Source organism: Streptosporangium sp. G12, from assembly GCF_052983175.1.
Genome location: NZ_JBRIQO010000002.1, coordinates 173015 through 229272, shown reverse-complemented (window position 1 = coordinate 229272; position 56258 = coordinate 173015). Strand labels below are relative to the sequence as shown.

50 protein-coding genes, 3 tRNA genes, 1 pseudogene and 1 riboswitch (2 of these 55 running past the window's edge) are annotated in these 56258 nt (G+C 70.8%); of the genes and pseudogenes, 23 read left to right on the top strand and 31 right to left on the bottom strand.

The window, feature by feature from the left end; genetic code table 11:
* Window positions 1-131 carry the beginning of a 1-acyl-sn-glycerol-3-phosphate acyltransferase gene (locus ACVCAG_RS04210; protein ID WP_440084603.1) on the bottom strand. 592 nt of this gene lie to the left of the window's left edge, so 131 of the gene's 723 nt are visible here — the first part of the coding sequence; the start codon lies at window positions 129-131; its stop codon lies off the left edge, out of view.
* Window positions 132-210: 79 nt separating this feature from the next.
* Between ACVCAG_RS04210 and cofC the strand changes: the two genes are divergently transcribed.
* Window positions 211-915, top strand: coding sequence for a 2-phospho-L-lactate guanylyltransferase (gene cofC, locus ACVCAG_RS04205; protein ID WP_440084602.1), 705 nt, complete (start codon window positions 211-213; stop codon window positions 913-915).
* Between the two features lie 53 nt (window positions 916-968).
* Entirely contained in the window at window positions 969-1172 is a 204-nt protein-coding gene (locus ACVCAG_RS04200; protein ID WP_362693664.1) for a hypothetical protein, read from the top strand.
* 137 nt (window positions 1173-1309) lie between these two features.
* Here the strand turns inward: ACVCAG_RS04200 and ACVCAG_RS04195 are convergent, their stop codons facing one another.
* The 4 genes from ACVCAG_RS04195 to leuC all read right to left on the bottom strand — a co-directional run bounded on the left by ACVCAG_RS04195 (window position 1310) and on the right by leuC (window position 3982).
* Window positions 1310-1609 carry an HU family DNA-binding protein gene (locus tag ACVCAG_RS04195; protein ID WP_329085236.1) on the bottom strand — a complete coding sequence of 100 codons (300 nt, stop codon included), beginning with the start codon at window positions 1607-1609 and terminating at the stop codon, window positions 1310-1312.
* A 163-nt stretch (window positions 1610-1772) separates the two neighbouring features.
* On the bottom strand, window positions 1773-2027 hold the full coding sequence (locus ACVCAG_RS04190; RefSeq protein ID WP_440084601.1) for an SCO5555 family protein: 255 nt from the start codon (window positions 2025-2027) through the stop codon (window positions 1773-1775).
* A complete protein-coding gene (gene leuD / locus ACVCAG_RS04185) occupies window positions 2006-2593 on the bottom strand; it encodes a 3-isopropylmalate dehydratase small subunit (RefSeq protein WP_440084600.1) in 588 nt (195 codons plus the stop codon). The genes ACVCAG_RS04190 and leuD overlap by 22 nt, the downstream gene beginning before the upstream one ends.
* 12 nt (window positions 2594-2605) lie before the next feature.
* Entirely contained in the window at window positions 2606-3982 is a 1377-nt protein-coding gene (gene leuC, locus ACVCAG_RS04180) for a 3-isopropylmalate dehydratase large subunit (RefSeq protein ID WP_440084599.1), read from the bottom strand.
* Window positions 3983-4052: 70 nt separating this feature from the next.
* Here leuC and ACVCAG_RS04175 point away from each other — a divergent pair, with 70 nt between their 5' ends.
* Window positions 4053-4769: an IclR family transcriptional regulator domain-containing protein gene (locus ACVCAG_RS04175; RefSeq protein WP_440084598.1), complete on the top strand. Its 717-nt coding sequence runs from the start codon at window positions 4053-4055 to the stop codon at window positions 4767-4769.
* 281 nt (window positions 4770-5050) lie between these two features.
* Complete coding sequence (locus ACVCAG_RS04170; protein ID WP_440084597.1) at window positions 5051-6793, top strand: hypothetical protein; 1743 nt, start codon at window positions 5051-5053, stop codon at window positions 6791-6793.
* Window positions 6794-6902: 109 nt separating this feature from the next.
* Here the strand turns inward: ACVCAG_RS04170 and ACVCAG_RS04165 are convergent, their stop codons facing one another.
* From ACVCAG_RS04165 to ACVCAG_RS04150, 4 genes are all read right to left on the bottom strand, one after another.
* Window positions 6903-7415: a hotdog fold thioesterase gene (locus ACVCAG_RS04165; protein WP_440084596.1), complete on the bottom strand. Its 513-nt coding sequence runs from the start codon at window positions 7413-7415 to the stop codon at window positions 6903-6905.
* Window positions 7416-7762: 347 nt separating this feature from the next.
* A tRNA-Glu gene (locus ACVCAG_RS04160) sits at window positions 7763-7835 on the bottom strand.
* 13 nt (window positions 7836-7848) lie between these two features.
* Window positions 7849-7924, bottom strand: a tRNA-Glu gene (locus ACVCAG_RS04155).
* A gap of 62 nt (window positions 7925-7986) precedes the next feature.
* Window positions 7987-8058, bottom strand: a tRNA-Gln gene (locus ACVCAG_RS04150).
* A 176-nt stretch (window positions 8059-8234) separates the two neighbouring features.
* Between ACVCAG_RS04150 and ACVCAG_RS04145 the strand changes: the two genes are divergently transcribed.
* Both ACVCAG_RS04145 and ACVCAG_RS04140 read left to right on the top strand, forming a co-directional pair.
* Entirely contained in the window at window positions 8235-10223 is a 1989-nt protein-coding gene (locus ACVCAG_RS04145) for a M3 family metallopeptidase (RefSeq protein WP_440084595.1), read from the top strand.
* A gap of 137 nt (window positions 10224-10360) precedes the next feature.
* Window positions 10361-12085: a carboxylesterase/lipase family protein gene (locus ACVCAG_RS04140; RefSeq protein WP_447189469.1), complete on the top strand. Its 1725-nt coding sequence runs from the start codon at window positions 10361-10363 to the stop codon at window positions 12083-12085.
* A gap of 298 nt (window positions 12086-12383) precedes the next feature.
* On the opposite strand, the gene gltX is transcribed toward ACVCAG_RS04140, so the two are convergent.
* The gene (gltX, locus tag ACVCAG_RS04135; RefSeq protein ID WP_440084645.1) at window positions 12384-13715 is read right to left on the bottom strand and encodes a glutamate--tRNA ligase; all 1332 of its coding nucleotides are present in this window, start codon (window positions 13713-13715) and stop codon (window positions 12384-12386) included.
* Window positions 13716-13743: 28 nt separating this feature from the next.
* A complete protein-coding gene (locus tag ACVCAG_RS04130) occupies window positions 13744-14520 on the bottom strand; it encodes a fumarylacetoacetate hydrolase family protein (protein ID WP_440084593.1) in 777 nt (258 codons plus the stop codon).
* A gap of 236 nt (window positions 14521-14756) precedes the next feature.
* Here ACVCAG_RS04130 and ACVCAG_RS04125 point away from each other — a divergent pair, with 236 nt between their 5' ends.
* From ACVCAG_RS04125 to ACVCAG_RS04095, 7 genes are all read left to right on the top strand, one after another.
* Window positions 14757-15251: an Asp23/Gls24 family envelope stress response protein gene (locus tag ACVCAG_RS04125; RefSeq protein WP_440084592.1), complete on the top strand. Its 495-nt coding sequence runs from the start codon at window positions 14757-14759 to the stop codon at window positions 15249-15251.
* The gene (locus tag ACVCAG_RS04120) at window positions 15248-16018 is read left to right on the top strand and encodes a hypothetical protein (RefSeq protein ID WP_440084591.1); all 771 of its coding nucleotides are present in this window, start codon (window positions 15248-15250) and stop codon (window positions 16016-16018) included. Before ACVCAG_RS04125 ends, ACVCAG_RS04120 begins: the two co-directional genes overlap by 4 nt.
* Complete coding sequence (locus ACVCAG_RS04115) at window positions 16015-16203, top strand: hypothetical protein (protein ID WP_344749107.1); 189 nt, start codon at window positions 16015-16017, stop codon at window positions 16201-16203. Before ACVCAG_RS04120 ends, ACVCAG_RS04115 begins: the two co-directional genes overlap by 4 nt.
* Entirely contained in the window at window positions 16200-16850 is a 651-nt protein-coding gene (locus ACVCAG_RS04110; protein ID WP_440084590.1) for an Asp23/Gls24 family envelope stress response protein, read from the top strand. The genes ACVCAG_RS04115 and ACVCAG_RS04110 overlap by 4 nt, the downstream gene beginning before the upstream one ends.
* Entirely contained in the window at window positions 16850-17566 is a 717-nt protein-coding gene (locus tag ACVCAG_RS04105; protein ID WP_447189468.1) for a DUF6286 domain-containing protein, read from the top strand. The genes ACVCAG_RS04110 and ACVCAG_RS04105 overlap by 1 nt, the downstream gene beginning before the upstream one ends.
* A gap of 5 nt (window positions 17567-17571) precedes the next feature.
* Window positions 17572-18159: a hypothetical protein gene (locus ACVCAG_RS04100; protein WP_440084588.1), complete on the top strand. Its 588-nt coding sequence runs from the start codon at window positions 17572-17574 to the stop codon at window positions 18157-18159.
* A 106-nt stretch (window positions 18160-18265) separates the two neighbouring features.
* Window positions 18266-18646, top strand: a complete 381-nt coding sequence (locus tag ACVCAG_RS04095; RefSeq protein ID WP_440084644.1) for an antibiotic biosynthesis monooxygenase — start codon at window positions 18266-18268, stop codon at window positions 18644-18646.
* Between the two features lie 72 nt (window positions 18647-18718).
* Here the strand turns inward: ACVCAG_RS04095 and ACVCAG_RS04090 are convergent, their stop codons facing one another.
* Window positions 18719-19315 (bottom strand): HD domain-containing protein, encoded by a 597-nt coding sequence (locus tag ACVCAG_RS04090; protein WP_440084587.1) that lies wholly within the window; start codon window positions 19313-19315, stop codon window positions 18719-18721.
* A gap of 396 nt (window positions 19316-19711) precedes the next feature.
* Here ACVCAG_RS04090 and ACVCAG_RS04085 point away from each other — a divergent pair, with 396 nt between their 5' ends.
* Window positions 19712-21391: a heparinase II/III domain-containing protein gene (locus tag ACVCAG_RS04085; protein ID WP_440084586.1), complete on the top strand. Its 1680-nt coding sequence runs from the start codon at window positions 19712-19714 to the stop codon at window positions 21389-21391.
* Between the two features lie 108 nt (window positions 21392-21499).
* Here the strand turns inward: ACVCAG_RS04085 and cimA are convergent, their stop codons facing one another.
* Window positions 21500-23074: a citramalate synthase gene (gene cimA, locus ACVCAG_RS04080; protein WP_440084585.1), complete on the bottom strand. Its 1575-nt coding sequence runs from the start codon at window positions 23072-23074 to the stop codon at window positions 21500-21502.
* A gap of 324 nt (window positions 23075-23398) precedes the next feature.
* Between cimA and ACVCAG_RS04075 the strand changes: the two genes are divergently transcribed.
* Both ACVCAG_RS04075 and ACVCAG_RS04070 read left to right on the top strand, forming a co-directional pair.
* Window positions 23399-24052, top strand: a complete 654-nt coding sequence (locus tag ACVCAG_RS04075; RefSeq protein WP_440084584.1) for a class I SAM-dependent methyltransferase — start codon at window positions 23399-23401, stop codon at window positions 24050-24052.
* A 102-nt stretch (window positions 24053-24154) separates the two neighbouring features.
* The gene (locus tag ACVCAG_RS04070) at window positions 24155-24745 is read left to right on the top strand and encodes a Uma2 family endonuclease (RefSeq protein ID WP_440084583.1); all 591 of its coding nucleotides are present in this window, start codon (window positions 24155-24157) and stop codon (window positions 24743-24745) included.
* Window positions 24746-24849: 104 nt separating this feature from the next.
* On the opposite strand, the gene ACVCAG_RS04065 is transcribed toward ACVCAG_RS04070, so the two are convergent.
* Window positions 24850-25944: a branched-chain amino acid aminotransferase gene (locus ACVCAG_RS04065; protein WP_440084582.1), complete on the bottom strand. Its 1095-nt coding sequence runs from the start codon at window positions 25942-25944 to the stop codon at window positions 24850-24852.
* A gap of 173 nt (window positions 25945-26117) precedes the next feature.
* Window positions 26118-27164, bottom strand: a complete 1047-nt coding sequence (locus ACVCAG_RS04060; RefSeq protein ID WP_440084581.1) for a 3-isopropylmalate dehydrogenase — start codon at window positions 27162-27164, stop codon at window positions 26118-26120.
* A gap of 140 nt (window positions 27165-27304) precedes the next feature.
* Window positions 27305-27537: riboswitch (cyclic di-AMP (ydaO/yuaA leader) on the top strand.
* Between the two features lie 47 nt (window positions 27538-27584).
* On the opposite strand from ACVCAG_RS04060, the gene ACVCAG_RS04055 reads away from it, so the two are divergent.
* Window positions 27585-28133 (top strand): C40 family peptidase, encoded by a 549-nt coding sequence (locus ACVCAG_RS04055; protein ID WP_447189467.1) that lies wholly within the window; start codon window positions 27585-27587, stop codon window positions 28131-28133.
* 499 nt (window positions 28134-28632) lie between these two features.
* Here the strand turns inward: ACVCAG_RS04055 and serA are convergent, their stop codons facing one another.
* Entirely contained in the window at window positions 28633-30222 is a 1590-nt protein-coding gene (gene serA / locus ACVCAG_RS04050) for a phosphoglycerate dehydrogenase (RefSeq protein ID WP_447189466.1), read from the bottom strand.
* 295 nt (window positions 30223-30517) lie between these two features.
* On the opposite strand from serA, the gene ACVCAG_RS04045 reads away from it, so the two are divergent.
* Window positions 30518-31372 carry a hypothetical protein gene (locus tag ACVCAG_RS04045; protein WP_362693735.1) on the top strand — a complete coding sequence of 285 codons (855 nt, stop codon included), beginning with the start codon at window positions 30518-30520 and terminating at the stop codon, window positions 31370-31372.
* 158 nt (window positions 31373-31530) lie between these two features.
* On the opposite strand, the gene ACVCAG_RS04040 is transcribed toward ACVCAG_RS04045, so the two are convergent.
* From ACVCAG_RS04040 to ACVCAG_RS04030, 3 genes are all read right to left on the bottom strand, one after another.
* Complete coding sequence (locus ACVCAG_RS04040) at window positions 31531-34134, bottom strand: FtsX-like permease family protein (RefSeq protein WP_447189465.1); 2604 nt, start codon at window positions 34132-34134, stop codon at window positions 31531-31533.
* A gap of 58 nt (window positions 34135-34192) precedes the next feature.
* Entirely contained in the window at window positions 34193-34900 is a 708-nt protein-coding gene (locus ACVCAG_RS04035; RefSeq protein ID WP_440084577.1) for an ATP-binding cassette domain-containing protein, read from the bottom strand.
* A gap of 92 nt (window positions 34901-34992) precedes the next feature.
* Complete coding sequence (locus tag ACVCAG_RS04030) at window positions 34993-35583, bottom strand: PadR family transcriptional regulator (RefSeq protein ID WP_447189464.1); 591 nt, start codon at window positions 35581-35583, stop codon at window positions 34993-34995.
* An 88-nt stretch (window positions 35584-35671) separates the two neighbouring features.
* On the opposite strand from ACVCAG_RS04030, the gene ACVCAG_RS04025 reads away from it, so the two are divergent.
* Window positions 35672-36217, top strand: coding sequence for a DUF1707 and FHA domain-containing protein (locus ACVCAG_RS04025; RefSeq protein ID WP_362693750.1), 546 nt, complete (start codon window positions 35672-35674; stop codon window positions 36215-36217).
* Window positions 36218-36314: 97 nt separating this feature from the next.
* On the opposite strand, the gene ACVCAG_RS04020 is transcribed toward ACVCAG_RS04025, so the two are convergent.
* Window positions 36315-37703: an MFS transporter gene (locus tag ACVCAG_RS04020; protein WP_440084575.1), complete on the bottom strand. Its 1389-nt coding sequence runs from the start codon at window positions 37701-37703 to the stop codon at window positions 36315-36317.
* Between the two features lie 366 nt (window positions 37704-38069).
* On the opposite strand from ACVCAG_RS04020, the gene ACVCAG_RS04015 reads away from it, so the two are divergent.
* Window positions 38070-38930 carry a CAP domain-containing protein gene (locus tag ACVCAG_RS04015; RefSeq protein WP_440084574.1) on the top strand — a complete coding sequence of 287 codons (861 nt, stop codon included), beginning with the start codon at window positions 38070-38072 and terminating at the stop codon, window positions 38928-38930.
* Between the two features lie 192 nt (window positions 38931-39122).
* Here the strand turns inward: ACVCAG_RS04015 and ilvC are convergent, their stop codons facing one another.
* The 8 genes from ilvC to ACVCAG_RS03975 all read right to left on the bottom strand — a co-directional run bounded on the left by ilvC (window position 39123) and on the right by ACVCAG_RS03975 (window position 51263).
* On the bottom strand, window positions 39123-40103 hold the full coding sequence (ilvC, locus tag ACVCAG_RS04010; RefSeq protein WP_362693893.1) for a ketol-acid reductoisomerase: 981 nt from the start codon (window positions 40101-40103) through the stop codon (window positions 39123-39125).
* 39 nt (window positions 40104-40142) lie between these two features.
* Window positions 40143-40667, bottom strand: coding sequence for an acetolactate synthase small subunit (ilvN, locus tag ACVCAG_RS04005; protein ID WP_362693759.1), 525 nt, complete (start codon window positions 40665-40667; stop codon window positions 40143-40145).
* A 2-nt stretch (window positions 40668-40669) separates the two neighbouring features.
* Window positions 40670-42457, bottom strand: a complete 1788-nt coding sequence (locus ACVCAG_RS04000) for an acetolactate synthase large subunit (RefSeq protein ID WP_440084573.1) — start codon at window positions 42455-42457, stop codon at window positions 40670-40672.
* A 177-nt stretch (window positions 42458-42634) separates the two neighbouring features.
* A complete protein-coding gene (locus ACVCAG_RS03995; protein ID WP_440084572.1) occupies window positions 42635-45295 on the bottom strand; it encodes an EAL domain-containing protein in 2661 nt (886 codons plus the stop codon).
* A gap of 281 nt (window positions 45296-45576) precedes the next feature.
* The gene (locus tag ACVCAG_RS03990; RefSeq protein WP_447189463.1) at window positions 45577-46485 is read right to left on the bottom strand and encodes a 2-hydroxyacid dehydrogenase; all 909 of its coding nucleotides are present in this window, start codon (window positions 46483-46485) and stop codon (window positions 45577-45579) included.
* A 102-nt stretch (window positions 46486-46587) separates the two neighbouring features.
* Complete coding sequence (locus tag ACVCAG_RS03985; RefSeq protein ID WP_440084571.1) at window positions 46588-48369, bottom strand: VanW family protein; 1782 nt, start codon at window positions 48367-48369, stop codon at window positions 46588-46590.
* Between the two features lie 363 nt (window positions 48370-48732).
* Window positions 48733-49428 (bottom strand): response regulator, encoded by a 696-nt coding sequence (locus ACVCAG_RS03980; protein WP_440084570.1) that lies wholly within the window; start codon window positions 49426-49428, stop codon window positions 48733-48735.
* On the bottom strand, window positions 49425-51263 hold the full coding sequence (locus ACVCAG_RS03975; RefSeq protein ID WP_447189462.1) for an ATP-binding protein: 1839 nt from the start codon (window positions 51261-51263) through the stop codon (window positions 49425-49427). Before ACVCAG_RS03975 ends, ACVCAG_RS03980 begins: the two co-directional genes overlap by 4 nt.
* Before the next feature lie 173 nt (window positions 51264-51436).
* Between ACVCAG_RS03975 and ACVCAG_RS03970 the strand changes: the two genes are divergently transcribed.
* The 3 genes from ACVCAG_RS03970 to ACVCAG_RS03960 are packed head-to-tail and all read left to right on the top strand — an operon-like array spanning window position 51437 to window position 54465.
* Entirely contained in the window at window positions 51437-52402 is a 966-nt protein-coding gene (locus ACVCAG_RS03970) for a tripartite tricarboxylate transporter substrate-binding protein (RefSeq protein WP_440084568.1), read from the top strand.
* Window positions 52402-52968, top strand: coding sequence for a tripartite tricarboxylate transporter TctB family protein (locus tag ACVCAG_RS03965; protein ID WP_447189461.1), 567 nt, complete (start codon window positions 52402-52404; stop codon window positions 52966-52968). The genes ACVCAG_RS03970 and ACVCAG_RS03965 overlap by 1 nt, the downstream gene beginning before the upstream one ends.
* Window positions 52969-54465 (top strand): tripartite tricarboxylate transporter permease, encoded by a 1497-nt coding sequence (locus ACVCAG_RS03960; RefSeq protein WP_440084566.1) that lies wholly within the window; start codon window positions 52969-52971, stop codon window positions 54463-54465.
* 471 nt (window positions 54466-54936) lie between these two features.
* Here the strand turns inward: ACVCAG_RS03960 and ACVCAG_RS03955 are convergent.
* The 3 genes and pseudogenes from ACVCAG_RS03955 to ACVCAG_RS03945 all read right to left on the bottom strand — a co-directional run.
* Window positions 54937-55107 (bottom strand): annotated as a pseudogene (locus ACVCAG_RS03955) (RNA-guided endonuclease TnpB family protein); the annotation flags it as partial.
* Window positions 55108-55328: 221 nt separating this feature from the next.
* Window positions 55329-55706: an SH3 domain-containing protein gene (locus ACVCAG_RS03950; protein WP_440084565.1), complete on the bottom strand. Its 378-nt coding sequence runs from the start codon at window positions 55704-55706 to the stop codon at window positions 55329-55331.
* A 501-nt stretch (window positions 55707-56207) separates the two neighbouring features.
* Window positions 56208-56258, bottom strand: the end of a protein-coding gene (locus ACVCAG_RS03945; protein WP_440084564.1) for a hypothetical protein. The gene runs 87 nt beyond the window's last position; only the last 51 of its 138 coding nucleotides appear in the window; the start codon falls outside the window, past its right edge; it ends in the stop codon at window positions 56208-56210.

Here is a 56258-nt window from a genome sequence, read left to right as displayed (position 1 = left end):
ATGATCCCGCCCGTCCTGGGCAGGCGGTCGCTGCGACGCCAGTCCTTCTTGACCAGGAGCCACGAGATCGGCTTGACGATCGTGACGGCGAAGGCCACCCAGAATCGCGAAGGCCATCCGGGGCGTCTCATGGGCTCCTCCATATGAGCGGGATGCGCCCCAAGTCTCCCGGTTGGCTCCGGGGGATGTCGAGGCGGGATGCTTAAGGCTATGTCTGCTTCGGAGAGCTCCGGCTGGACCCTCGTCGTCCCGGTCAAGACGCTGGTCGCCGCCAAGACCCGTCTGTCGGCCGCGGCGGGCCCGCACCGGGCCGCGCTGGCCGTGGCGATCGCCTGCGACACCGTCGAGGCGGCGCTGAGCTGCGCGCTCGTCGCACGGGTGATCGTGGTGACGGGCGACCCCGTGGCCGCGAAGGCGCTCGGCGAGGTCGGCGCGCACGTGGTCGGCGACCCGGAGGAGGGGCTGAACGCCGCCCTGCGGCACGGCGCTCTCGAGGCGGTGCGGCTGGCGCCCGGCGACCCCGTCGGCGCCCTCCAGGCCGACCTTCCCGCCCTTCGCCCCGCGGAGCTGGCCCGCGTGCTGACCGCCGCCGCGGAGTTCGGCCAGATGTTCCTGCCCGACGCCGCCGAGATCGGCACGACCTTCTACGGCGTACGGCCGGGGGTGCCGTTCACGCCGGGATTCGGCGGCGAGTCGCGGGACCGGCACCTGCGGCGTGGCGCCAAGGAGCTCTGCGTGGACGGAGTGGAGTCGGTCCGCCACGACGTGGACACCCCGGACGACCTGCGCCTGGCGCTGACCCTCGGCGTCGGCCCCCGCACGCTGGCGGTGGCGAGAAAGATCTCGGCGTCGGGCCCGGACGGAGGGCGAGACCCGGAGGACGGGGACGGCGGACCGAGAACGGACCGCGAATGAGACGAGGGCGGCGGGCGCGGGACGGGCGCCCAGGCGGGAGTTAGGCTGGGCGGGTGCAGGCGACGGTGCGGAACTTCGACCCGGCGACCCGGTCGGGGTCGGTCTTCCTGGACGACGGGACAGAGATCCCGTTCGAGGCGGCGGCGTTCGACGCGGGGCCGCTGCGGCTGCTCAGGTCCGGCCAGCGGGTCAACCTCGTCATGGACGGCGACGACGTCACCTACGTCACCCTCTCGACCTTCCCCGTTCCCGGGTAGAGGCCCCGTTCCCGGACAGGCGGCGCCGGGCACGCACCGGGGAGGTCCTCGGGTGAGCGGCCTCGCCGGGCGAGGCCGCCGGGAAAGCCGGACGCCCGGCCCCCCGTCGTGGGAGTCCGGGCGCCTGTGCCCGAGGCCTACCGCTTCTTGGACGCCTTCTTGCCGCCGGTGTTGACGAGTTCCTTGAAGTCGGAGCCCGGCCGGAACTTCGGCCCCCAGCTCTCGGCGACGCGAATCTCGGCCCCCGTCGAGGGGTTGCGGGCGGTGCGGGCCGGCTTGTGCACCATCTCGAAAGCACCGAACCCCGTGATCGAGACCTTGTCGCCATTCGCGACGGCGGTCTGGATGGCGTCGAGCACCGCGTTCACGGCCTCGGTGGCCGTCTTCTTGTCGCCCACCCGATCCGCGATGGCGTCGACGAGTTCCTTTTTGTTCATAAGGTTGCTCCCCCTGCTTACCGATGTCCGGGAGTGGGTCACGAGGCAGAAAACCCGTCTCACCCGATTTGTCACGGCGAGGGGTCTCATCACAGATCTCTCATCAACGATCACGATGAGAAACCCCTTGCCCGCTTGAAATTAGGGGACGGAGCCGTATGACTCAATCACCTTCCGCAATGTTTCCAGTGCTTGGCGTATCTGAAACCACGACATCAATGCTGAGAAGGAACAAATCAAGACGCCCGGCGGCGTGTTCGAGGTCGCGTTTGGCCAAATCGCAGATGGCCAGAAGACGCCGCGCGAGACGTTTTTTCTCCTCGTCGGGCACGGGCAGGGACCGGACGTGGCGGTGCGCCTCGCGCAACCGCCACGCCAGCTCGTGTTCTGAACTCGTCAGACGGTCGTCGGCAGCCATGGCTGCCGACCATTCTCGTATGCCCCTATGGCGTCGGCGTTGCGCAGGGTCAGCCCGATGTCGTCCAGGCCCTCCGTGAGCCGCCAGCGCGTGTAGTCGTCGATCTCGAACGCGGCGACCTCGCCGGCCCAGCGGACCTGGCGTTCTCCCAGGTCGACGGTGATCTCCAGCGTGGGATCCGCCTCCACCGCGGTCTGCAGGGCCTCGACGATCTCGCCCGGCAGGACGACCGGGAGCAGACCCATCTTGGTGGAGTTATTACGGAAGATATCCCCGAAGCGGGCCGCGATCACGACGCGGAAACCGTACTGCTGCAGCGCCCAGACCGCGTGCTCGCGGGAGGAGCCGGTGCCGAAGTCGGGTCCGGCGAGCAGGATCGTGGCGCCCTCGTGGGCGGGGTTGTTCAGTACGAAGCCGGGGTCCTCGCGCCAGGCGGAGAACAGCCCCTTCTCGAAACCGGTCCGGCTGACCTGCTTGAGCCAGACGGCGGGGATGATCTGGTCGGTGTCGACGTTGCTGCGGCGCAGCGGCACGGCCCGGCCGGTGTGGGTGACGAACGCTTCCATCGCGAGGACTCCTTACAGGTCGGCGGGCGCGGTGAGTTTGCCGGTGACGGCGGTCGCGGCGGCGACCTGCGGGGACACGAGGTGCGTACGGCCGCCCTTGCCCTGACGTCCCTCGAAGTTGCGGTTGGAGGTCGAGGCGCTGCGCTCGCCGGGGGCGAGGGTGTCGGGGTTCATGCCCAGGCACATGGAACAGCCGGCCTCGCGCCATTCGGCGCCCGCGTTCCTGAAGACCTCGTGCAGCCCCTCCTGCTCGGCCTGGAGCTTGACCAGCATCGAGCCGGGCACGATCAGCGTGCGCGTGACGACCTGGCGCCCGCGCAGCACGTCGGCCACGGCACGCAGGTCCTCCAGACGCCCGTTGGTGCAGGAGCCCACGAAGACCGTGTCGACCTGGACCTCGCGGAGCGGGGTGCCCGCGGTCAGGCCCATGTACTCCAGGGCGCGGGCGGCGGCGGCCGGGTCGTCGGTGTCCTCGGGGCGCGGCACGGACGTCCCCAGCGGGGCGCCCTGACCAGGGTTGGTGCCCCAGGTGACGAACGGGGTCAGCGTCGCGGCGTCGATCTCCACGACGGTGTCGAAGGCGGCGTCCTCATCGGTCACCAGCGACTTCCAGTACGCGACCGCGGCGTCCCAGTCCGCGCCGGACGGCGCGTGGGGGCGGCCCTTGAGGTATTCGAAGGTGGTCTCGTCCGGAGCGATCATGCCCGCGCGGGCGCCCGCCTCGATGGACATGTTGCAGACGGTCATCCGGCCCTCCATGGAGAGCTTGCGGATGGCCTCGCCGCGGTACTCGACGATGTATCCCTGGCCGCCGCCGGTACCGATCTTGGCGATGATCGCCAGGATCAGGTCCTTGGCCGTGACGCCGGGCGGCAGCTCGCCGGAGACCTCGATGGCCATCGTCTTCGGCCGGTAGGCGGGCAGCGTCTGGGTGGCCAGCACGTGCTCGACCTCGGAGGTGCCGATACCGAACGCGATGCCGCCGAAGGCACCGTGGGTGGAGGTGTGAGAATCACCACACACGATCGTCATGCCGGGCTGGGTGAGGCCGAACTGCGGGCCGATGATGTGGACCACGCCCTGGCCCGCGTCGCCCATCGGATAGAGCCGGACGCCGAACTCCGCGCAGTTCTTGCGCAGCGTCTCGACCTGCACCCGCGACACCGGGTCGTCGATGGGACCGCGTACGGTCGGGACGTTGTGGTCCTCGGTGGCGATGGTGAGCTCGGGCCGCCGGATGGGGCGATTGGCCAGGCGCAGGCCGTCGAACGCCTGCGGGCTCGTGACCTCGTGGATGAGGTGCAGGTCGATGTAGAGCAGGTCGGGTTCTCCTTCGGCACGTCGCACGACGTGCTGCTCCCATACCTTCTCCGCGAGCGTGCGGCCCATGTCGCCTCCTTGCGATCGGCTGTCCCACTCCCACTTGCTTTCTCATATGTCGAGACGGCAGTATCGGTGTATGGACAACTCTAGCGGAGTCGGCGTACTCGACAAGGCCGTCCTCGTGCTCAATGCCCTCGAAGCAGGCCCGGCGTCCCTCGCACAGCTCGTTCAGGCCACCGGCCTGGCACGGCCCACGGCCCATCGGCTGGCCGTCGCGCTGGAGCATCACCGGATCGTCTCCCGCGACACACAGGGCCGGTTCGTACTGGGCCCACGCCTGTCCGAGTTGTCCACGGCCGCCGGCGAGGACCGGCTGCTGGCCGTCGCCTCCCCGATCCTCACCCAGCTCAGGGACCTGACCGGGGAAAGCGCGCAACTTTACCGTCGCCAGGGTGACGAGCGGGTCTGCGTGGCCGCCGCCGAGCGCGCCAGCGGGCTGCGCGACACCGTGCCGGTCGGCTCGGCGCTGCCGATGCTCGCCGGTTCCGCGGCGCAGATCCTGCTCGCCTGGGAGGAGCCCGACCGCCTGCACCGGGGCCTGCGCGGGGCCAAGTTCACCGCGGCCACGCTGGCGAGCGTGCGGCGCAGGGGCTGGGCGCACAGCGTCGGCGAGCGCGAGCAGGGCGTCGCCAGCGTCTCGGCGCCGATCAGGGGCGCGGCCGGCAAGGTGGTCGCCGCGGTGTCGGTCTCCGGCCCGATCGAGCGCCTGACCCGCACCCCCGGCCGCCTTCACGCCGCCCCCGTGGTCACCGCCGCCGAGCGGATCACCGAATCGATGCGCCGCGCCAACTGAGGACCGGCCGAGGACCGGCCGAGGACCGGTTGGCGGCCGGCCGACGGCGAGCGGCCACGTCACGGCGACCGGCGGCGAGCCGGAGAACCACCCGGCCGTCGGCGAGCGGCCCGCAGCGCCGGAGGACCACGCCGGCCGGTGACGAGCGGGCCGCCGGGCCGGACGGCGGTGCCGGGCCTCGGCGGCCGGATCACCTGGCGAAGGGCCGCGCCGGTTGACATCGGCCGACCTGAGGACGATATGAGGAGGCGAGCACCCCTGCGGCCCCCTAGGCTGGGAAGGTGACAGATCGCATCGAGGCAGCCGCGGCTGAACTGCGTCCCCTGCTCCAAAACTTCATCCTCTGGGCGCGTGAGAACGCACCCGGCAGCGATTCCAATCTGGTCGGCTCTGTCGCACTGTGGCACCGCCTGATCGCCTCCGACGACGTCGGCCGGTGGAAGCAGTCCGACCTGCGCACGGTGCTCCTCGATCGGATGCCGCAGGTCGTCGAGGACCCTGACGCCGCCGCCGACGGCATGGTGCCCGCGATCCGCGCCTACCTGACCTTCCTGTCGGAGTCCGACCGCCTGGCCAAGGGCTCCGCCTCGCTGGACGATCTGCTCGCCGAGCTCGACCGCCTCGAGGACGACTTCGTCGACGCCATGGAGGATCTCGTCGTCGAGGACGACGAGGACGAGGAGTACGACGACGAGGAGGAGTCCGAGGGGCTCGGCGACTTCGAGCCGTTCGCCGACGAGCTCTCCGAGCTGCCGACGATCCGGCTCCGCCCGGACAGCGAGCTGGCCGCGGCCACCCGCGGGACGACCCTGATCGCCAAGGCCCGCGACCTCGCGGTCTGGGTCGGGACCGAGCGCCGGGTGGGCGAGACGAGCCTGCTGGACGACGCCGAGATCGCCGAGGCCCTGGCGGTCCTGAAGCTTCCGGTCCCCGAGAAGGGCGGCGCGTCGCTGGCCGACTCCGTCCCCGCCCTCTGGAACATCTGGAACCTCGCGATCGACCTCGACTTCCTCCAGCCCGAGGGGGAGGACACCGTCAGCGTCGACGCCGACACCGCGGAGTGGCCCTTCGAGGAGGACGACGACGCGCTCGACGCGTGGATGGCGGGCCTGCACTCCATCGACTACGGCGACCCCGAGCTGGAGGACGAGGAGGCCACGATCGCCCTGTCCGGGCTGACCAGGGCGCTGCTGGTCCGGGTGCTGCTGGCGACGGGTTCGAAGCCGCTGGCCGAGCTCCGCACCGAGCTGGCCGAGGCCGCCGCCGAGTACGACGACCTGGGCGCCGAGGCCTGGGCCGCCGCCACCGCGCAGTACGGCGACCCGCTCAACCCCGTGCTCGACTGGCTGGCCGGATACGGCATGGTCGAGGTCGAGCACAACCAGGTGCGGCTGACGCCGCTCGGCATGGAGGGCGTGGTCCACCTCGTGGACGACGCCGACATCGAGCTGGACGCCCGGCCCGCCATCGACGCGATGACGGCCCTCGACCTGCTCTCCTTCGGCGCCGAGCTTCCCGAGGAGGAGGCGGACGCCGAGTTCGCGGCCTGGATGGAGCTGCGCGCCCCCGAGCAGGCCGCCAGGGACCTGCTGGAGGCCGCCGCCGAGGACGACGCGGACGCGCTGATCCGGGTCCAGGCGGCCAGCATGGTTGGCTCGCTCGGCGACGTGGCCGTGCCCGCGTGGCGGGAGGCCCTCGACGAGCCTTCCCTGCGCCCGTACGCGGCCACCCACCTGGCCCAGCTGGGCGTCGAGGACGCTCCCACCCCCACCCAGGCCGACACCCACTGGCTGATCCTCGACATGCTGACCATCTCCGCCGGCCTCGGCCGCCCGGAGTTCGTCAGCAGCCTCGACGACATCGGCAACGTGCCGAACCTGGTCAGCCTGCTCGAGGTGATCTGGAAGGTGCCGCACCCGCACCTCGAGGAGCTGCTGGAGGCGATCGGCAAGGCCCACCCCGACAAGCAGGTGGGCAAGGCCGCCAAGCGGGCCCTGTTCAAGGCCCGTTCGGGACAGAACTAGCCGTCCGGCCCGCTCCGGAGCCCGGGCGACCGGCTCCGGGGCGGGACCCGGCCCCTACCGGGAAACAGCCGGGGACGGCTGGAGGACGGCTGGAAACGGCCGGGACGGATCAGCCCAGCGGGAAGACGGCGCAGGTCGTGGTGGCGTGGGCGTACAGCTTGCCGTTGCCCTCACCCACGATCCGCGCCTCCGAGGTGGCGACGGTCCGGCCGACGTGCAGGGTCCTGGCCTCGCAGCGCAGCGGCCCGGTGTTCGCGTAGACCGGCCGGACCATGTTCACCCCGAGCTGGACGGTCGTGTACGCCTTGCCGGGCGGCAGCTCTGTCATGATCGCGCACCCGAGGGCCGAGTCGAGCAGGGTGGCGAGATAGCCGCCGTGCACGCTTCCCAGCGGGTTGTAGAGGTGCTCGCCGGTCTCCCCCACGAAGACCGCCAGGCCACGCTCGACGTGGGTTATCCGGAAACCGAGCGTGCCCGCGATCGGCGGCGGCGGGATGCGGCCGTCGACCAGCCGTTCCAGGAACTCCAGGCCCGACAGTTCCGCCAGGTCGGCGGGGAACGCCGGTGGCGTCCACGAGTGGGTCCGCGAGATCGTCGGCTGGGTCTCAGGGGTCGTCGGCATGGGCTCCACCATCGCGAGGGGTCGTACCCGGGTACGGATCACGTACCCCGCACGGTATTTGATCGCCTGCCCGCCGGGGAGGGCGATCCGCACTCCGGGGCCCGTCCGGGCAGGAAGCCCGGTCCCTGGTCGAGGGACCTCCCGGGCGGGGAGCGCGGCCCCCGTTCCGGGATCCGCCCAGGTGGGGAGCGCGGTCCCCGCTCCGGGATCCGCCCAGGCGGAGCGGGGTCCGCGCGGAAACGCGAGGGCGGAAACAGGAGGAGAGATCCGGAACGGGGGCGCGGGAATTTTCGAGGGATCCGGAAATGCGAAAACCCCGGAAGCGGTTGCTTCCGGGGTTCGCGATGTAGCCCCGACCGGATTCGAACCGGCGCTACCGCCTTGAGAGGGCGGCGTCCTAGGCCACTAGACGACGGAGCCTTGCGAGAGACAGTGGTAGTCCCGACCGGATTCGAACCGGCGCTACCGCCTTGAGAGGGCGGCGTCCTGGGCCACTAGACGACGGGACCCTACACACTGTCATCAGATTCGGAGGGGACCGAATCTGCGGCATCTTCCTGAGAAGATGCAGCTGGGGTACCAGGACTCGAACCTAGAACAACTGAACCAGAATCAGCCGTGTTGCCAATTACACCATACCCCACCGCGCTGGACCCCCTTGCGGGACTCGCTGGCGACTCCGAAAGAATAGCCCAGGTTGGGGGTCAAGACCAAAACGATTGCCTGCGGCCGAATCGCGGTATCACCGGGCTGCCGCCACGAAGGTCCACTGTGTAACGCTGCTGGAGAAGATCCAGCCGCATGTGAGGAGTTCCCACCTTGACCGACAACCCGTTCTTCACCCCCAGCGAGCTGCCCTACGGCCTTCCGCCGTTCGCCCTGGTCAGGGAGGAGCACTACCTTCCGGCCTTCGAGCGCGGCATGGCCGACCAGCTCCGTGAGGTGCGGGAGATCACCGAGAATCCGGAGCCCGCGACGTTCGCCAACACGATCGAGGCCCTGGAGCGCTCGGGGCGGATCCTCCACCGGACCGTGACCGTTTTCTTCAGCGTCTCGGCCTCCGACGCGACCGACGGCATCCGGGAGATCGAGACGGAGATCTCCCCCAGGCTGACCCAGCACGCCGACTCCATCCGTCTTGACCGCTCCCTGTACGCCCGGATCAAACAGGTGACCACCGATGACACCGAGGAGGCGTGGCTGCTGGAGAAGTACCGCGTCGACTTCGTCAGGGCCGGGGCCGACCTGTCGGAGACCGACCAGGGGCGCCTCAGGGAGCTCAACGAGGAGCTGAGCAGGCTCGCCACGACCTTCTCCCAGAACCTGCTGACGGCCTCCACCGCCTCCGCGCTGGTCGTCGATGACGTCAGACTGCTGGACGGCCTCCCCGAGAGCACGATCAAGGCGATCGAGAAGGACGGCTCGTACGTCCTGACGCTGTTCAACCACACCAACCAGCCCGCCCTGGCGGAGCTGACCGACAGGGAGACCCGCAGGAGGCTGTACGAGCTGTCCACGGGCCGGGCTCCGGAGAACTTCGAGCTGGCGGCCAGGATGGCGACGCTCCGCGCCGAGCGGGCGGCGCTGCTCGGCTACCCCAGCCACGCCGCCTACTCCGTCGCCGACCAGACGGCCAAGACCACCGACGCCGTCGAGGAGATGCTCGGCAAGCTGGTGGGCCCGGCGGTGGCCAACGCCCGCCGGGAGGCCGAGGCGCTGAGCGAGCAGGCCGGTTTCCCCATCGAGCCGTGGGACTGGTCCTTCTACGCGGAGCGGGTGCGCAAGGCCCGGTACGACTTCGACGGCGCCGACCTGCGCCCGTACTTCGAACTGGACCGGGTGCTGCGCGACGGGGTCTTCCACGCGGCGGGCGAGCTGTACGGGGTCACCTTCTCCGAGCGGGACGACCTGGCCGGGTACCACCCGGACGTGCGGGTCTTCGAGGTGTTCGACGCCGACGGCTCGCCGCTCGGGTTGTTCCTGTTCGACGCGTACGCCCGGCCCACCAAGCGCGGCGGCGCCTGGATGAACAACCTGGTCGACCAGTCGCACCTGTTCGACGAGCGGCCCGTGGTGATGAACAACCTCAACATCACCAAGCCCGCCGAGGGGCCGACGCTGCTCACGTTCGACGAGGTCAACACCGCCTTCCACGAGTTCGGCCACGCCCTGCACGGCCTGTTCTCCGACGTGCGCTTCCCCCTGGTCTCCGGGACGGCGGTGCCGCGCGACTTCGTGGAGTACCCCTCTCAGGTCAACGAGATGTGGGCCACCTGGCCGTCGATCCTCGCCAACTTCGCCAGGCACCACGAGACCGGCGAGCCCGTGCCCGCGGAGCTCCTGGAGAAGATGAGGGCCGCCGAGAAGTTCAACCAGGGCTTCAGCACCGTCGAGTACCTCGCGGCGGCACTGCTCGACTGGTCCTGGCACAAGCTGGCGGCGGGCGAACCCATCGAGAACGCCGCGGACGCCGAGGCGTTCGAGAACGCCGCCCTGGAGCGCGCGGGGATCGCCTTCGACCTGGTCCGACCCCGCTACCGGACCAACTACTTCGCGCACATCTTCTTCAGCGGGGTGGGCGGCTACAGCGCCGGCTACTACTCGTACATCTGGAGCGAGGTGCTCGACGCCGAGAGCGTCGACTGGTTCGAGGAGAACGGCGGCCTCGGGCGCGAGAACGGCGACCACTTCCGCTCCACCCTGCTGTCGGTGGGCGGCTCGCGGGACGTGATGGACGCCTTCCGCGACTTCCGCGGGCGCGACCCGCGCATCGAGCCCCTGCTGAAGCGCCGCGGCCTGCTGGTCTAGCCGGCCGGAGCCGTCCTTCGAAGGACACGGTCTGCCGGTATGTGCCTCGGCGCACCGCCGGGGTGCGGTTTCCCGCACCCCGGCCGGGGACGCAGATCCAATGCGCCGGGAGGCGGCCGGAAGGCATCGTGGACGCCATGAGACGACCGTGGAACAGGACGGGCGCCGCGCTCGTCGCCGGCCTGGCCGGAGCCCTGCTGCTGGGAACGACGGGCCCCGCGACGGCACGGGCACAGCAGGAGGAAGGCCCTGACGCGCGACAGGCCGCCCCCGTCGCGGCCTCCCCGATCTCCCCGGCCTCCCCGGCCGGAACCGGCGGGGACATGACGGTGCGTACCGACGCCGGGTGGGTGAAGGGCGTGCGGGCCGGCGGCCAGCGGCTCTTCCAGGGCATCCCGTACGCCGCGCCGCCGGTCGGGGAGCTGCGCTGGCGGTCGCCGCAGGCCGTCGCCCCGTGGCGGGGGGTACGCGACGCCGGCGCGCCCGGCAGCCGGTGCGCGCAGGTCGCCGACAAATGGGGGCTGCCGGGAAGCGAGGCGGAGGACTGCCTCTACCTCGACGTGACCGCGCCCGCGCCCGCGCGAAGCGTCGGGAACCGCCCCAGGCCGGTCATGGTGTGGCTGCACGGCGGGGGCCTGATGAGGGGCGCGGGCAGCGACTACGACGCCCGCAGGCTGGCCGAGCGGGGCGACGTCGTGGTGGTGAAGGTCAACTACCGGCTGGGGATCTTCGGGTTCTTCGGCCACCCCGGGCTGGAGGACTCCGGGGCCTTCGGGATCGAGGACCAGCAGGCGGCGCTGCGCTGGGTGCGGCGCAACGCCGCGGCGTTCGGCGGCGACCCGCGCAACGTCACCCTGTTCGGCGAGTCCGCGGGGTCGCACTCGGTGTGCGCGCAGCTCGCCTCCCCCTCGGCGGCGGGGCTGTTCCACCGGGCGATCGCCCAGAGCACCGCGTGCGGGACGGGAAGCTCCGGCAGGACATCGCCGAGGCCCGTCATGGACGTGCCCCTCTGGCTCCCCAAGGCCGCCTACGAGGGCTACGGACAGCTCCTGGCCGCCAATCTGGGGTGCGCCGACCCGGAGGCCGCGCTCGTCTGCCTGAGGGGCAGGCCGGTGGCCGACCTGCTCGCCCAGAAGCCCCTCCCGCTACCGGGGTACGGCAACGCGGTGCTGCCCGAGGACCCCGCGAAGGTGTTCCAGGAGGGCCGTTTCCACCGGGTGCCGATGCTGACGGGCCTCACCCGGGACGAGGGCACGCTGTTCGCCTCGGAGATGTTCGAGCCGATGACGGCCGCCGAGTACGAGAACGACGTCAACGACAGGTTCGGCGCCGCGGGGCCCGACGTCCTGGCCCGCTACCCGCTGAGCGCCCACGACGGCTCGCCCCTCCAGGCGATGGCGGCCATCATGAGCGATCTCGACTGGGCGTGGCCGGCGCGCGACACCGACCTGTTGCTCGCCCGGTACGTGCCGACCTACTCCTACGAGTTCACCGACCGTACGGCGCCCCCGCTCTTCCCGCTGGACCACGGGGTCAGGCCGCTCGCCGCGCACGGCTCCGAGCTGTCGTTCCTGTTCGGGGTCGGCTGGGAGTCCGCTCCGCTCACCCCCGCGCAGCGGCGGCTCGGGGACACGATGATCGACTACTGGTCGAGGTTCGCCGCCACCGGCGACCCGAACCGGCCGGGCCTGCCCGCCTGGAAGCGCGTGCGCCCCGCCGACGGCACGCCGTACGTGCAGGAGCTGGCCCCGGGAAAGGACGGTATCAAGCCCTTCGACCGCGCCTCGGCCCACAACCTCGCCTTCTGGGACGAGCTCGCCGGGCGGGGGACGGGAGCCGGGCAGGGCGCGAAGACCGAATAGGGCACGAAGACCGCTCAGGGCGCGGAGCCCGGTCAGGGGTGCGGAAGGGAAGCGTTCCTCCGAGTCCCCTTCCTGATCTCTCTCCCGTGGCTCCGGCCACCGGCGGCCACCCGGTGGCCACCCGTGGCCGGTGACCGAAAGCGAAGGCCCGCCCCCGGCGAATGCCCGGGGGCGGGCCTTGTGGTTCGGCCTCGTCCCGTCAAAGCGTTCGGCCAGGCCTGAGACCCCGGCCCTGAGACCCCGGCCCGTCAGATCACCCGGCCGGGCCCGGAGCCCGGCTCGGATCCGCGGGGTCCGGTCAGGCCTGGAGCTTCGCGAGGGCGGCGCGGAGGCGCTCGGCGGAGCGCTCGCGGCCGAGGACCTCGATCGACTCGAACAGCGGCAGGCCCACGGTCCGGCCGGTGACGGCCACCCGCACGGGGGCCTGGGCCTTGCCGAGCTTGAGACCGTGTTCCAGGCCGACCTCCTCCAGGGCGGTCTTCAGCGATTCGGGGTCCATGTCGACCGTCTCCAGGCGGGCGAGATAGCCGGTGAGGATCTCCACGGCGGAGTTCTTCATCGCCTTGTCCCACGACGCCTGGTCGAAGACGGGCTCGTCCAGGAAGAGGAAGTCGACGTTCGCCGTGATCTCGGACAGGACCGCGATGCGGGTCTGGGCGAGCTCGGCGACCTTGGCGAAGGTCGCGCGGTCCCAGCCGGGCTCCAGCCACGGCTCGCAGCGGGCGGCGAACTCCTCCAGGGGCAGCGCCCGGATGTACTCGCCGTTGAACGCGCGGAGCTTCTTCTCGTCGAAGAACGCCGGGGAGGGGTTGACGTCCTCCAGCTTGAACAGCGGCACCATCTCCGGCCAGGGCATGATCTCCCGGTCGTCGCCGGGCCCCCAGCCGAGCAGCATCAGGTAGTTGACCATCGCCTCGGCCAGGTAGCCCTCCTCACGGTAGGACTCCAGGGCGACCTTGTCGCGGCGCTTGGACAGCTTCTGGCGCTTCTCGTTCACGATCACCGGCACGTGCGCCCAGGTGGGCGGGGCGACGCCGAGCGCCTCCCAGAGCAGCTGCTGCTTGGGCGTGTTGGACAGGTGCTCCTCGGCCCGGACCACGTGGCTGATCCGCATCTCGACGTCGTCGACGACGTTGGCCAGCACGAACAGCGGGGAACCGTCGCCGCGCGCGACGACGAAGTCCTCCATCGCGTTGTTGGGGAACTCGACGGTGCCGCGGACCAGGTCCTGGACCACGGTGACGCCCTCGTCCGGGGTGCGGAAGCGGATCGCGCCCTCGGTCAGGCCGCGGTCGCGGCAGAAGCCGTCGTAGCCCTGGTGCTCGGAGCCGGTGCGCGCCTTCACCTCGTCGCGGGTGCACGTGCAGTAGTAGGCCCGGCCCTCGGCGACGAGCCTGGCCGCGGCCTCGCGGTGCTGCTTCTCGTACGACGACTGGAAGTAGGGGCCCTCGAAGGCCGGGCTGTCCTCGTTGACGCCGATCCAGGCGAGCGCCGAGATGATGCCCTCGGTCCACTCCGGCCGGTTGCGCGCGGCGTCGGTGTCCTCGATGCGCAGCACGAACCTCCCGCCGGCCTGCTCGGCCAGGGCCCAGTTGAACAGCGCGGAGCGGGCGCCGCCGACATGGAACATGCCGGTCGGCGAGGGAGCGAAACGAACCCTAATCACGGGAGACCACCCGGTTGCTGAGAGTGCCGATTCCTTCGACGAAAACGCTGACCTCGTCGCCGACGCTGAGCGGGCCGACCCCTTCGGGGGTCCCGGTGAGGATGACGTCACCGGGAATCAGGGTCATGACCGCGCTCACGTGGGCGATCAGCGCGGGGATGTCGTACATGAGCTTGGAGGTGCGCGAGTTCTGCTTGATCTCGCCGTTCACCGTCGTGACGATGCCGACGTCGCTCGGGTCGAGCTCGGTCTGGATCCACGGGCCGAGCGGGCAGAAGGTGTCGAAGCCCTTGGCCCGGGTGAACTGGACGTCCTTCTTCTGCAGGTCCCGCGCCGTGACGTCGTTGGCGCAGGTGTAGCCGAAGATGACCTCGTGTGCCCGCTCGCGGGGCACCTCGCGGCAGAGCCTGCCGATCACCACGGCCAGCTCCCCCTCGTAGTCGACCCGCTGGGAGAGCGTCGTCGGGTAGGCGATGGCCTCGCCCGAGCCGATCACCGAGGTCGACGGCTTGAGGAAGACCAGCGGCTCGTCGGGGACCTCGCCGCCCATCTCCCGGGCGTGGTCGGCGTAGTTCTTGCCGATCGCGACGACCTTGCTGGGCAGCATGGGCGCGACCAGCCTGACCTGGGAGAGCGAGTATCGCTCGCCGGTGAACTGGATCGGCCCGAACGGATGACCGGAGATCCCGGAGATGAACTCCTCCCCTGGGCCGCCCTCGACCACCCCGAACCCGACACCTTCTCCTGTGGAGAACCTCGCTATACGCACACGACAAGGCTAGTCGCGCTCAGGGTCCCGCCGGACCGTGCCCGCGTCTCCTCGCTCCGCCGCTCGGAAACCTTGCACCATATGCAGCTAAAAGTAGCTACAAATCCGATTTTATCGATAGTGCCATGTTTGCTCCAAGAAAAGCTATGTCCTGATTTATGTGCATATGAGGGGTATGACCGCCTCAGAGGCATCGGGGAGGCCAGAAGGCCTTCCCAACGGGGGAAGGAACGGACGTGACTGAAGCCAGCACGGTGAACAGGCCCAAGGGCGACGAGGCCACGGTGCCGCGGGCACGCACCGACAGCCCCGGATCCCAGAGTGGCCTGGTCACCTCCAAGGGGACCACCACCATCGACAGCGGGGTCGTATCGAAGATCGCTGGGCTCGCGGCCAGGGAGATCCCCGGCGTGCACAACATGGGCACGGGCACGGCGCGCGCTCTGGGCGCGGTACGCGGCATGGTGGGCGCCGACAAGAGCGCCACCCAGGGGGTCTCGGTCGAGGTGGGCGAGCGGCAGGCCGCCGCCGACCTGGAAGTGGTCGTCGATTACGGGATCGCCATCCCCGACCTGGCCGCCGCCGTACGCCGCAACGTGATCACGGCGGTCGAGCGCATGACCGGGCTCGAGGTCACCGAGGTCAACATCAAGGTCTCCGACGTCCACATGCCCGGCCAGGACAAGGACAGCTCGGAGGATTCGTCCGAGTCGGAGCCCCGCGTCCAGTGAAGGGCCCGGCAGGCGGTGCGGCGGGACCGGGCCGCGAGCCCAGGGACCCGGCCCGCGAGACCGTGACGCCTCCGACGCCGGCGGATCCCGGCCGCGGGACGGCCGCGCCCGCGCGGCACGGGGAGTCCGGCGCCGGCACGACCCCGCCCGCGCGGCAGGGGGAGCCCGGCGGCGAGACGACCACGCCCGCGCGCGAGCCGGCGAAGCCCGCCAGGACCGCCGTTCCGACACCGGCGACGGCCATACCCGCGCACCGGCCGAGCGATCCGTCGCGCAGGCCGGCCGCCGCAGCCCGGCAGGTACCCCGGCAGAAGGCCGCGCCCGCGCCGGCGGACCCCGCCCGCGGACCGGCCGGTCAGAGCCGGGAAACGGGTCGTGGCCGGGAGACCGGGGAAACGGCGAGGCCGGCGCGCGAGCCCGGAGCCCCGGCCCGGGCGGCACCGGGTCCCGCACGCGATACAGCCGTCGTCACCCGCGAACCCGAAAATCCGGTTTTCGGGGCGACCGACCTCGCGCACAGGATCGCCTATGCCGTACGGCGCTGCCCCGACGTGGTGGACCTGTCGGGCGGGCCGTTCGGGACCGTGGCGACCTACCTGCCCGGCGAGCGGTTGGCCGGTGTCGCGCTGCGCGAGAACGAGGTGGAGGTCTCGGTCGTCGTCAGGCTGGGGCGCCCGCTACCGGAGATCGCCGACGGAGTGCGAGCGGCGGTCGCCCCGATGGTGGGGAACCGGCCGGTGAACGTCCATATCGGAGGTTTGAGATGAGTAATTTCCCAGTGTGGTCCGTGGTCGGCACGATCGTCGGTGTCCTTCTGGGCTTCGCGGCGGCCTTCGGCGGCCTCGGCGCGTTCCTGCTGGTGCTCGTACTGGGCGCCGTCGGATTCCTCATCGGCCGCTTCGCGGAGACCGGAGAGGTCGACCTGTCCCGGCTGGCGGCGAGACGGCGATGAACACCCCCGTCGAGCACCGTCCCGCGTCCTCCGGGACGGCCGCGGATCCGGACCCCCCTGCCTCGCGGCAGGCGGGCTCCGTCCCCGCGGAAACCGGCGGGTCCGCGCGGCCCGCCGTCCCCGCCCAGCCGTCACGGCAGGCCGTACCGGCCGAACGGCGCGGCAGGACCGACATACCCGACCGGGTGGTGTCGCGCATCGCGGCCCGCGCGGCCGGAGAGGTGGCACGGGTACGGGAGGTCGGCGAGCGGAGGCCGCTGTCCTTGCGCGGCGGCACCCACGCCACCCTCGACGGTGAGCTCGCGACGCTCCGGCTGGAGGTGACGGTCGAGTATCCGGCTCCGATCCGCGAGGTGGCCGAGGAGGTCAGGCGCCACGTCACCGAACGGGTCATGGCCCTCACCGGCATGGACGTCGGCTACATCGACGTCTTCGTCACCGATGTGGCCCCCGCCCGTGATGATCACGGCGATCGTGGAATCTCGCGGGCCGGGGACGCCGTACCGGCCGGAGGAGGTCAGGCGGAGAACCCGGCGGGCGGCGTCGGCCGGGCCGGCGCCGGGACCCCGGACCGGACCGCAGCGCCCGTCGGCGATCCCGCCGACGACCCCACCGAGGACATCGTCCCGTTACGTGAGGAGCGATGATGGCCAGGCAGGTACCCGACCCGGCGGAGCCGGTCCCCGGAGCGGAACCGACCGGCGAGATGACGACCGCACCCCGTGCGGAGACGGCGGAACCGGCCGTACCGCCGGCGTACGGCACAGCCGAGTCCTCACCGCCGCCGATATACGGCACGGTGGCGAAGGACGCCTCCGCGGATCGCGCGGCGGTCAGGGCGTTCCGCCCGCGCCGGGTGGTTCCCGCGGTCATCACGGCCATCCTGATGACCCTGCTCGGCCTCCTCGTCGCGCTGGAGGTCATCTCCGCGCTGCTGGGCCGCCCGCTCCGCCTGGTGCCGTACGACCGGATCCTGTCTTGGGCGACGTCGACGCCGTGGAACGACCCGCGGGTGATGACGGGCGCGGGCCTGGTGGGGTTGCTGGGCCTGCTGCTGGTGCTGCTCGCGCTCATTCCGGGCCGGCCCACGCTGATCCCGGTGAGGACCGGGGACAGGGACCTGGCCATCGGCATGCAGCGGCGGGGCTTCACCCGGTCGCTGGCCCACGCGGCCGAGCAGGTGCAGGGAATCGAGCACGCCCGGGTACGGCTGCGGGGAAAGGCCGTGCACGTCGCGGCCGACAGCGGCATGCGGGACACCCGCGGGCTGGCCGACGCCGTACGGGAGGCCGTGAACCTGCGGATCACCGCGCTCTCCCCCGTCTGGAAGTATCCCGTCCGCGTGCATCTGCGAGAGAAGTGAGCGCCATGGACGACAGGACCGCCCGGGGCAACCGGCTGGGGTTGCTGATCGTGGGACTGACACTGATGATCCTCAGCGCCCTGGCGATCGCACGCGGCGCGGGAGCCTTCCCGCAGGCCGTGGCGCCCGCCCGCAGCCCGCTCGTGGACGGCTCGGTACGCCAGCCGTTCGCCACCTACAACCCGTGGCTGTGGTGGGTGATCGCGGCGGCGGGCATCGTGCTCGCGCTGTTCGGCCTGCGCTGGCTGCTGGCCCAGGGACGTCGCGGCAGGCTGGGCGGCATGCGCCTCGAGGGCGGCCCCGCCGGGGTCACCGAGGTCGACACGGGCAGCGTCACCGACGCGGCGGCCGCCGAGGCGGGCACGCACCCCGCGATCATCAACGCCACCGCCGACATGATCGGTACGAACGCGCACCCGGCCGTACGGATGAAGGTGGTGGTCGCCGAGGACGCGCCGATGAGCGCGGTCCGCGAGCAGCTGGGCGGGGTGGTCATCCCGCACATGCGCCAGGCTCTGGAGACCGAGCGCATGCCCGCCGTCGCCCGGGTGAGCCTGGAGGACGCGCCACGCCGCCCGAGGACCATCGCCTGACCCGCACGACGGAGCGCCGATCATAGAGTGATCAGGGAAACCAACGCTTCGAGGAGACGATGTGCCTTCGGTCGTGAAGATAAACGCGCTGACGGTGTCCGGGGAGATGCGCGAGGAGCTGGAACGCCGCTTCTCCAACCGGGCGGGGATCGTCGAGTCCGCGGACGGGTTCGAGTGGTTCGAGCTGCTCCGCCCCGTGGACGGCACCGACCGGTACCTGGTCTACACCCGCTGGCGCTCCGAGGAGGACTTCAAGCGCTGGACGGAGAGCCAGGCCTTCCAGCGGGGCCACGCCCAGGCCGCCGCCGAGACCGGCCAGGGACAGGGGCACGCCGACGCCCACAGCGCGGCCCAGGGCCACGGGCACGGCCAGGGGCAGGGTGGCCCGGCCCAGGGGCACGGCCACGGGCAGGGGCCCGCCGCCACCGGGGCCGAGCTGTGGTCCTTCGAGGTCGTCCAGAGCACCGGTCCCGCGCCGGAAGCCTGAGCGGCGACGAGAGCAGGGCTTCCCCCGAGAAGCCCGAGCGGCGACGAGAGCCGGGCTCCCCGCGGGGAGCCCTCAGCGGTCCAGCGGGTTGGCGGCGATGCGCTCGGCGACCCCCGAACGGACGAACCGCCCGGCCAGGCTGTCCGGCTTGCGGGCGGCCTGGTCGACGAAGCACGCGGTGAACTCCGGGCCGATCCCCAGCCGGGGGTGGCGTTCCAGCACCTCGGCGCGGAGCTCCGCCGGGAAGTCCTCCGGCCGCCGCCCGGAGATGTCGAGCCCGGTGGACAGTTCGAGCAAATACCCCTCGGGGTCCTGTTCGGGGTCGACCTTGTCCCACATGTGGCGTACGACGATCTCCGACGCGCGCACGCGGCGCTCGACGGGCCACCCGGCCCCGGCGGCGAAGACCCACGCCACGTGGCCGCCCGCCTCCTCGAACGGCACGGTGTGGCTGTCGAACTCCTTGACCAGGCCGATGTCGTGCATCATCGACGCGACGTACAGCAGCTCGTCGTCGAAGGCGACGTCGTTCATCGCACCGTAGGCCGCCGCGAAAAGGTAGGCCCGGACGGAGTGGTTGAGCAGGGCGGGCGAGCAGTAGGCGGTCGCCACCTCCAGCGCCCCTCGGGCGGCCGGTGTGTCGGGGATGACGATGTCGGCGAGTCTCATACCGCCCAGCCTGCCGAAACACGGCGACGTCCGCGAGTGGCAGGAGAGCCATCGACCGACAAAATCGCGCCATGGGCGAACGGACGGGCCGGGTGGGGCGGGTGGGCGCCCGCAGGCATGCGGGAGGTCCGGAGAACGCCGGGAACACGGTGAGAGCGGTGAGAGCGGTGAGAGCGGCGAGAGCGGCGAGAGCGCCGGACGCCCCGCGAAAGCCATGGCCCCGTGACTCCTGTGACCCTCGTGACCTCTGTGGACTCCGGTGCACGCTGTGAGGAAACTGGGAGACCCGCATCTAGTTGCTAACGATGTTCCAGAAGGGACCATCCCGGCTTGACCGGTTTGGTGGGATCCGGACAGCATGATCCGCCCCCCTCGTTCGGCCCGGAAGGAACTGGCGTGCGCCGCCGCACAAAAGCATTCGCTCTCTGCATCATCCTCCTGACGACCTGCGGCGTCACGGTCGGTACCGCGGAGGCGAGGGAGGCGAAACGCACCGCCGAGTGCCAGGGCGACTGGCTGCCCGCCACGCCGACGTCGACGGACATCATGAACGGCGAGGTCGACTTCCTCGACCTCGCCCCGGTGAAGGTCGGCAGGAACGTCGACTGGCGCACCGACCCCTACCGCAACCGCTCGTGGAGCATGGTCTTCCACTCGCTGCGCTGGATGGGCCGTCTCGTCGCCGACTACGAGACGAACGGCAACGAGGCGTACCTGACACGGGCCGTCGAGATCGCCAAGGACTGGGTGGCCGACAACCCCCGCGGCGGCGCGAGAACCAGCCCGTACGCCTGGCAGGAGCACCCGATCGCGCTGCGCGCCCCCGCGCTGGTCTGCCTCAGCAAGCACGTCGGCGGCTCGTGGCTCTCCGGCAGCCTGGCCGAGCACGCGAAGATGCTCTCCGACCCCAGGCTGTACGAGAAGGGCCACAACCACGGCATCGACCAGGACATCGCGCTGCTCGGCATCGGCTGCCGCTACGGCCGCGACCAGTGGTCCAGCCTCGCGATCAGGCGGCTCACCGAGACCGTGAAGCTCGACGTCGACTCCCAGGGAGTGCTGCGCGAGCAGGCCCCGCGCTACGCGCTCTACGTCTACGACCGCCTGAAGGTCGCGATGGACAACATCAGGGCGTGCAAGCGGAAGGTGCCCGACGACATCTCCCGGCGCTGGGAGTCGCTGGAGGACTTCATCTCCCACTCCACCCAGCCCGACGGGTTCATGGTCCCGATCGGCGACGGTGGCGCGGACGTGCGGCCGGTCGGCTACAGCCACCCGAAGCAGACCGTGCGGGTGTTCGGCGGCGGCTACGTCTACGGGCGCACCGCCTGGGACAAGCCCGAGTCGGCCTTCTACTCCATCCGCTTCGGGCCCGGCATGAAGTACCACGGCCACGAGGACCATCTGGGCGTGACCTACTACGCCCAGGGCCGTGACGTCCTGGTCGACGCCGGCTTCGACTCGTACGAGAACAGCGGCTACCGAAACTGGACGATCTCCCCCGAGGCGCACAACACGTCGATGGTGGCCGGAGCGAGGTTCCGCGGCAAGACCGCCACCGCGCTGAGCAGGTCGTCGATCGGACAGGACCGGCAGAGCTACCGGCTGACCGACAGGGCCTACGGCGTGCCCAGGACCCGCTCGGTGCTCGTCAACCACCGCCAGGACGTGATGGCCGTGCTGGACACGGTCCCCAAGGGCTCGAAGGTCCGCAACGTCTGGCACTTCTCCCGTGACCTGTCAGCCGTCTCCAGCGGTGGCGGCCAGGTCGTGGTGAAGGACAAGGCGGGCTGGAAGGCGACGCTCGCCCAGGTCTCGATGCCGTCCTGCCGGCCGGTCTCCGGGCTGAAGGTGGTCCGCGGCCAGAAGAACCCGTACCAGGGCTGGGTCTCCTCCGCCTACCTGCAGAGACACCCCGCCCCCGCGGTCGTCGCACCCGCCTCGGGCGACTCCGTGCTGACCGTGGTGGTCCCCGGCAGCGGGAAGCCGTCGCTCTCCTGCTCCGGCGGCAAGGTCAGCCTGGAGACCTCCGAGGGCCAGGTGAGCTTCCGCGTCAGCGGCGCCGACCTCTCCTGACGGGCTTCGTCCCCCCGGCTCTCGCCGAGGGGGCTCTCCGGCCGTCTCCCAGGCGGTGCCTTCCGGCTGGGAGACGCCGGTGGCCTGGCGACGGCCGGGGCGGGCGGGTCAGGCGGTGTGGCCCGCGCGCAGGAGGCCGTAGGTGACGGCCTGCTCCAGCGCCTGCCAGGAGGCCTCGATGATGTTCTCGTCGACACCGACCGTGGACCACTCCCCGGCGGCGTCGCTGGAGGTGATCAGCACGCGCGTGACGGCGTCGGTGCCGTGCGTGCCCTCCAGGATGCGTACCTTGAAGTCGATCAGCTCGACCCCCGCCAGCTCGGGGTAGAGCCGCTCCAGCCCCAGCCGTACGGCCCGGTCGAGGGCGTTGACCGGGCCGTTGCCCTCACCGGTGGCGACGATCCGCTCCCCCTTGGCGTGCAGCTTCACGGTGGCCTCGCTGACGACCTCGCCACCCCGGGCCCGCTCGACGATCACCCTCCAGGACTCGACCTGGAAGTGGCGCCTGCGCTCGCCCGCGACGGTGTCGCGCAGCAGCAGCTCGAAGGAGGCGTCGGCGGCCTCGAAGGTGTAGCCCTTCGACTCCATCTCCTTGACCCGGTTCACCAGTTCCCGCGAGGTGTCGGAGGCCAGCTCGTAGCCCAGCTCGCGGCCCTTGAGCTCCACCGAGGCGCGTCCGGCCATGTCGGAGACGAGCATGCGCATGTCGTTGCCGACCTCGGCGGGGTCGATGTGCTGGTAGAGGTTGGGGTCGACCTTGATCGCGCTGGCGTGCAGCCCCGCCTTGTGGGCGAAGGCGGAGACGCCCACGTAGGGGGCGTGGGAGTTGGGGGTGACGTTGGTGACCTCGGTGATCGCGTGGGCGATCCTGGTCATGTCGGCCAGCGCCTCCCGCGGCACGAGGTCGAACCCCCGCTTGAGCTGCAGGTTGGCCACCACGGTGAACAGGTTGGCGTTGCCCGAGCGCTCACCGTAGCCGTTGGCGCAGCCCTGCACGTGGGTGGCGCCGGCCTTCACCGCGGCCAGGGAGTTGGCGACCGCGCAGCCGGTGTCGTCGTGGCAGTGGATGCCGATCCTGGCCGACGTCCCGACCGCCGCGTGCACGACCTCGGCCAGCTCGTCGGGGAGCATGCCCCCGTTGGTGTCGCACAGCGCGATGACCGAGGCTCCCGCCTCGGCGGCGGTGCGCAGCACCTCCAGCGCGTAGTCCGGGTTGGACTTGTAGCCGTCGAAGAAGTGCTCGGCGTCGAGGAAGACCCTCTGTCCCTCCGCACGAAGGTGGGAGACCGTGTCGCGGATCATCGCGAGGTTCTCCTGGAGGGTCGTGCGAAGGGCCAGCTCCACGTGCCGGTCGTGACTCTTGGCGACAAGCGTCACGACCGGCGCGCCGGATTCGCGCAGCGCGGCCACCAACGGGTCGTCGGCCGCCTTCACACCTGCCCGGCGGGTCGCGCCGAACGCGGCGAGCTGCGCGTGCTTCAGGTCGAGCTCTGTTTGGGCGCGCCTGAAGAATTCCGTGTCCTTGGGGTTGGCGCCGGGCCAGCCTCCCTCGATGAAGCCGACGCCCAGGCCGTCCAGGTGACGCGCGATGGCCAGCTTGTCGGCCACCGTGAGGTTGAGCCCCTCCTGCTGGGCACCGTCACGGAGAGTCGTGTCGTACACGTGGAAGCGATCGTCGGCCATGTCGTTCTCCTTCGCGGGTTCGATGATTCGCCGCGCGCTCATCCGGCTTCTGGAAACAAAAATGACCCCTCACGGACGTGAGAGGTCTGCGCGCTGGCGGTGTCCCTTTTCAGCCAGCGCGCCTGCCGATAATGAGCAGACCGTAGAACATGATGCTTCGGAGTCTGCCATACGCCGACACCATCTGACACATCGATCTCAGGATCCGAGACCCGCGGCGTGTCGGCACAGACCGGGCGGGCCCGGAACACCGGCTCGTACACGACCCGGACACGACCTCGAATCACCCTCCGCCGCCGTCCGGCACCGGCGAGAATGGGCCCCATGAAGGCGACTTATCTCGACCCCACCGTGGGGCAGTATCTGCTCGCGCACACCACCCAGCCCGACGACGTCCTCGACGCGCTCGCGCTCGAGACCCGCGAGCTGACCGGCAACAACGCGTCGATGCAGATCTCCCCCGACCAGGGGCGCTTCCTCACCATGATCGCCCAGCTCGGCGGCGCCAGGAACGCGGTGGAGGTGGGCACCTTCACCGGCTACTCCTCCATCTGCCTCGCCCGCGGGCTCGCCCCGGGCGGCGGGCTCACCTGCTTCGACGTGAGCGAGGAGTGGACGGCGATCGCCCGGAGTTACTGGGACAAGGCGCGGGTCGCCGACCGCATCGAGCTGAGGATCGGCCCCGCGGCCGAGCGGCTGCGCGAGCTTCCCGAACACCCGGCCATCGACCTGGCGTTCATCGACGCCGACAAGGTCAACTATCCCGTCTACTACGAGATCCTCATGTCACGCCTGGCCCCCGGCGGGGTGATCCTCGTCGACAACACCCTGTGGAGCGGCCACGTCGCCGATCCCAGCAGGGACGACGAGACCGTCAGGCACATCCGCGAGTTCAACGACATGGTCAGCGCCGACGAGCGGGTCACCTCGATCATGCTCCCCATCGCCGACGGGCTCACCATGATTCGAAAGCACTGACGAGAACTTTCCCGGATCGCGGGCGCGCGGGAATCTTTTCGATTACTTTAAGCGACGCGACAAACACGTTGCGCCCACCCGCGTGGAGGGAAGGATGACCGCATGGCCAAGACCCTGGACCGTCGTGAGGCGAAGCCCATGTCCACCAACCACCAGGAGCTCGAACGGCACTACCAGAAGACCTGCGATCAGTGGCCCGACCGCAAGGTCGAGCTCATCAACGGCCGGATCGTGGTGAGGGAGTTGCCTACCCTCAACCACGCCAAGATCATCCTGCAGCTGCTGATCCAGCTCATCCCGTTCGCAACGGAACAGGGCTGGCATCCCGTATACGACGTCAAGCTCTTCCTGGGCGTCCAGAAAGATCGCTATCGGCCCGATCTCCTCGTCGTGCCGAAATTCCCCCGCATGTGGGACGACGAGAACGTCTATGCCGAAGAAACGCTGCTCGTCGTGGAGGTGGTCTCCCCCAGCAGCCGGGACGACGACCACGTCACCAAGCCCGAGAACTGTGCGATCGCGTGCGTCCCGCTCTATCTGGTGATCGACGCCACCCAAAATCTCGCCCGGCTGCTCAGCCACCCCGGGGAAAGGGGCTACCAGCAGCAACACCAGGTGATCCTCGGAGAGCCCCTTGAGCTCCCCGCGCCCTGGAATCTCACGATCGACACCGGCAAGCTGATCGAGGGATAGATCCGCCCGCCAGGAGGCCGGGCCGGGTGGGAGACCGGGCCTCCCGCGCGGGGACCGGTGGACACTTCTGCCGGCCGGTCCCCGCGGATCTCCTTCGGGCGGGACTAGCAGATCTTGTGGACCCAGCTGTGCGGGTCGGGACGGGATCCGTACTGGATGCCCACGAGTTCCTCGCGGATCTTCGAGGTGACGGGCCCCTGGGTGCCGTCACCGATCGTCCAGGCGCGGTCGGCGCCCTTGACCGAGCCGACCGGGGTGACCACCGCGGCGGTGCCGCAGGCGAAGACCTCGGTGAGCTCGCCCGTCTCGCAGCCCCGCTGCCACTCCTCGACCGACAGGCGCCCCTCCTCGGCGTGGAGGCCGAGGTCGGAGGCGAAGGAGAGGATCGAGTCGCGGGTGATGCCGGGCAGGAGCGTGCCGGTGAGCGCCGGGGTCAGCAGGCGGTCGCCGTAGACGAAGAACAGGTTCATCCCGCCCATCTCCTCGACGTAGCGGTGCTCGCCCGCGTCGAGCCAGACCACCTGGTCGCAGCCCTGCTCGACGGCCTGGCGCTGGGCCACGAAGGCCGCCGCGTAGTTTCCGCCGCACTTGGCGAAGCCGGTCCCGCCGGGGGCCGCGCGGGTGTACTCGGTGGAGAGCCAGACGGTGACGGCCTTGCCCCCGCCGAAGTAGGCCGCCGCCGGGGAGGCGATGACCATGTACTTGTAGGTCCTGGACGGGTAGTTGACTCCGAGCGCCGGCTGCGTCGCGATCATGAAAGGACGCAGGTAGAGGCTGTGTCCCGGCGTGGTCGGCACCCACTCGCGGTCGGTCTGCACGAGCAGCTCCAGCGACTCGACGAACGTCTCCTCGGGCAGCTCGGGCATGGCCATCCGCGCCGCGGAGGTGTTGAAGCGCGCGGCGTTGGCCTCGGGCCGGAAGGTCACGATCGTGCCGTTCTCCTGGCGGTAGGCCTTGAGCCCCTCGAAAAGCTCCTGCGCGTAGTGGAAGACCGACGTCGCGGGGTCGAGGGTGAGCGGGCCGTACGGCATGAGCCTGGCGTCGTGCCAGCCCCGTCCCTCGGTGTAGTCGATCGAGATCATGTGGTCGGTGAAGACCTGACCGAACCCCGGGCTCGCCAGTACCTGCTCGCGCTCTGCCGCGGTGCGAGCGTGGTCGGAGAGCTGCACGTCGAAGCTGAGCTTCTGAGCGGTGGTCATCGCACGGATCCTTCTCTTGGTGTCTGGCTTACCCTTGGGTCCATTCTGCGTCGGACCGGGTAACGGGAAACTACTCCATCTATGCCGAAAACCGGCAGTGCTGGAGAAACAAAAACGCACCTGGCGGCTCGGGTGAGCCGCCAGGCGCGTCGGGGTCGAGGAGGGCGGCTTCCTCAGCCGGCTACTCGGGCGGTGATGTCGTCGCCGATCTCGTGGGTGGTCCGGCCGGCCCGGCCGGCCGGCCGCTCGGCCAGGTCGTCGGCGACGGCCCGCTCGACCCTGGCGGCCTCGGCGGCCATGCCCAGGTGGTCGAGGAGCATGGCGACCGACAGGATCGTGGCGGTCGGGTCGGCCTTGCCCTGGCCCGCGATGTCGGGGGCGCTGCCGTGGACCGGCTCGAACATGCTCGGCGCGGTGCGGTCGGGGTTGACGTTGCCGCTGGCCGCCAGGCCGATGCCACCGGCGATCGCCGCGCCGATGTCGGTGAGGATGTCGCCGAAGAGGTTGTCGGTGACGATCACGTCGAAGCGCTCCGGCTGGCTGACGAAGAACATCGAGGCCGCGTCGACGTGACAGTAGTCGGTCTGGACGTCGGGATACTCCAGGCCGACACGGTCGAAGGTGCGGGCCCAGAGGTCGCCGGCGTAGGTGAGCACGTTGGTCTTGTGGACCAGCGTCAGCTTCCTGCGGGGGCGGCCCAGCGCCTTGTCGAAGGCGTAGCGCACGACGCGCTCGACGCCGTGGGCGGTGTTCAGCGACTCCTGGGTGGCGATCTCGTGCGGCGTGCCCCGGCGCATGACGCCGCCCGCACCGGCGTACGGGCCCTCGGTGCCCTCGCGGACGACGACCATGTCGATGTCCTCGGGACGGGCCTTGCCCAGCGGCGTCTCGACGCCGGGGAAGAGCTTGACCGGGCGGAGGTTCACGTAGTGGTCGAGCTGGAAGCGGAGCTTGAGCAGCAGGTCGCGCTCCAGGACGCCCGGGGGCACGCTGGGGTCGCCGACCGCGCCGAGCAGGATCGCGTCGTATCCGCGCAGTTCGTCGAGGACCGGATCGGGCAGGGTCTCGCCGGTCTCGTGGTAGCGCTTGGCACCGAGGTCGTAGGTGGTGGTCTCCACCTTCGTGCCGACCGCTTCGAGGACCTTCAGCCCCTCGGTGACGACCTCGACTCCGATTCCGTCCCCGGGGATGACCGCCAGGCGAATGTTACGCGAATCCATGCAGGCACCTTACCGGTCCGTCTCGGTGATCGAACACCGGTCTCATCCTCCGGACACATCCGCCCGACGAGGCCTCTGATCGTTTTGTCCATCTTTGCTTGGTATTGACCGTTTCGAGAGGTTTCGTTATGGTCCTCCCATTCACGTCAATGCCTAATCCGTACGGGCCATCCCCTTACCGGGCCCGCACGGAGCCGGGGAACCACTCTTTACGGGATCTACCGGACCCCGGGCACCCCGCTCCTCCCCCGGAGCGCGTTCCCGGCCGTCATCAGGTGGATTCCTTGGGGCGAATCAGCGCGTTCTCGCGCCGTAGGGCGGCCTCCACGCCCGAGCCCGACAGCTCACCCGGCCGGCCTTATGGAAGGAATCACCCTGTCCGGCACAGTTCTCCCCCGTGTCCTGTCCATCTCCGCCTCCATGATCGTCGCCGGCGCCGCGGTGTGCGCGACCTCGACCGCCGCCCTGGCCGCATCACCGCCCCCCGCCCCCGGGCCCGCCGCGCTCAACACCCCCGCGCTGAAGGACGCGCTGAAGGCCACGGCCGTCAAGCCCGCCTGGCAGAAAGCCGTGAAGTGGGCCATGTCCAAGCGCGGAACGCCCTACGTCTGGGGCGGCACCGGCAACGGCGGCTTCGACTGCTCCGGCCTGGTGCTCCGCGCCTACGGCGCAGCCGGGATCAAGCTCCCCCGCGTCACCAACGACCAGTACGCCGCCTTCTCCAAAAAGATCACCTGGGAGAATCTCAAGCCCGGTGACCTGGCCTTCTTCAGTGGCCTCGGCCACGTCGGCATGATCACAAAGCCCGGCTACATGGTTCACGCCCCGCGGACCGGCGACGTGGTCAAGGAGGAGAAACTCGACTCCTGGCGTCGCGAATCCTTCGTCGGCGCGGTGCGTCCCGACCCGCAGGGGGTTCAGCTGGCCAAGCGGGTCGAGCTCGCGACCGAAGCCGTGACCGACGGATGAGACACGCCGGCGGATCACCGCTGGGAGGCCGTGGAGACCCCGGCGGTGGAGAGAACGGGTTCAGCGGGTGGGAGCACCGCCGTTGTCCCTGCGGTCCAGAGCGGTCTGGAGCGCGTCGATGGCCTCGTCCTCGGTCTCCTCGGGACGGTTCCAGGGATACATGTCGTACATGGCGAATCTCGTCTCGGTCGCATGCCGGCAAGGAAGGTGGTCGAGACTCCGGTCGGGACTCCGACCAGGCCTGATGTCGCGGGTCCGGATCACGGACCGGCGGCGGGGGCTTGGGGCCGGCATGCGCCACGACACCGCGGCGAGTCGCCGGCCTGCCCCTGTCAGGCCTCGCCGCGGCAGGTAGGAATTACGAGAACCTGGCGCATTTGACTCCAGGTTACCCGTCCGCGGGAAAACCGTCTCGCCCGGCGTACGCACTTCTCACATGCTGAGACGAGACGTGGCCGCCGCCCCGGTCCCCGGGGCGGCGGCCACGTCGGCGGTACGGCTAGTCGGCCAGGTCGACCGAGCGACCGCTGTCGGCGCCGATCTCCGAACCGATCTGGTCGATCACCTCGGCCGGGATGGCGGTGTCGACGGTGAGCGCGATGAGCGCCTTGCCGCCCTTGGCGTCACGGGCCACCTGCATCGAGGCGATGTTGATCGAGTGGTCGCCGAGAATGCGGCCGACCACGCCGACGATGCCGGGGCGGTCGGTGTAGGTGAAGAACGACAGGTGGTCGGTCGGCTCGATCTCCATCTGGTAGCCGTTGACCTCGACGATCTTCGTGATCTGCCTCGGCCCGGCCAGGGTGCCGGAGACCGAGACCGCGCGGCCGTCGGCGAGGACGCCCCGGACCGTCACGACGTTGCGCCAGTCGGGGCTGTCGGAGCTGGTGATCAGCTCGACCGACACGCCGCGGTCCTTGGCCAGCAGGGGGGCGTTGACGTAGGTGACCGAGTCCTCGACCACGTCGGTGAAGACGCCCTTGAGCGCGGCCAGCTCCAGTACCCGGACGTCGTGGGAGGCGATCTCACCGCGCACCTCGACGTCGAGCTTGGTGGCGACCTCGCCCGCGAGGGCGGTGAACACCCGGCCGAGCTTCTCGGCCAGCGGCAGGCCCGGCTTGACGTCCTCGGCGACGGCGCCGCCCTGGACGTTGACCGCGTCCGGCACGAACTCCCCGGCGAGCGCGAGCTTCACGCTGCGCGCGACCTGGGTGCCGGCCTTCTCCTGGGCCTCGTGGGTGGAGGCGCCCAGGTGCGGGGTGACGACGACCTGGTCGAGCTCGAAGAGCGGGCTGTCGGTGACCGGCTCCTTCGGGAACACGTCGATGCCGGCGCCGGCGACGCGGCCCTCCTTGATCGCGGAGTAGAGGGCGTTCTCGTCGATGATGCCGCCGCGGGCGACGTTGATGAGGCGGACGTTCGGCTTGACCGTGTGGAGCTCCCTGTCACCGATGAGACCGATGGTCTCCTTGGACTTGGGCAGGTGCACGGTGATGAAGTCGGCCTCACTCAGCGCCTCCTCCAGCGAGACCAGCCGGACGCCCATCTGCGCGGCGCGGGCCGGCTGCAGGTAGGGGTCGTAGGCGATCAGCTCGACGCCGAACGGCTGGAGGCGCTGCGCGACCAGCTGGCCGATCTTGCCGAGGCCGAGGATCGCGACGACCTTCTCGTCGAGCTCCACGCCGGTGTACTTCGAGCGCTTCCACTCGCCGCCCTTGAGCGCGGAGTGCGCCTGGGCGACGTTGCGGGCGGAGGCGAGGATGAGGGCGACGGTGTGCTCGGCGGCGCTGGTGATGTTGGAGGTGGGCGCGTTGACGACCATGACTCCGGCCTTGGTGGCCGCCTCCACGTCGACGTTGTCCAGGCCGACGCCGGCGCGGGCGACGACACGGAGCCTGGGAGCGTTGGCGATCGCCTCGGCGTCGACCTGCGTGGCGCTGCGCACGATGAGCGCGTCCACGTCGGCGAGGGCGGGCAGGAACTGGGCACGGTCGGCGCCGTCGGTGTGGCGGACTTCGAAGTCCGCGCCCAGAACCGCGAGACCGGCCTCGGAAAGTTCCTCAGCGACCAGTACGACGGGCTTGTTCACAGGCTGGATCCTTACTAGGCGGTGAGGGGTGCACGGACCTCACGTAGTCTATCGGCGCTTGTGAACGCGTTCACGAGTGTCCCGCGATCCGAGACGCCCCACGCCGTCCCGGGCGCCTTCCGAGGCCTTCCGGAAGCCCTGGGAGGCTCGCGGGACGCGAGAGGGCTCCGCGACCCATGAGGCGGTTACCCGTCCTTGACAGATCTCATGCACCCAAAATTCAAGTTGGTATTGATCCCAGGAAAACTTCGCGATTACCCTGATAAGCCGTGGTCCACTACCTATCGTTCCTCATATGAGCATCGGGAACCCCGCTCTCGGCAACGTGCTCGCGCAGCACGGCGACCCGCACCGGCTGCTTGCGGCGCTGGCCGAATGGGGACTCCTGGTTGCCGTGCGACCCGACCGCTCCGTCGTGCTCGGCACGACCCAGGCCGGTGATCGTGTCCTGCTCGGTTACACCTCGGCGGACACCTACGCGCGGCACCGTGGCAGCCACTCGCTGTCGGCGTGCGACGCCGACACCATCCTCGACATCCAGCGCGTCACCGGCGTGCGGGAGATCGTGATCGACGCGGCGGGCCCTGCGGCCGCGGCCGTGCCGATCGAGGATCTCCAGCGCTACCTGCTCTCGACGCGCAGCGGCCCCACGCCCGCGCTGTCGAGCGCGGCGCCGACGGCGTACGCGACCGGGGCGATGGCCACGGTCTCGCGTCCCGCGCCCGCGCGCCCGCCGAGAGCGCCGGTGCCCGCCGCGCCCTCCCAGCCGTGGATCCCGGCGCCCCGGCCGCACCTGTCGGGCCCGATGCAGATGGTGGACCCGGGATACCGCCGGTGCGACCACCCGATCCTGCCCGCGCTGCGCGCCGCGATCTCGCAGCTGCTCGTCGACTATCCGCTCGTCCACCACGTGTGGATCTCCGAGGCCAGCACCTCCTCGGGCGCGCCGGGAATCATGCTGCACGTGAAGGTGCACATGTCGGCGGCCGAGGACGTGGTCAGGGACATCCATCGCGGGGTGCGCGCCCGGCTGCCGCAGCTCGCCGCGAGCGAGGCGCCGATCCTGATGGCCAGGGTCGCCGACGCGCGCAGCGAGCAGCGGATGGTCGAGCTGGGCGCCCACGTGGTCTGCGCCGACGTCACCGACTGAGCGCCCCGACCGGCCGGGCGGTGGCGGGCCGGGGCGTGCCGATGGGGAGGTCTCGCGATCCGGCCTGATCACCGCCATCCGGATCCCGCGTACGCGCGCCGATGCCCGGCCGCCCCCGGAGCGCCGGGCGAAGGCCGGGCACGGCCCGGAACGGCGGGTCAGGTCAGGCGGCGGGTGAGCACCACCCTCGTCCGGACGCACAGCCCGGCCAGCAGCGCGGTCAGCAGGGGCAGGCCGACCAGCACGCCCGCCACCACGAGCCAGGGCACGTCGACCACGAGGGTGACCAGGTCGGACGGCATGTCGTTCACCGTTCCGATCCCGGAGGCCCGGGTGCGGTAGAACCCGCTGAAGACGCTCGCCACCCCGGCGACCAGCCCGACGAACGTCCCCGCCCCCACCCCCAGGCCGGAGACGAACGCGGCCTGTCCGGCGACGAGAAGGCGCTGGACGCGGCCCGCCGCCCCCACCGCCGCCAGCGTGGCGCGGTCGGGACGGCCCTCCGCCACGGCCAGGCCGGTCGCCGCGAACGTGCCCCCGAGAACGAGGACCGACGCGCCGGCGGCGAAGGCGAGGAGCGTCGCCATGTCGTCGCCGCGGAAACCCCGCTCGACCTCGGCGGCGGTGGTGGAGCTGACCTCCCGGACGGCGGCGTTCAGTCGCTCCTCCTGCTGCGGCGTCGTACTCACCGCGGCCGGATCGGCGACGAGGGTGTCGTGGCGGACGGCGAGGCCCAGCTCGGCCGCCAACGAGACGGGTAGTACCGCGGTCACCAGCGGCTCGCCCGGGGGCCGCCGGACGACGGCGGGCACCGAGTGCGTGACGCGTTTCGTGACCTCGGTCGTGAAGACCAGCTTCCCGTCGCGCAACACCCTCGGGTCGAACACCACCGCCTTGCCCGCGGCGAGAGCGGTCTCGGCGGCGGGATCGGGACCACGCAGGAAATAGCGGACCAGGTCGGCGCCGCCTATCGGCGGGGGGCGGAACAACGCGCGGGAGAGGAACACCCCGCAATCCCTCGCGCAGCCGGGCTGGACCACGAGGTTGACAGGTCGCGAGCCGGGCCCGGCGAACTTTCCCACCTCGATCAACGGCACTCCGGGCAGGGCGGAGGTGACGACTTTCTTGATCTCCCGCCAGACCGCGGGATTGGCCGCGTAGGAGGACACGACGGTGCTTCCCCCCACGTACTGGGGCATGTAGCGCTCCCGCGCCCGGGCGGTCTGGCTGGAAACCATCACCGCCACGGTGGCGAAGACGGCGGTCGCGACGAGCACCGCGGCCACGGCGGGGGCCGTGCGGCCACGGTTGCGCGCGGCGTCCCTGGCGGCCATCCGGAACGGCAGCGGCAGCCGCGCGGCCAGGCGCGCGGCGACGCCGACCAGCCACGGCGTCAGCAGGATCAGCCCGAGCTGCCCGAGCACCGCGCCCAGCAGCATGCTGATCGGCTGCCACGGCACGCGCTGATCCCACCGTTGCAGGAAGGTGGCGCCGAGAAGGATGACCGCCATCGCCACCGCCAGGAGCACCACTCCCAGCACCGGCAGGCCACGACGTTCCCTCGCCCGGCTCCGGCGACCGGCCAGCACCTCCGCCACGGCGGCCCGTGACGCCTGGACGGCGGGGACGACCGCCGCGAGCAGCGCGCTCACCACCCCCAGAAGCACGGCGAGCGCGACCAGGCCGGCGGGCACCTCCAGGGGGCCGCGGTGGACGAACGGCGCGGCGGCCGCGCCGATCCCGATCCCGCCCGCGGCTCCGAGCAGGGAGGCCGCGAGCCCGAGGGTGAGCCCGTCCGCGAGGACGACGCCGCGCAGGTGGCGGGGCGAGCCGCCCTGCGCGGTGATCAGCGCGAGTTCGCGCCGGCGTCGCCGGATGCCGACGGCGAACGCCGGTCCGGCCAGGAAGACGACCTCCAGCACGACGATGACCACGCCCAGGACGGCCATCACGACGTCCGACGTCCGCACCGACACGTGGGGGAACGGATCCTCCGGACCGTTCCCCGCGGAAGGCGGATCGTTGACCACCGCTCGCGAGAGGACCCTGACACCGTGCTGGTTGATCTCGCGAACCCGCTGCCAGGAGACCGGGGCGGAGGTATCGACGAGCCAGCTCGTACCGGCCTTCCCGGTGTCGTCGAGCGCGGTCCCCGGAGGCGCGACGATCTCGAGGCTTTCGGGCTCGCTCTGGGACTCGACGACGCCGACCACGGTGACGGCGGTGCTCGTACCGGTCAGGGTCAGGGTTCTCCCCTCCCGCAGCCCCAGCGCGGCGCCTGCCGCGACCTCCCCCGCCACCCGCGGCAGGCGCCCTGACCGGAGCGTGTACATGCCCGTGGTGATCGGGTCGTGCAGGTCGATCTCCCGGAGTTCGGCCTCCCGGTAGGCGCCGGCCGCCTCGTAGCCGGTCCAGAGGCCGCGCAGGGGGATCGCGCGACTGCCCGGCCCGAAGAGGGTGAGGACCTCCTGTTCGGTGAGGGCCCGCTGCTTGACGCCGCGGCCCGCCGCGTGGAAGATCTCGGCGCCGGCGCTCTGCCGCACCGGCCTGTCGAAGGCCGTACCCCGCACGTGCGCGTCGGCCGCGCCGATGTTCCAGTCCAGCCCTTCCCTGAGCGTGACGTCCCCGGTGGCCTGCCAGGTCAGGCCCGCCGTGAGCAGCAGGACCGGCAGGCCGATCATGACCATGATGAGTGCGCTGCGCCCCCTGGCCCGACCGATCTCCCGGCGGGAGAGGCGCAGGGCGGCGATGATCGCGCTCACGCGGCCGCCCCCGCCCGCCGCGGGCCCGTGAACGCGCCGCGCGTGTCCGGCCGCCCGCTCATCGGGCGCTCTCCAGGGGGGCGGCGGTGGAGTCGGCGATCTCGCCGTCGCGCAGGAAGACCACCCGGTCGGCCCAGGCGGCGTAGCGGGGTTCGTGGGTGACGAGCAGCACGGCGGCTCCCGCGTCGCAGCGGGTGCGCAGGAGCCGGAGGATGTCGTCGCCGGTCGGGGTGTCGAGCGCGCCGGTGGGCTCGTCGGCCAGGATCAGCCGCCGCTCCCCCACCAGCGCGCGGGCGATAGCGACCCGCTGCCGCTGGCCACCGGAGATCTCGTCGGGGAAGCGGCCGGCGACCTCGCCGAGGCCGACCTCGGCGAGCACCTCCATCGCCTCGCTGCGGGCGTTTTTGAAGGCGATCCCGTCCAGCTCGCGCGGGAGGGTCACGTTCTCCAGCGCGGTGAGCGAGGGGATCAGATTGAGGTCCTGGAAGACGTAGCCCACGTGCCTGCGCCGGAGCCCGGCCAGTTCCCCGGCCGGCAGGCTCGCCAGCGGCGTGCCCTCCACGACCACGGAGCCCGAGGTGGGCAGGTCGAGGCCCCCGGCGAGGTTGAGCAGGGTGGACTTGCCGGACCCCGAGGGGCCCATCACCGCGACGAGCTCTCCGGCGCCGACGTCGAGACTCACCCCGCGCAGCGCCGCCACGGTCCGGGGCCCGTCGCCGTGCGTGCGGGTCACGTCCGCGAGCCGGACGACCGGGTCGAAGGTCATCTGGGTCCCCCCGGTGTGCGGGTCCCTGGCTGTGGTTGTGGAAAAGATGTCAACTGTCCGTCTCCTGCCTCAGGGGATCACGCGTCGGGAGATCACGCGCGTGAAGATCCTGTGTCCGGGGGTTCCGTGTCCGGGACCTCTGCGTTCGGGTGTTCCGCGTCCGCGGGCCTCCGTGGCCGGGGGGAGGCCGTGAGCACGGCCTCGCAGTGGTCGAGCCAGCGTTGCTCGGCCTCGGCCTGGAAGATCATCGAGTCGAGCACCAGCCGCTGGGCGGGGCTCTCGGCGCTCGCGCGCCTGGCCTGGACGAACGCCTGCAGCGTGCGCATGGTCGCGGTGCGCTGGGCCTGGATGATCGGCCGCACGTCCGCGGCGGCGGTGACCGCCAGGGCGAGCTTGATGACCAGCTCGTCCCGGGGCCGGTCCGACTGGGCGACGGGGGTGCCGAACCATCGCCCCATCTCGGCCAGACCGGCCTCGGTGATCGAGTAGACGACCCGGCCCTGCTCGTCCTGCTCACCGGGGCTCACCAGGCCGTCGCGTTCCAGGCGGGAGAGCGTCGTGTAGACCTGGCCGATGTTGAGCGGCCAGGTCGCCCCTGTCGACGTCTCGAACTCGGCACGCAACTGGTAGCCGTAACGAGGCCCCTGACTCAGCAGGGCCAGGAGCCCCTGTCGGATCGCCATGGATACTGAGTATGCATACGCAGTATCCATGAGGCAAGAGATCTGCATATTCTGGACAGGTTCCGCCCCTGGGGCCGATACTCGGAGGATGAGCTCGACGCATCCCCCGGCCCGCGCCTCCGACGGGGACCGCGATCGCGCGATCAACGAGCTGCGTGACCGTGCCGTCGAGGGGCGCCTGTCGCACGACACCTTCCTCGGCCGCGTCGACATGGCCCTGCGTGCGCGCAACCAGGGCGAGCTCGACAACCTGGTCGCCGACCTGCCGCAACGTGGCCGGTTCCGCCGCATGGTCACCGAGGCCGTCGCCTCCGCCTCCGACTTCACCAAGCGTGTGGAGTCGGCCTGGCGACGCCCCAGGCTGCCCCGGCTCGCGTTGCCCGGTGACGGCAGGACCCGCTACGTGGTGGGCCGGGGCTCCGCCTGTGACCTGGTCCTCGCCGACCTGACCGTCTCCCGGGTGCACGCCGAGCTGCGCCGCGACGAGGAGGGCTGGGTCCTGGTCGATCTCGGCTCGCTGAACGGCACCCGGCTGAACGACTGGCGCCTGGTCGGCCCGGCCAAGGTCCGGCCGGGCGACGTCGTCTCCTTCGGGGACTGCGGCTTCCTGATGATCACACCCCAGATGCTCTGACCGGCCGCGCCCAGGCCGCCCCGGACCGCGCCACGGTCGCCTCGAACCGCGACACGATCACCTCGGACCGTGGCGCGGCCTCCGGGCGGGAACGGCCTCAGCCCTCCTGGGCCTCGACGGTGCCGACCGGGGTCTCGGCGGCGGCGCCCTGGGCCTCCTTGATCTTCGCCGCAGTCAGGGTGTAGCGCATGGTCAGCAGGATGCTGACTCCCATCAGGATCGCGGGCAGCAGCGTCGAGCCGTACAGAGCCGCCGTGGTCGCCGACTCGGGCTGCGCGACCGGCGTCGAGGGGTCGGACTCGACGAACCCGGTCGCGGCCAGCAGCCAGCCGAGCACGAGCGCGCCGAACGCGAAGACCACGGTCTCCGCGGCCGTCCAGAGCCCGGTGAACACCCCGGCCCGGCGCTTGCCGGTGACCAGGGCGTCGTGGACGATCACGTCGGAGAGCATCGAGAACTGCAGCAGCTGGAACCCCGCGTAGCCGACGCCGACGAGGAGCACGCACGCGTGCGCGTACGCCGAACCGAGCGGGCCGGAGAAGGCCATCCCGGCGGCGCCGGCCAGGAACAGCGCCGACGACAGGACCATCGCGCCGCGCTTGTCGTAGCGCTTGGACAGCCAGACCCAGAGCGGCATGGTGATCAGCAGCGGGCCGACGATGCCCAAAAAAAGCGTGGTGGTCGCCGTCGGGTCGCCCAGCGTGTAGGTGGCGAAGTACGGGGCGCCGGCCAGCATGACACCGGCCGCGAACATCTGGGCGCAGCTGAAGCCGAGCAGCACCATGAACGTCTTGTTCGAGCGGGCGGCGGCGAACTGGGCGGCGATCGACGGCTCCGCCTCGGCCCGCGCGATCACCGGGGCGCGGGCCGTGCCGAAGAAGGCGGCGAGCATCGACACCAGCAGCACGGCGCCGATGAGCAGCCCCATGGTCCGGTGGCCGGAGACGTCGGTGCCCGCGATCGCCGGCGCGCCGGCCCCGGAGAGCAGGATCCCCAGGCCGACGAAGACCATCTTCCACTGCAGGAGCGAGGAGCGCTCGTGGTAGTCGTCGGTCATCTCCGCCGGCATCGCCTTGTACGGAACCTCGTAGAAGGCGTAGGCCGTCGCGGTGAGGAAGTAGAAGAAGGCGACGTACAGGGCGGCCTGGACACCGGTGAGCGGGGGACCCGCGAAGGTGAGGGCGAACGTCACCGGCAGGGTGACCGCACCCAGGAGCATCCAGGGGCGGCGGGCGCCGAAGCGGGAGACCGTCCGGTCGGAGCGCTGGCCCACCCAGGGGTTGATGAACATGTCCCAGAGCTTGGGCAGGAAGACCACGACGCCGGCGATCCAGGCGGGAACCGCGAGCACGTTCGTCATGTAGAAGAGCAGCAGCAGTCCGGGGACCGTGGAGAAGGTGGCGGTGCAGACGGAGCCGATACCGTAGCCGACGCGCACGCCGCGCGACACGGTGACGACGGCGGGGGAGGGCGCCGGGGAGACCATGCCACATTCAATCGCAGCGAGTGGGCGCCCGGTAGGTCCCGAGGAGGGGCGGCCCGCGAAAGGCGAGAATATTTCGGCTCCACCCGGCCGGGGGTGCCGGGCGACGGGACCGCCGTCCGTCCCGCGCGATCCGGCGGCAGGCCCTCCATCCACGTGGCATACATCCAGCTCAGGCTGCCCATAAACGGAAATATCGGGATTAAGCGGGCTGAAGCGCGACCCGAGCACCATCGACCCCCGACGCCTCTGCCGCCACTCTGGTTTACCTGGAACCCACAGTTAATGTCCGGAATTTGCTGACAAGAGCGATCCGTCCCCGACAGAATGCGGAGTCCATCCAGCGCCTAACCAACTGGAGGAACCGACATGCGCAGACCGCTAGGGGCACTTCTCTGCCTCGGGAGCCTGGCGGCCCTCAGCACGCCGATCGCCACGGCTCACGCCGCGGCCGCTCCCCAGGCCGAGTGCCGTGTGTACGCCGCCAAGCCGTACGTCAACGCCGCCGGACGGATCCAGGCCTCCGCCGCGCGGCTGGGCTGCGACGACACCGCCCTGGTCCGCATCCGCATCAAGCGCGCCGTCCCCGGAACCGACCCGATCGTCAAGAGCGCGTCCCGGCAGGGGACCAACGGACGGGTGACGGTGAAGCTGCGCTGTGCCCCCGGCGTCTACTACGCCGTCGTCACCGACTACCGGGGCAACAACGGCCGTTCCAAGCCCGTCAGGCTCGGCTGCTCCCCCAGCACCCCGACCCCCACCCCGACCGGCACCACCAAGCCGACTCCGGCGCCGACCCCCTCGGCCAGCACCACCCCCACCCCGGCTCCCAGCTCGGCGCCGGGCTCCTCCCTGTCCGAGGAGGTGGTGCGCCTGACCAACGTCGAGCGGCAGAAGAACGGTTGCGGCCCGCTCGTCTCCGACCCGCAGCTGCGCTCGGCCGCGCAGGGCCACTCGGACGACATGGCGGCCAAGAACTACTTCAGCCACACCTCGCAGGACGGCCGCGACATGACCGACCGGATCAAGGCGAGCGGGTTCAGCCCGATGCGGGCCTGGGCCGAGAACATCGCGATGGGCCAGCGCACCCCGGCCGAGGTGGTCACCGCCTGGATGAACAGCTCCGGCCACCGGGCCAACATCGTGAACTGCGCCTACACCCACCTCGGGGTGGGCGTGGCCAACAGCTCCCGGGGCATCTACTGGACCCAGAACTTCGCCAGGCACTAGGCACCCCGGGCCGCCGGTCCCCCACCGGCACCCGGAAGGCACCTGACGGAAAACGGCCCGTGCCCCCCGCGACGTGAACTCGTCGCGGGGGGCACGGGCCGTTGCTCTCCCCGAGCGCGGCCACCTGACCCCGGTGACCTGAACGCCGCGAATCGAGCGCTGTGAATCCGAGCGCTGTGAGACCGGGCGCCGTTACTTGAGCCAGCTCATCATCGGGCGGAGCTTGGCACCGGTCTTCTCGATCGGGTGCTCGGCGATCTCCTCGCGGTAGGCGGTGAACTTCTTCTGGCCGCCGTCGAACTCCTCCACCAGCTCCTTGGCGAACTCGCCGGACTGGATCTCGGCGAGGATGCGCTGCATCTCCTTCTTCGTCTCCGGCGTCACGATGCGCGGGCCGCGGGAGTAGCCGCCGTACTCGGCGGTGTCGGAGACCGACCAGTACATCTTCGAGATGCCGCCCTCGTACATCAGGTCGACGATCAGCTTCATCTCGTGCAGGCACTCGAAGTAGGCGACCTCGGGCTGGTAGCCCGCCTCGATCAGGGTCTCGAAACCGACCTTGATCAGCTCGGACACGCCGCCGCACAGCACGGCCTGCTCACCGAACAGGTCGGTCTCGGTCTCCTCCTTGAAGGTCGTCTTCAGCGCGCCGGCGCGGGTGCCGCCGATGCCCTTGGCGTACGACAGCGCGAGCTCCAGGGCGTTTCCGCTGGCGTCCTTCTCCACCGCGACGAGACACGGCACGCCGCGACCCGCCGTGTACTGGCGGCGCACGAGGTGGCCGGGGCCCTTGGGAGCGACCATGGCCACGTCCACGCCCTCGGGAGCCTCGATGAGGCCGTAGCGGATGTTGAGGCCGTGCCCGAAGAAGAGCGCGTCGCCCTCGACCAGGTTCGGGGCCACGTGGTCGGCGTACAGGTGGCGCTGGATGTGGTCCGGCGCGAGGATCATGGTCAGGTCGGCCTCTTCGACGGCCTCCGAGGGGGTGAGCACGCGCAGGCCGTCGGCCTCCGCCTTCTCCCGGCTCTTGGAACCCTCGGGCAGACCCACCCGGACGTCCACGCCGGAGTCGCGCAGCGAGAGCGCGTGGGCGTGGCCCTGGCTGCCGTATCCCAGAACGGCGACGTGCCGGCCCTGGATGATCGACAGGTCGGCCTGGTCGTCGTAGAAGATCTCAGTCACTTGCTTAACCTTTCGGGTTTCTCGTACGCGTTACGCGGTCCGGTCCAGGGCCCGGAGAGAACGGTCGGTGATGGAACGGGCTCCGCGGCCGATGGCCACCATGCCCGACTGGACAAGCTCCTTGATGCCGAACGGCTCCAGGACCTTGATGAAGGCCTGCAGCTTGTCCGGCGTGCCGGTGACCTCGATGGTCACCGCGTCCGAGGAGACGTCGACGCAGCGTGCCCGGAACAGGTTGACCAGCTCCAGCACGCTGGACCGGTTCTCCGCGTCGGCCCGCACCTTGATCAGGGTGAGCTCGCGCTGCACCGACTGCGCCGGGTCGAGCTCCACGATCTTCAGCACGTTGACGAGCTTGTTGAGCTGCTTGGTGACCTGCTCCAGCGGCAGGTCGGCGACGTTGACCACGATGGTCATCCTGGAGATGTCCGCGTGCTCGGTCGGCCCGACCGCCAGCGAGTCGATGTTGAACCCCCTGCGGCTGAACAGTGACGCGACGCGCGCGAGCACGCCCGGCTTGTTCTCCACCAGCACGGAGAGCGTGTGCCTGCTCATGCCTAGTCCTCGCTGTCCCAGACGGGCGCCATGTCGCGCGCGAACTTGATCTCGTCGTTGCTGGTCCCGGCGGCGACCATCGGCCACACCATGGCGTCCTGGTGCACCACGAAGTCGATGACCACCGGCACGTCGTTGATCTCCATGGCCTTCTTGATCGTCGCGTCCACGTCCTCCGGGCGCTCGCACCGCAGCCCCACGCAACCGTACGCCTCGGCGAGCTTGACGAAGTCGGGGATCCGGCGGACCGTCTGCAGGTCGGTGTTGGAGTAACGCTGGTTGTAGAACAGCGTCTGCCACTGCCTGACCATGCCCAGGTTACCGTTGTTGATGATCGCGACCTTGATCGGCACGCCCTCGATGGTGCAGGTGGCGAGCTCCTGGTTGGTCATCTGGAAGCAGCCGTCGCCGTCGATGGCCCAGACCGTGGTGTCGGGGCGGCCCATCTTGGCGCCCATCGCCGCAGGCAGGGCGAAGCCCATCGTGCCCGCGCCGCCGGAGTTGATGAACGTGCCGGGGTTCTCGTAACCGATGAACTGCGCGGCCCACATCTGGTGCTGGCCGACGCCCGCGGTGTAGATCGCGTCCGGGCCGACGAGCGCGCCCAGCCGCTCCATGACGTACTGCGGGGCGAGGGAGCCGTCCTCGAACTCGGTGTAGCCCAGCGGGTAGGTCGCCCTGTAGGCGTTGAGCGCCGTCCACCAGTCGGCGTAGTCGCCCTTGCGCTCCTCGTTGCGCACCACGCTGATCAGGTCGGAGAGGACCTCCTTGCAGTCACCCACGATCGGGACGTCCGCGTGCCGGTTCTTGGAGATCTCCGCCGGGTCGATGTCCGCGTGGACGACCTTCGCGTGCGGCGCGAAGGTGGACAGCTGGCCGGTGACGCGGTCGTCGAAACGGACGCCGAGCCCGATGATCAGATCGGACCTCTGCAGCGCGCCGACCGCCGACACCGAGCCGTGCATGCCGGGCATGCCCATGTGCTGCGGGTGGCTGTCGGGGAAGGTGCCCCGGGCCATCAGCGTGGTGACCACCGGGATGCCGGTCAGCTCGGCGAACTCCAGCAGCTGCGCCGACGCCCCCGCCCGGTGCACGCCGCCGCCCACGTAGAGGACGGGCCGCCTGGCCTCGACGATCAGCTTCGCCGCCTCGCGGATCTGCTTGGAGTGCGGCCGGGTCACCGGCCGGTAGCCCGGCAGCTGCATGACCACCGGCCACTCGAACGTCATCTTCGCCTGGAGCGCGTCCTTGGCGATGTCGACCAGCACCGGCCCCGGACGCCCCGTCGAGGCGATGTGGAAGGCCTCCACGATCGTCCTGGGAATGTCGTTCGGGTCGGTGACCAGGAAGTTGTGCTTCGTGATCGGCATGGTGATGCCGGAGATGTCGGCTTCCTGGAAGGCGTCCGTGCCGATGGCGTTGCTGGCCACCTGGCCGGTGATCGCGACCATCGGGACCGAATCCATGTACGCGTCGGCGATCGGGGTGACCAGGTTGGTCGCGCCGGGACCGCTGGTCGCCATGCAGACCCCGACCCTGCCGGTGGCCTGCGCGTAGCCCTGGGCCGCGTGACCCGCGCCCTGCTCGTGCCGTACAAGCACGTGCCGGACCTTGACCGAGTCGTAGAGCGGATCGTAGGCGGGGAGAATCGCGCCGCCCGGGATCCCGAACACGGTGTCGACCCCGACGTGCTCCAGCGCCCTCACGAGGGCCTGGGCTCCTGTCATCTGTTCGGTCATCGGCTCGTTCCTTGTGGCTGAGCATGCGTAATGGCATAAAAAATGCCCCATTCCGCCTGGTCGGCGGAGCTGGGGCGGCGCGCAGGTCGTAGTGCTTCGGCTATCGGCCCGCGCGCCGGCGAAGTACTACGAGAATCCCACGGTGAAGCTGCATGGCTCCACCATGGCCGACGCGGCACCCCCGCGTCAAATTCATGGGACACATATCTCAGAGTCCGAGATGCGAGGTCACGCGGGAGTGCCGAGGCTGGAGAGGCTGGTGCGCATCAGCGAGTCGACGCCGCGCGCGGCCATCGGGCGCGCCACCAGGAACCCCTGACCGCGGGTGCAGCCCATCTCGCGCAGCAGTTCCAGCTGCTCGGGCCGCTCGATGCCCTCGGCGACGACGATCAGCCCCAGGTCGTGACCGAGCCGCACGATCGTGCGGGTCAGCAGGGTCAGCGTCTCGTCACGGCCGAGCCCGGACACGAAGGACGGGTCAATTTTGATCATGTCGACCGGAAGCTGCCGCAGGAACGCCAGCGAGGCGTAACCGGTGCCGAAGTCGTCGATGGCGAGCCGGACCCCGAGGGCGCGCAGCTCGGAGAGCCGGGTGATGGTCTCCTCCGCGTCCTCGACCAGCATCTCCTCGATGACCTCCAGGGTCAGCGCGCTGGGCGGCAGCCCGCTCTCGACCAGGGCCGCCTCGACGGTCTCCACGAAGCGCGGCGCCATGATCTGCCGGGCCGACAGGTTGAGCGAGAGCCCGATCTCCCAGGCGGAGGCGCGCCAGGCGGCCACCTCCCGGCAGGACTCGCGCAGGATCCACTCGCTCAGCGGGACGATCAGGCCGGTGTCCTCGGCCGGGCCGAGGAACTGCTCCGGCGGGACGAACTCGCCGCCCCGGCACCAGCGCACCAGCGCCTCGACGGCGGTGACGCGCGAGGTGGCCAGGTCGACCACCGGCTGGTACTCGATCGCGAACTGGTTCTCCAGCAGGGCCCGCTGCAGGTCGGCGGCGAGCTCCAGGCGCCGCACCACGTCGGCGTGCATGTGCGCGGCGAACACCTCGACCCGGCGCCCGCCCAGCTCCTTCGCCCTCGCCATCGCCACGTCGGCGTTGCGGATCAGGTCGGCGGAGGAGACGTCGTCGGCGGCGAAGGCCACCCCGACGCTCGCGGTCAGCGCGATGTCGCGGTCGGCCACCCGGAACGGCTCGGACGAGACCGTGCGGACCAGCCGCTCGGCCAGGTCGACCGCCGTCTGGGCGTCGACCGGCGCCTCCAGCAGCACCGCGAACTCGTCACCGCCCCAGCGCGCGAGGGTGTCGTCGGTCCGTACGGCGGCGCGCAGCCTGCGGGCCGCCTGGCCGAGCAGGTAGTCGCCGCTGGCGTGACCCACCGAGTCGTTCACCGCGGTGAAGCCGTCCAGGTCCAGGAAGACCACCGCGACGTTGCACGTGCCCGGACGGGCCAGCACCTCCCGGGTGCGCTCCTCGAAGTAGGCCCGGTTGGGCAGGCCGGTGATGCCATCGTGGAAGGTGAGGTGGGCGACCTGGCTGCGCAGGGCCTCCTGGTCGCTGATGTCGCGGGTGGTGACGAGCAGCAGGTCCTCGCCGCGCACGTGCCGGGTGGCCACCGACTCGGCCGGCCGCCAGGTCCCGTCGGAGGCCCGGACCCGGCAGGCGACCATGCACGCGCCCGGCCCCTCCTCGGCCTCCTCCTCCAGGCTCATCGCGCTCAGCGCCGCCTGGATTCCCGGCACGTCCTCGGGATGGATGTAATCGAAGATCCTCCCGCCGACCAGGTCGTCGGGGCGGTAGCCGTACGTGATCTCGACGCCCTCGCCGATCTGCCGCACCACGCCGTCGTAGTCGCACAGCATGACCACGTCCCCGGCGCTCTCGGCGAGGTCGTGCAGCTGCCGCTCGCCGAGATGGAGCAGGCTCCGCAGCCGCCCGGTCTCCAGCAGCGTCACGAACAGGCGTACCAGCAGGACGGCGACGATCGACGCGCACACCGAGGCCAGGACCGCCGGCGGGCCGTGCACCCCGCCGCTGATCACGCGGAGGAGCACCACGACGGTGGCCACGCCGACGAGGAACAGCGGCACGGCCGCGATCAGCGACGACGTGCTCTCGCGGACGGACGGCTCGTCGTCCGCGGGCTCGGGCGGCCGGGTCGCGGGCCCGCTCCACGGGACCGCGGCGAGCACCAGGAACGCGGCGGGGGCGAGCCACACCCAGGTCAGGGACGGCGTGTCTCCGCTCACCCGGGCGAGCGCGGTGATCGTCTCAGAGGTCGCGACGGTGGCGAGCACGGCCAGCGCGGCCAGGCCGACCGGCCAGGCCGACCGCCGGATCGGCACCACCGCGGGGCCCACGACGCAGGCGAGGATCAGGCAGAACAGCGGCGAGGCGAAGCTGACCGCGGCGTCGCCCGCGTCACCGGCGTCGCCGTAGACCGGGCCCACCAGCGACACCCAGAGGATCACCAGGATGGCGGCGGCGCACACGTAGGAGTCGGCGAGGTCGCGCAGCAGGGCGTGCCCGCGCGCGGGCCTGGCCGCCGACAGCGCGGTGCCGACCGCGATCATGGCCGTACCGGCCAGGAGCACCAGGTCGGCGAAGGTCACCACGAAGGGCGCGCCGTCCGCGATCGGCCGCACCCCCACCCCGGCCAGCCAGGTGAGCGAACCCCCGGCCAGCCAGCGCCAGGCCAGCGCCCTGCGCCGGTCGATCACCTTGGAGGCGGCGGTGAACAACGAGCCCGCGGCGGCCGCGGCGGTGACGACGCCCGCCACCGCCTCGACGACCACTGCGGGAGCGCCGCTGACCAGAGCGGCAACGAGCCCCACCACGCCTATGGCGGCGGCGGTCAGCGGTACCCGGGGGTCACGCCAGCGGATCAATGTCGTCTGCCCATCAGTGTCGTTTGGTGTGTCTCGTCGATGTGTTTCGCTTTCGCAGCATCCCTTGCTCGCCGCACTCGCGCTGCCGGCGTGAGCGCGTCGTCCTTCGTCCTCGGCGCTCGCACCGGCACAGGGCCAGTGTGTGCCGTCCGGTCCGCGCGAGGGGCGACAACGCCGTAGTCGTCACCGATCTGATAACCGCGCGAGCCACGGAGATCACTTTTAACCGACGGTACGCACCGCAGGTCACGAGGCAGCCACGGTCCGGATTCCTTTGCCGGTCAGTACGAACCCGTGATCACATTTTTGAGCGGCTCGCCCGCGAGGTAGCGCAGCAGCTGGGAGCGGAGCAGCTTCAGCGTGCGCCGTACCGAGGCCGGATTGCTGCCCGCGACGTGCGGGGTGATGAGAACTCCCGGCGCCGTCCACAGCGGGTGGTCCGCGGGCAGGGGTTCGGGGGCGGTGACGTCGAGCGCGGCGAGGATCCGGCCGCCCCGCAGCTTGGCGACGAGCGCGTCCGTGTCGACCACCGGGCCCCTGGCCGCGTTCACCAGGAGGGCGCCGTCCTTCATCGCGGCCAGGAACCCGGCGTCCACCATCCCGGTGGTCTCGGGTGTCGAGGGGACGAGCAGCACCACCACGTCCGCCCCGGGCAGCAGGCCGGGCAGCTCGTCCAGGCCGTGCACACCCGGCCTGGCGGTCCTGGCCACCCGGACGACGTCGACCTCGAAACCGTCGAGCCGCCGTTCCAGCGCCTCGCCGATCGAGCCGTAGCCGACGACCAGGACCGTGGAGTCGGCCAGCACCCCGGTGTGGTGATAGGTCCACTCGCCCCGGAGCTGGGCACGGACGAACCCGGGGAACTCCCGGAGCACGGAGATCATCGCTCCCACCACCCACTCGGCGGTGCCCGCGTCGTGCACGCCCCTGGCGTTGCACAACGTCACCCCCTCCCGCAGGTGCGGCCGGTAGGCGTCGACTCCCGCCGTGACGGTCTGCAGCAGCCGCAGGCCGGTCATCCGGGCGAGCAGCCCGGGGAGGTCCGCCACCGGCATCAGCGGCGGGATCCACACCTCGGCCTCGTGCGCGCCCTCGGGCACCGGCTCCGTGCCGTCGTAGACGACGCACTCCACTTCCGGGAGGTCGCACAGGACATCGGCCGCGGCTTTGGAAGGGACCCAGATCTTCATGGACGCATTATCCAGCCGCACACCCGCGCCGCCGCCCCGCCGGCCACTCCGGAGAGCGGGTGGAGGAAAGGAGAGGCGTGGTGAGGAGCAGGCGCGGCCCCGCTATTCGGGCACGCACTTCAGGTTGAGCTCGGGGCGGTAGACCGTGGTCTTCTTGACCCGCTTGATCTCCTTGCCGTCCTGCTTGAAGACGCGCCAGACGTCGATCGTGAAACCGTTCTGGCCGACCATCTCGATGCAGTCGGGACCGCTGTCGGTCTCGTCCTTGAACGGGGTGATGTCGTATCTCTCGGACGAGATCGACTCGATCTCGTAGCGCTTGGTGCTCCAGAAGGCGACGGTCACCCCGGTGTCGCTGGTGGAGGTCTTCACCAGCACGCCGTACGGCGAGTCGTTCTTCCAGCGGAAGTCGGGCTCGGGCCAGGAGACCGTGGACTCGCGCCCGGCCGGGTAGCGGGAGATGTAGAACTCGTGCGCCACGTGCTGGACGTCCTCGAGACCGCCGAAGAACACCGCGTTGTACATGGTGGTGACGAACTGGGAGATGCCACCGCCGACCGAGTCGACCAGCCTGCCGCCCTGGATCATGGGGGCGGGGACGAAGCCGCGGGCCGTGTCACGCTGGCCGATGACGCCGTTGAGCGAGAAGGTCTCGCCCGGCTTCACCAGGTAGCCGTCCAGGAGCCTGGCGATCGTCCTGATGTTGGTGACCCGGGGCACGCAGCACGCGTAGGGCGTGGTGAACTGGCTGATCCGCTCCTTGATGCCGAGCTTGCGCGCCTCGGCGTCGGACATCCGCGGCTTGACGGTGGTCAGGAGCACCGGGATCGTCCGGTCGCCGTCACCGGCGATCATCTCGACCACGTCGGAGGCGAGCCGCTCGTCGTTGATGCCCTTCCCCCTGCGGCCGGGCACCAGCTTCGGCTTTCCCCCGACGATCTGGAACGTGGGGTCGCGCGGGGCCAGGACCGGGTCGACGAGGTCGCCCTCCACGGAGGCGACCGCGCTCCTGGCGTCGAACTCCGGCTCCATGCCGCCGGAACCGTCCGGCTTGAAGGACAGGTGGGCGGCGAGGGTCTCCACCGGCAGCTGGGCCTGCTTGCCGGCGAAGGTCAGGGTGACCGGCCCTGAAAGGGCCTTGCCGGCGTCGGCCGCGGCCTTTTCGACCGCCTCCCGCCCGGCCATCGGTTTGATCACCGAGACCGGCAGGCGGACCTCCTTCGACGGGCCGAGGAAGGCGTTCGTGATCGCGGTGATCGCGGCCTCCCGCTCCAGCTCCCTGCCGTCGCGGGGCGTCACGACGACGGGCTTGACGCCCTCGAACGTGACCGAACCCTCGCGGACCTTGAGGTCGATCTTCCTGGCCAGGCTCGCGACCGCGGTCCGCATGCTCTCGGAGTCGGCGGAGACCTTGGGCTCCAGCTCGGTGGTGCCGGTGAAGGCCCGCCAGACCTGGGAGGGGCTGGGGAAGTCGCTGGGCGCCTGGTTGATGGTGGCGACCACGTCGAACTCCAGCCCCGCCTTGCCGGGGTCGAGGTCGTAGCGCTTGCCCGCGGCCAGGAGGGTCATCTCCCCGGAGGCCTCGCCCGCCAGGCGGTCCCTGAGCTTGTCGGCCGCCTCGGTCGCGGTCAGGCCGCCGATGTCGATGCCCCGCACCGTGGTGCCCGGCAGCATCCTGCCGGACATGATGACCGCGGGCACCGCGTAGGCGAGCCCGACGACGAACAGCACGGTGAGGACGATCAGGAAGAACCTGCGGGCCCCGCGGCGGCGCGGGGGCGGCTCCTCGTAGCGGAGCCCGCCGGGTTGCGGGAACCCTCCGTCGCCGCCGCGGACGAGCGTGGGCTCGTCACGCTGGAAGGGGCGTTCCGGCGGGGAGGCCATCTGCCAGGGCTGCGGGGGCCGGGGGGCGGGGGGGAGCGTCGTCCCGCGGGCCGGTGCGGCGGGGCCTCCTGGACCGGGAGATGCTCCGGCCCCGGTGGGGCCGAAGATGTCGGGTGAGACCCCCGGCGGAAGGCCGGGGCCGCCCTGGGAACGGGCTCCCTGCACGCCGGGAGGGAGCCGCGGGTCGCGGGCGCCCGGCGGGACGGGGCCCGAGGGAAGAGGCATTGCCTCAAAGGGGTCCGGTGGCGGGTTCACAGACGCTCCGGCGTTCCGCACGGCCTCCGCATCCTCCTGCTTCGCAGCTTCCACCTCCGGCAACCTTAAACCACATTGGTCAACCGCCGTCCCAAAAGGAGTAACAAATCAGCCTGTCCAGCGGTAACGGTGTTCCGGCCTTCCCGCGGTGCCGTACCTCGGGCGGAGTTCCGCCTGGCCCGCCGCGCACAGGTGTTCCAGGTACCGGCGGGCGCTGACCCTGGAGAGACCGGTGATCGTCGCCGCCTCGGCCGCGGACAGGTCGCCGCCGCTCTCCCTGAGCGCCGCGGCGACCAGGGAACACGTGGTGCCGGACAGCCCTTTGGGAAGCGGCGGCGGCACCCCCCTGACCGCGCCGAAGAGCCGGTCGATCTCGTCCTGGCGGGCCTCGTCCCCGAGGGTGGCGAGCTGCCTGCGGATCTCGGCGTACTGTTCGAGGCGCTCGGCCAGGGCGCGGGCGGTGAAGGGTTTGATCAGGTAGTTGACCGCGCCGCCGCGCATCGCCGCCCGGACCGTGGCCACGTCCCGCGCGGCGGTGATCACCAGGATGTCCACGGGGTGCACGGCCTCCCTGAGCTTCGCGAGGACGTCGAGTCCCGACATGTCCGGCAGGTAGATGTCGAGCAGGACCAGGTCGGGCCTGCGCACCGCGGCCGACGCGATCGCGGCGCCCCCGGTGTGGACGACGTCGGCGACCGTGAAGCCGGGCGTCCTGGCGACGTAGCCGCCGTGGATCCTGGCCACCATGAAGTCGTCGTCCACGACCAGGACGCGGATCTCCCCCGTGTGCCCGTTCCCGGTCAACTCGGCACCTTCCGTTCGGCGGATCCCCCGGCGGGGGGCGGCGCGGGTTCACCGGTGCGGGACGGGCCGGTGCGGGACGGGCCGGTGCGGGACGGATCGGTGCGGGACGGATCGGTGCGGGACGGATCGGTGCGGGACGGATCGGTGCGGGACGGATCGGTGCGGGACGGATCGGTGCGGGACGGATCGGTGCGGGACGGATCGGTGCGGGACGGATCGGTGCGGGACGGGGAAGGCTCTCCGGTGGGCGGGACCGAGGGCTCGCCGGTGGGCAGGAGCGCGGTGAAGACGGCTCCGCCCGCGTTGTGCACCCGCACCCAGCCGCCCCGGCGCGCGCACGCCTGGCGGGTCAGGGCCAGGCCCAGGCCGCGCGGCCCGGCGTGGGCGGCCTTGGTGGTGAAGCCCTCCCTGAACACCTCGTGGACCAGGCCCGGGGTGATTCCCGGACCGGAGTCGCCGACCCGGACGCGCAGGCCGTCCGCCTCGGTACGGACCGAGACCTCCACCGTTCCCCCGGTCTCCTGCAGCGCGTCGAGGGCGTTGGCGACCAGGTTGCCGACGACCAGGACCGCGTCGTGCGGGTCTCCGAGCATGCCCGCCTCCACCCGGGAGTCGTCGGACAGCACCAGGGTCGCGCCCCGCTCGGCCGCCTCTGCCGACTTGGCCAGCAGCAGCGCGGCCAGCGTCGGGTCGGCGACCTTCTCCCTGATGCCCGAGGCGTGCCTGCTGTAGGCCTCGGTGGTCTGGGTGATGTAGCTGACGGCCGTCTCGTGCTCGCCGAGTTCCAGCAGGCCGACCACCGTGTGCATCCGGTTGGCGAACTCGTGGGCCTGCGCGCGCAGCGCTCCGGTCGTGGTGCTGGCCTGGTCGAGCTCGCGTGCCAGCCGCACCAGCTCGGTACGGTCCCGCAGGGTGACCACCCAGCCGCTCTGCCGTTCCCGTACCGCCACCGGGGTCCGGTTGAGCACCAGCACCCGGTCGCGGTGGAGCACCACCCGGTCGTCGCCGGGGTCCACGCCGTCCAGCACGTCCCGCATCCGGTCGGACAGGGGCATCTCCCGCAGGCTCCGGCCGACGTCGTGCTGGGAGAGTCCGAGCAGGTCGCGTGCCGCGTCGTTGACCAGCGTCACCCGTCCCTGGAGGTCGAGGGCGAGCACCCCCTCCTTGACGCCGTGCAGCACGCCCTCGCGCTGTTCGAGCAGGGCCGCGATCTCCCCCGGTTCCAGGCCGAACGTCTGGCGGCGTACCCGCCGGGCGATCAGCGCGGCGGCGGCCGACCCGGCGACGAGGACCGCGAGGACCGTCCACAGCAGCGGCGGGAGCGCCTCGCCGAGCTGGTCGGCGACGGTCCCCTCCAGGATCCCGACCGAGGCCAGGCCGATGACCTGCCCCGAGGCGTCGAAGATCGGGGCCTTGCCGCGCACCGAGCGGCCGAGGGTGCCCGTCTGGATGCCGGTCCAGTGCCGCCCGTTCGTCATCACCTCCGAGCCGTCGGTGGACAGCCTCTTGCCGATCAGGGCCGCGTTGGGGTGGGCGTAACGGATCTGGTCGCGATTCGCGATCACCACGTAGTCGGCGCCGGTGGCCGCCTGCACCCCGAGCGCGATCGGCTGCAGGCTCAGCTCGGGCCGGGGCCGGCCGAACGCCTCACGCACCTGGGGAAGCCCCGCCACCGACTCGGCGATCGCCAGGGCGCGCTGCTGGTACTGGCGGTCCAGCAAAACGCGGGTGTGTTCCATCCAGACGCCCGCCGTACCGCCGACCGCGAGGAACACGATCACGGTCTGTAACGCGAAAAGCTGGGTGCCGAGCGAGGCGTTGAGTAAGCGTCGCACGAGTCAACTCCCTGGTCAGGGCCTCGATGAAAGCAGTCTGAGGTAACGGCGAGGTCGCGAGGAGGTGTGACCAATATGACCGATACGACGGCAACCACGCAAAGGATCGACAGGGCGGCCTCCTGAGGTCACGATCCTCACCACGCTTTCTTCACGTTTGTTTGGAGCTGACCATGCGTCTTCGGAGACTGGCCGCCCTCGCGGTGCTGTCCCTCGCCGCCCTCACCGCCTGCGGTTCCGGCGGCGGCTCAGGTACGAGCGCGCTGAGAATCATGGCGCCGGCCTCACCGGGAGGCGGCTGGGACCAGACCTCCCGCGTCGCCGGGGAGGCGCTCAAGGCCGCCGAGCCGTCCCGCAAGGTCGAGGTCTACAACGTGCCCGGCGCGGGCGGCACCATCGGCCTGGCCCAGCTCGCGGGCGAGAAGGGCAACGGCGACCTGTTGATGACCATGGGCCTGGTCATGGTCGGCGCGGTCGAGCAGAACAAGTCGAAGGTCACCCTGGCCGACACCACGCCGATCGCGAAGCTCACCGAGGAGTACGAGATCGTCGTGGTTCCCGCGGGATCGCCGTACCGGACGCTGGGCGACCTGGTGACGGCGTGGAAGGCGGACCCGACGAAGATCGCCATCGCGGGCGGCTCCGCCGGGGGCACCGACCACATCGTGGCGGGCCTGATGGCCAAGGCCGCGGGCATCGATCCCAAGCAGGTCAACTACATCGCCCACTCCGGCGGCGGCGAGGCGCTCAACGCGCTGCTCGGCGAGAAGGTCGCGATGGGGATCTCCGGCATTGGCGAGTTCGCCGAGCACGTGAAGTCCGGCAAGCTGCGCGCCCTCGGCGTCAGCTCTCCCGAGCGGCTCGGCAACGTGGACGCCCCCACCATCAAGGAGGCGGGCCTGGACGTGGAGCTGGCCAACTGGCGGGGGTTCGTCGCGCCCGGCGGGCTGGACGACGAGGAGAAGAAGGCCCTCACCGACCTGGTCACCAAGATGCACGACTCCCCGGCGTGGAAGGACGCGGTGATGAAGAACGGCTGGACCGACGTCTTCCAGACCGGGCAGCCGTTCGCCGACTTCCTCGCGACGGAGCAGACCAAGGTCAAGGCCGTCATCGCGGAGATGGGCCTCGTCTCCTGATGTCCCCCGTAGAAGACCCGTCCGGTCCCACCGGCACCGGTGCAGGCCCCGAGGCCGAGACCGGGTGGTCGTGGCGGCGGCCGGAGCTGGGGCTGGCGGTGCTGGTCCTCGCGCTGGGCGCGTTCGTGATCGCCGGCACCGCCGACGTGACCGCCGCCGGCTCCGCCCTCGGTCTCGGGCCCCGGTTCTTCCCGGCCCTGGTCGGGGGCGCGATGCTGCTGATCGGGCTGTTCTACGTGGTCGACGTGCTCAGGGGAGGCCACGGCGACCCCGAGGACGCCGAGGACGCCGAGGACGCCGAGGACATCGACTCCGGCGCGCGGGCCGACTGGCGGACGGTCGCGCTGGTCAGCGTGATCTTCCTCGCCTTCGCCGGACTGCTCGACCTGCTCGGCTGGGTCATCGCGGGCGCGCTGCTCTTCTTCGGCCTGTCCGTGACGCTCGGGGCGGCCCACCGGCTGCGCGCGGGCGTCATCGCGATCGTGCTGTCCACTCTCACCTACCTGGTGTTCGTCAGGGGCCTCGGCGTGACGCTGCCGGCCGGGCTGCTGTCCGGGGTGATCTGAGTGGAGTCCTTCCAGCTGTTGATGGACGGCTTCGCGACCGCCCTCACCCCGGTCAACCTGCTCTACGCGCTGGTGGGCGTCACGCTGGGCACGCTGGTGGGCGTGCTGCCCGGCATCGGCCCGGCCATGACCGTGGCGCTGCTGCTGCCGATCACGTTCACCGTCCCCCCGGCGAGCGCGTTCATCATGTTCGCGGGCATCTACTACGGCGGCATGTACGGCGGGTCGACCACCTCGATCCTGCTCAACACGCCCGGCGAGAGCTCCTCGATGATCACCGCGCTCGAGGGCAACAAGATGGCCAAACGCGGCCGGGCCGCCCAGGCGCTGGCGACGGCCGCGATCGGCTCGTTCGTCGCGGGCACCATCGCCACCGGGCTGCTGGTCGTCGCGGCGCCCCTGGTGGTGGACTTCGCGATCTCCTTCGGTCCCGAGGACTACTTCGCGCTGGCCGTCCTGGCCTTCACCGCGGTGTCGTCGGTGCTGTCCCGCTCCGTCGTACGGGGGCTGGCCTCGCTGGGTCTCGGCCTGGTCGTCGGGCTGGTCGGCATCGACCAGCAGACCGGGCAGGCCAGGCTGACCCTGGGCATCCCGCAACTGCTCGACGGCATCGACGTGGTGATCGTCGCGGTCGGGCTGTTCGCCCTGGGCGAGGTGCTCTACGTCGCCTCGCGGCTGCGGCACGGCCGGCCCGAGGTGGTCCCGGTCGGCCGGGCGTTCCTCGGCCGCTCCGACTGGTCGCGTTCCTGGCGGCCGTGGCTGCGCGGCACCGCGCTCGGCTTCCCGTTCGGCGCCCTGCCCGGCGGCGGAGCGGAGGTCCCCACGTTCCTGTCGTACTCGATCGAGAAGCGCCTGGCGCGCGGGATCGCCCGCGAGGAGTACGGCAAGGGCGCCATCGAGGGGGTCGCCGGTCCCGAGGCCGCCAACAACGCCTCGGCGGCGGGCACGCTCGTCCCGCTGCTCACGCTGGGCCTGCCCACCTCGGCGACGGCCGCGATCCTGCTGGCGGCCTTCCAGCAGTACGGGCTGCAGCCGGGCCCGCAGCTGTTCGACCACAACCCGGCGCTGGTCTGGGGCATGATCGCCTCGCTGTTCGTGGGCAACACCATGCTGCTGGTGCTCAACCTGCCGCTGGCCCCGCTCTGGGCCCGGGTGCTGCGGATCCCCCGGCCCTACCTCTACTCGGGGATCGTGCTGTTCGCGGCGCTCGGCGTCTACGCGCTGAACTCCTCCTGGGTGGAGCTGGTCATCCTCTACATCCTGGGCCTGCTCGGTTTCGCGATGCGCCGCTTCGGCCTGCCGGTGGCCCCGGCGGTGATCGGCCTGATCCTGGGCCCGATGGCCGAGATCCAGCTCCGCCGGGCCCTGGCCATCGGCGCGGGCGACGTGACGGTGCTGGTCAAGAGCCCGATCGCGGCGACGTTGCTGGTCGTCTCGCTCCTGGCGCTGTGCACGCCCCTCATCAGGAAGGCGGCCGCCCGTCGTCGCGGCGCCTGACCGGAACCTGGCCGTACCCGGATGCACCCGGACGCACCCGGACACGGCACCCGCGGGCACGGACGGATGTCCGTGCCCGTTTCCGTTTCCTCCCGCTGTTCCCTCGCCACCGCTTCGCCGCCGTTTCCTCGCGCGGGCGTACGCCGCCGGGAATCTCCGGGCCCTTCAGGAGGTGAACGAGGCCAGCAGGTCGTCCAGCCCCGCCTTGACGCGCTCGACCGTCACCCCGCGATCGCGCAGGCGGTGGGCGAGCAGCGGCGCGGCCAGCGGGACATCACGACCAACCTCGTCCCGCCCGGTTCGACCGACACCGAGTTGGCCCTCTCCTCCTCGTGAGCGAGGGGATTCCCACGGTCGCCCGTGAGGGTTCCTGCTTCGTCGCCGGTCGCCCGCCAGAGAGGACTCTCCGTGAGGTCTCACACCGGCTCCACAGGCGTTTTACCTCTCCGCCAGCCCGGCGGCGAGGATATTCTTCGCCAGCGTGAGCCGACCATCCCGGTAGGTGAACGCCGAGCGGGTGTACTCGGCGCTGAGCCGCGACTTCTTGCGGGACTTGAACGTCGGGTACTTCGCGCGCTTGGCGAAGAAGTTCGCGAACGCCGCCTGCAGGTGCCGCAGCGCCTGCTGCAACGGCACCGACGACCCGACATCGCCGCCACCGTCGCGCAACTGGCGGGAGAGCGCGGCACCCGCCCGGCTGGCCTGCCTGGCGCTCATCCTGATCGGCGTCATCGGCCTCAAGCTCCTGGACGGGTGACACGACACCGGAGCCTCATGACAGGAACGCGGCATCGGGGCCTCACGACAGGAAACGGCCGCCCGGCCGTGGGGAGCCGGGCGGCCGGGCTCATCCCGGAAGAAGGCTATTCCTGGAGGGTGTCGACGGCCGGGCCGTTGAATTTCCAGCCGTCCTCCGTGGCCAGATAGCTGCACGAAACCCATCCCGTGGTGCCCGAGGGCAGCCCCGAGGCCGACCTGCCGCCCAGCCGGAACCTGCACCAACCGCCCGACGAGCCGAGAAGCTGCCCGTAATCGCCGTAGTAGAGGTAGCCGATGACCGTCGACCCTCCGGCACTCGACCGCAGGCGCACCCCGTCGGCGATGATCACCGCGTCCACGGCGGAGACCGCCGACATGGCGGAAGCGCCGTTCACCGGAGTCGCCTGAGCGGGGACGGCCGCGACGGCCGTTCCCGCGGCGGCCGTCAACGTCACGGCGGCGAATGCCAGGAACCTTTTCATTGGACGCTCTTCCGATCGTGAGGTCAGGTCATGTCGGAGTGAAAGGCGAGACTGCAGTGATTACTGTGCAAGGCACCAAGAATTTCGTCAATACCTATTCATATTCAGAAATGGGAATTACCACATAAAAAAGGCCACTCCGATGACCGGAATTCATGCGACCGATAAGGACTTCCGGCCTCCACCACCCGGCCGGAGGCGCCCGAATTCCCCGGCGATCCCGTAATGCGACCGGCGCGATCTCCCGGGCCCGGCACCGGACGATTCCGGCGGTCGCGGCCACGGTCGCCTCGGACGCGGGCGATTCCGGCGTCACGACCATGGTCGCCTCGGACGCGGAAGACGCCGGCGGACGACCGCCGACGCGGGCGGCGATCCGCGCCGAGGCGGGGACGACATGCCCGTACCACGCCCCCCAGCAGGCCTTTCCCTCCAGGACGGGTGCCACGAAGCCACCCATACAATGCGTCTATACATAGTGTACGGTCTGCGTGTACGACGTCATCGGCCGAGGCCGCCTCCGGCGCGCACCACCTCTGCGCGGGCGATCGT

What these genes read in the sequence shown, in the direction of transcription:
- cofC (WP_440084602.1), top strand. Translation starts at nt 211, where the DNA reads ATGTCTGCTTCGGAGAGCTCCGGCTGGACCCTCGTCGTCCCGGTCAAG.
- ACVCAG_RS04195 (WP_329085236.1), bottom strand. Translation starts at nt 1,609, where the DNA reads ATGAACAAAAAGGAACTCGTCGACGCCATCGCGGATCGGGTGGGCGAC.
- ACVCAG_RS04190 (WP_440084601.1), bottom strand. Translation starts at nt 2,027, where the DNA reads ATGGCTGCCGACGACCGTCTGACGAGTTCAGAACACGAGCTGGCGTGG.
- leuD (WP_440084600.1), bottom strand. Translation starts at nt 2,593, where the DNA reads ATGGAAGCGTTCGTCACCCACACCGGCCGGGCCGTGCCGCTGCGCCGC.
- leuC (WP_440084599.1), bottom strand. Translation starts at nt 3,982, where the DNA reads ATGGGCCGCACGCTCGCGGAGAAGGTATGGGAGCAGCACGTCGTGCGA.
- ACVCAG_RS04175 (WP_440084598.1), top strand. Translation starts at nt 4,053, where the DNA reads ATGGACAACTCTAGCGGAGTCGGCGTACTCGACAAGGCCGTCCTCGTG.
- ACVCAG_RS04165 (WP_440084596.1), bottom strand. Translation starts at nt 7,415, where the DNA reads ATGCCGACGACCCCTGAGACCCAGCCGACGATCTCGCGGACCCACTCG.
- ACVCAG_RS04140 (WP_447189469.1), top strand. Translation starts at nt 10,361, where the DNA reads ATGAGACGACCGTGGAACAGGACGGGCGCCGCGCTCGTCGCCGGCCTG.
- gltX (WP_440084645.1), bottom strand. Translation starts at nt 13,715, where the DNA reads ATGTTCCATGTCGGCGGCGCCCGCTCCGCGCTGTTCAACTGGGCCCTG.
- ACVCAG_RS04115 (WP_344749107.1), top strand. Translation starts at nt 16,015, where the DNA reads ATGAGTAATTTCCCAGTGTGGTCCGTGGTCGGCACGATCGTCGGTGTC.
- ACVCAG_RS04110 (WP_440084590.1), top strand. Translation starts at nt 16,200, where the DNA reads ATGAACACCCCCGTCGAGCACCGTCCCGCGTCCTCCGGGACGGCCGCG.
- ACVCAG_RS04105 (WP_447189468.1), top strand. Translation starts at nt 16,850, where the DNA reads ATGGCCAGGCAGGTACCCGACCCGGCGGAGCCGGTCCCCGGAGCGGAA.
- ACVCAG_RS04100 (WP_440084588.1), top strand. Translation starts at nt 17,572, where the DNA reads ATGGACGACAGGACCGCCCGGGGCAACCGGCTGGGGTTGCTGATCGTG.
- ACVCAG_RS04095 (WP_440084644.1), top strand. Translation starts at nt 18,266, where the DNA reads ATGCGCGAGGAGCTGGAACGCCGCTTCTCCAACCGGGCGGGGATCGTC.
- ACVCAG_RS04090 (WP_440084587.1), bottom strand. Translation starts at nt 19,315, where the DNA reads ATGAGACTCGCCGACATCGTCATCCCCGACACACCGGCCGCCCGAGGG.
- cimA (WP_440084585.1), bottom strand. Translation starts at nt 23,074, where the DNA reads ATGGCCGACGATCGCTTCCACGTGTACGACACGACTCTCCGTGACGGT.
- ACVCAG_RS04075 (WP_440084584.1), top strand. Translation starts at nt 23,399, where the DNA reads ATGAAGGCGACTTATCTCGACCCCACCGTGGGGCAGTATCTGCTCGCG.
- ACVCAG_RS04070 (WP_440084583.1), top strand. Translation starts at nt 24,155, where the DNA reads ATGGCCAAGACCCTGGACCGTCGTGAGGCGAAGCCCATGTCCACCAAC.
- ACVCAG_RS04065 (WP_440084582.1), bottom strand. Translation starts at nt 25,944, where the DNA reads ATGACCACCGCTCAGAAGCTCAGCTTCGACGTGCAGCTCTCCGACCAC.
- ACVCAG_RS04060 (WP_440084581.1), bottom strand. Translation starts at nt 27,164, where the DNA reads ATGGATTCGCGTAACATTCGCCTGGCGGTCATCCCCGGGGACGGAATC.
- ACVCAG_RS04055 (WP_447189467.1), top strand. Translation starts at nt 27,585, where the DNA reads ATGATCGTCGCCGGCGCCGCGGTGTGCGCGACCTCGACCGCCGCCCTG.
- ACVCAG_RS04045 (WP_362693735.1), top strand. Translation starts at nt 30,518, where the DNA reads ATGAGCATCGGGAACCCCGCTCTCGGCAACGTGCTCGCGCAGCACGGC.
- ACVCAG_RS04035 (WP_440084577.1), bottom strand. Translation starts at nt 34,900, where the DNA reads ATGACCTTCGACCCGGTCGTCCGGCTCGCGGACGTGACCCGCACGCAC.
- ACVCAG_RS04030 (WP_447189464.1), bottom strand. Translation starts at nt 35,583, where the DNA reads ATGGCGATCCGACAGGGGCTCCTGGCCCTGCTGAGTCAGGGGCCTCGT.
- ACVCAG_RS04025 (WP_362693750.1), top strand. Translation starts at nt 35,672, where the DNA reads ATGAGCTCGACGCATCCCCCGGCCCGCGCCTCCGACGGGGACCGCGAT.
- ACVCAG_RS04020 (WP_440084575.1), bottom strand. Translation starts at nt 37,703, where the DNA reads ATGGTCTCCCCGGCGCCCTCCCCCGCCGTCGTCACCGTGTCGCGCGGC.
- ACVCAG_RS04015 (WP_440084574.1), top strand. Translation starts at nt 38,070, where the DNA reads ATGCGCAGACCGCTAGGGGCACTTCTCTGCCTCGGGAGCCTGGCGGCC.
- ilvN (WP_362693759.1), bottom strand. Translation starts at nt 40,667, where the DNA reads ATGAGCAGGCACACGCTCTCCGTGCTGGTGGAGAACAAGCCGGGCGTG.
- ACVCAG_RS04000 (WP_440084573.1), bottom strand. Translation starts at nt 42,457, where the DNA reads ATGGGGCATTTTTTATGCCATTACGCATGCTCAGCCACAAGGAACGAG.
- ACVCAG_RS03990 (WP_447189463.1), bottom strand. Translation starts at nt 46,485, where the DNA reads ATGAAGATCTGGGTCCCTTCCAAAGCCGCGGCCGATGTCCTGTGCGAC.
- ACVCAG_RS03985 (WP_440084571.1), bottom strand. Translation starts at nt 48,369, where the DNA reads ATGGCCTCCCCGCCGGAACGCCCCTTCCAGCGTGACGAGCCCACGCTC.
- ACVCAG_RS03970 (WP_440084568.1), top strand. Translation starts at nt 51,437, where the DNA reads ATGCGTCTTCGGAGACTGGCCGCCCTCGCGGTGCTGTCCCTCGCCGCC.
- ACVCAG_RS03965 (WP_447189461.1), top strand. Translation starts at nt 52,402, where the DNA reads ATGTCCCCCGTAGAAGACCCGTCCGGTCCCACCGGCACCGGTGCAGGC.
- ACVCAG_RS03950 (WP_440084565.1), bottom strand. Translation starts at nt 55,706, where the DNA reads ATGAAAAGGTTCCTGGCATTCGCCGCCGTGACGTTGACGGCCGCCGCG.